Here is a 56,430-nt window from a genome sequence, read left to right as displayed (position 1 = left end):
TTACAAGTATCGATGAAAAAGGTCAGGAAGGCATTGAGCTGGCCTATAACCAGTGGCTGGCTGGCGAACCGGGTGCGAAGCGGGTGCTGAAAGATAATCGTGGCCGTGTGATCAAAGACTTGATGCTCATTCGCGATGCCAAGCCCGGGAAGGATCTGGAGCTGAGTATCGATCTGCGCCTCCAGTACCTTGCTTACCGGGAGCTCAAGGCTGTCGTCAATGCACATAATGCCCGGGGCGGCACGCTGGTCATGCTGGATGTGGACACGGGTGAAGTGCTGGCCATGGTCAATCAGGGTTCCTACAACCCGAATGACCGTTCCCAGCTGGCGGCTGAAAATCTGCGTAATAAGGCGATTACCGATTTGTTTGAGCCTGGCTCGACGATGAAACCGCTGACTATCGCTGCGGCTCTGGAGTCCGGCAAGTACAAGGTCAACAGCACCGTGGATACCTCGCCGGGCTACCGCAGATTCGGACGTTTCACGATTCGTGATCATCGAAATTACGGTGTTATGGATCTCACGGAAATCATCGTTAAATCAAGCAACGTGGGTGTCAGCAAGATAGCCACAGATCTGGGCGGAGATACGTTGAGGAATCTCTTTGCCCGAATGGGTCTTGGGCAGGCAACTGGCATCGGCTTCCCGGGGGAAGCCGTTGGTGTTTTACCCGCGCCTCCAAAGTGGCGGCCGGTCGAGGAGTCAACCCTCTCCTACGGCTATGGGGTAAGCGTGAACGCTCTGCAGCTGGCTCAGGCTTACATGGTGATCGCGAATGGTGGAATCCGGTATCCGGTGAGCCTGATGAAGCAGGATCGGCCGCCGGAAGGCCAGCGTGTTTTGTCAGAGGGTGTCACTCTTGCCGTACGGAATATGTTGAAGGAAGCCGTCGCCCGGGGCACTGGCGGCCGGGCTCAACCCGCGCTTTACGCAGCAGGGGGGAAAACAGGAACGGTTCACCTGGTGGGTTCGCAGGGCTACGAAGACAGCATGTATAAAGCCATTTTTGCTGGAATGGCTCCGGTAGACGATCCGAGAATTGTAACGGTTGTGGCCGTTGATGCGCCTCAATCCGGGGAATATTACGGCGGTGAAGTGGCGGCGCCGGTCTTTGCCCGGGTGATGGGAGATGCATTGCGACTGCTGAATGTGAAGCCTGAGCTGGAAGTCACCGGGGCAAAGTCTCCGCGTGCGGCATCCGGAGAGAGGGGTTAGCGCCATGTGCATCACATCTATCAGCACTCTGCTGCAGGGGATTGTGGACGTGCCGTCGGTTTTCGATGTCACTATTCATGGCCTGCAGACGGACAGTCGCTCGGTACGAACGGGCGACGCGTTTGTTGCTCTTGCTGGTGCGCAAACGCCTGCCGAACATTATGTTGATCAGGCGATTGCCGCCGGTGCAACGGCCATTTTGCTGGAGTCCGTGGACGCAAAAGAGTGCCATGAAAGGCAGGGTGCACTGATCGTTCCGGTGGTGGGTTTGCGATCTCAGCTGGGCCGGGTAGCCACGCGGTTTTTTGAACATCCGTCCCGCCATTTACGGGTGATTGGTGTTACCGGAACCAATGGCAAGACCTCGGTCACCCAGTACATCTCGCAGCTGCTGAGAGAAACCGGAACACCTTGTGGTGTTCTGGGCACCCTCGGGTACGGAATGCCCGGGAGCATGCAGCCAGCGACTCATACCACTCCGGATGTGGTTCAGGTCAACCGGGTGTTGAGCCGTATTCATCGGGATGGTGGCCGGGCAGCGGTGATGGAGGTGTCGTCCCACGCTCTGGATCAGGGCCGCATCGACAAATTAACCATGACCGGGGCGGTTTTTACCAATCTTACCCGTGACCATCTGGATTATCACGGCACCATGGAGGCCTATGGCGAGGCCAAGGCCCGGTTGTTCCAGCGCGAGGAGCTGCATTTCTCCGTGATCAATTTTGATGATCCGTTCGGGCGTCAGCTTTACCGGCAACTTGAGGGTCTGTGTGACAGGGTCCGGTATAGCCTGCATGAAGCCCAGACTGAATTGTGGCTAAAGGAATTTACCCCGACCGAGTCGGGTTTCCGTGCACTCGTGGATGGCCAGTGGGGTGAATTTGAATTGCAGGCGCCGTTGCTCGGAAGTTTCAACGCCAGCAATGTACTGGCGTCTCTGGCGACGGTGCTGACACTCGGTGTGCCTCTGGATCGAGCCGTTGAGGCCTGTTCACGGTTATCGCCGCCGCCAGGCCGCCTGGAGCGGTTTACCGCTGCTGACGGCAGGCACGTTGTCGTGGACTACGCCCACACGCCGGATGCTTTGGCCAACGCACTGGCGGCGCTTCGGCCCCATGCCAAAGGCAGGCTGATTTGTGTGTTCGGGTGTGGCGGCGATCGCGATCCGGGTAAGCGCCCGGAAATGGCCGCTGAAGCCGAGAAGCGTGCAGATCTGGTCATCGTAACGGATGACAACCCTCGTTCAGAAGATCCGGCCCGGATAGCGGCTGACATTGTTACAGGCTTTTCCGGGGGCAATGACTATCGGGTGGTGCACGACCGGGCCCGCGCTATTGCCGAAGCGGTTGCGCTGGCCGGCCCCGAGGATTTGGTGCTGGTTGCCGGAAAGGGGCACGAGGCATGGCAGGAAGTCGCAGGTCAGAAGTTGCCTTTCAGTGATGCCGAGCAGGTCCGCCACCACCTGAACCTTAATGGAGGTGTGGCATGATGCGCGCCTTCTCGCTAGCGGAAGCTTGTCGCTGGCTGGATGCCGTCCTGGCGGGTACGCCGGTTGATGTGGAATCTCTGCAGTTCACCGGTGTATCTACCGATACTCGTGAATTGGAAGAGGGCCAGCTCTACGTGGCGCTGCGTGGCGACCGTTTTGACGGCCACTGCTTCCTTGAGCAGGCCAAGGCCCTGGGAGCCGTTGCGGCAGTCGTCGACACCCCTGATGAGTCTGTGGCCATGCCTCAGCTTGTTGTCAAAGACACGGTGGCAGCCCTGGCGAATCTGGCTGCGGGTAATCGTAATCAAAGCCATGCCCGGCTGGTTGCGATTACCGGGAGCAGTGGTAAGACAACCGTGCGCCAGATGACATCGTGCATCCTGGAAACGATGGGGGCGACGCTGGCGACGGAAGGTAATCTGAACAACCACATTGGCGTTCCGTTGACGATGTTCCGGCTGGCGCCACAGCACGAATATGGTGCTATCGAACTTGGAGCCAGTGGCCTGGGCGAGATTGCTCATACGGTTGCCATTGTGCGCCCTCGGGTGGCGATTCTGACCAACGCGGGTCAAGCGCATCTGGAGGGGTTTGGCAGTTATCAGAATATCGTGACGGCCAAGGGGGAAATTATTGATGGTGTTGCCGAGGACGGTGTGGTGGTGCTCAATCGTGACGATCCGGCCTTTGAGCAATGGCGCGCGCGCGCTGGAAAGCGCCGGGTAGTCTGTGTGTCACGGCAGGACCACCCGGAGGCAGATTACCGGGCCTCGGTTCGCACTGCGGCTGACCAGAAGCTGACCATGGACGTTTGTGGCCCCGGCGACTGGCATTGTGACGTTTCGGTGCCGCTTGTCGGTGAGCACAACGTCTCCAATGCGTTGCTGGCGATTGCTGCCTGTCGGTCGCTTGGGGCGACGGATGAGCAGTTGCTGCAGGGGCTGAGTCGTGTTGAGGCCGTCAAAGGGCGGCTCCAGGTACTGACGCCGACGCAGGGCCTGACGTTGATTGACGACAGCTATAACGCCAATCCGGCGTCCATGAAGGCCGCACTGGATGTTTTGTCTGGCTATTCGGGTGTTCGCGTCGCGGTTCTGGGCGCCATGGCGGAGCTTGGTCCACACGCTGATGATTTGCATCGGGAAGTGGGCGCCCACGCAAAACAAAAGGGTATTGACCGTTTACTGGTGGTTGGTTCCGGTGGCGAAGGATATACCGACGGTTTCGGGCCGAGTGCCGAACAATTTCAGAGTCATGAGCTGGCCGTCAACGCCATCCTGGATGGCAGGCCTGGCACGATGACCGTGCTGGTGAAAGGTTCTCGCAGTTCCGCCATGGATCGCGTGGTGGAGGGAATTCAGAAAAAGGTGACAAACGCATGCTGCTCTGGCTGACAGAGGTTCTATCTCAACATTTTTCTGCGCTGACGGTGTTTCAGTATTTGACCGTGCGCGCCATTCTTGGCGTTCTGACGGCGCTGTTGATTTCGTTGCTGATTGGCCCGGTGATGATCCGAAAGCTCAGCCAGTACCAGATTGGCCAGGCGGTTCGCGACGATGGTCCGCAAACCCATCTCAGCAAAGCGGGTACGCCGACCATGGGCGGTGCGCTGATCCTGGTCGCCATTGCGGTCTCCACACTGCTGTGGGCAGACCTCAGCAACCGTTATGTCTGGACAGTGTTGCTGGTTACTCTGCTGTTTGGTGCGATTGGCTGGGTTGATGATTACCGCAAAGTTGTTGAGCGCAATCCGCGAGGCCTTCCGGGCCGCTGGAAGTATTTCTGGCAATCCCTGATTGGCGCGGCGGCGGCGGTGATCCTTTATTCCACAGCGTCGCTGCCCCAGGAAACCTCGTTGTACCTGCCGTTTCTGAAGGATGTGTCGCTCACGCTCGGGCCGGTGATGTTCATTCTGTTGACCTACTTCGTGATTGTCGGCAGCAGTAATGCCGTCAATTTGACGGACGGTCTGGATGGTCTTGCCATTATGCCGACCGTCATGGTTGCGGGCGCTTTGGCGGTTTTTGCCTATGTGTCCGGCCATGCGCAGTTTGCGAACTACCTGCTGATACCCCAGCTGCCTGGTGCAGGTGAGTTGATTGTATTCTGCTGCGCTCTGGTGGGGGCTGGCCTCGGATTTTTGTGGTTCAACACCTATCCGGCCCAGGTGTTCATGGGTGATGTGGGTGCACTGGCGCTGGGGGCAGCACTCGGCGTGGTGGCGGTGATTGTCCGGCAGGAAATTGTCTTGTTCATCATGGGCGGTGTGTTTGTGATGGAAACCGTGTCGGTGATTCTTCAGGTGGCCTCGTTCCGCCTGACCGGCCGCCGGATATTCCGGATGGCGCCGCTGCATCATCATTTTGAATTGAAGGGTTGGCCTGAGCCACGGGTAATCGTGCGCTTCTGGGTCATTACAGTGGTTCTGGTTCTGATTGGCCTCGCCAGTCTGAAAATCCGATAGGACGTTGCTACGGCTATGAGTGTCATTGTTTCGGATCGTCGCACATTGATAGTAGGGCTCGGTAAAACCGGGCTCTCTTGCGTGCGTTATCTGTCCGGACTGGGCAGAGAGATCGCCGTAGCAGACAGCCGGGACAACCCTCCGGGGCTTCAGGAACTGCGAGATGGCTGGCCAGGTGTGCCGGTGTATCTGGGTGAGTTCGACCAGGACCTGTTCTCTGGTTTTGGTGAACTGGTCGTCAGCCCGGGTATCAGTATTACAGAGCCGGCGATCGCAGCCGCTGCGGATCGGGGAGCCCTTATCCGTGGAGATATCGATCTCTTTGCCGACGCCGCCGATGCGCCGATTATCGCGATCACGGGCTCCAACGGAAAAACCACAGTCACAACTCTGGTTGGTGAAATGGCGGCGGCAGCCGGCCGCAAGGTTCAGGTGGGTGGCAATATCGGCACACCGGCACTCGAACTGCTAGGCAAGGGCGCCGATTTGTATGTGCTGGAAGTGTCGAGCTTTCAGCTGGAAACCACGGACGAATTGAATGCCCTGGCCGCCACGGTACTCAATGTCAGCGACGATCACATGGATCGTTACCCTGACAAGATGGCGTATTTTCAGGCAAAACAGCGGATTTATCGCGGCTGCAAAAATGCCATTGTGAATCTGGATGACGCCCTTAGTACCCCGATGGCCAGGGATACCCTGCGATTCCTGTGCTTTGGCTTCAATCGGGTGAATCCGGATACTTTCAGCACGCGCGAAGATGATCAGGGCATCTGGATTACCCACGGTTTCGATAACTTGTTGCTGGCCAGCGAGCTGAAGCTGATGGGGCGTCACAATATCAGCAACGTGATGGCCGCACTGGCACTGGGGCACGCGGCCGGCCTGCCCATGGAGCCGATGTTGACGGTAGCCCGGCAGTTCGCCGGACTGCCCCATCGCTGCGAGTTTGTCCGAAAGCTGGATGGCGTTGAATACATCAATGATTCCAAAGGTACCAACGTCGGGGCCACGGTTGCCGCCATCGAGAGTCTCGTGCCTGAACAAGGCAAAGTGGTTCTGATCGCGGGTGGTGATGGTAAAGGTGCCGATTTCGCGCCACTGGCTGAGCCAGTGAGTCGGCATTGCCGTTCGGTGGTGTTGATAGGCCGGGATGCTGAAGCCGTTGCCCGGGCCGTGGGCAACGGTGTTGAGACAATCCAGGCTGGCAGCCTGGAAGAAGCCGTGACAGCCGCCCGCCGCCTGGCCCGTTCCGGTGACCGCGTACTGTTATCGCCTGCCTGTGCCAGCTTTGACATGTTTCGGGATTATAACGACCGCGGAGATCAGTTCCGCGCGTTGGCAGGAGCACTGTGATGCAGATTGCAGCCGCTACTCAGTCCTATCAGGGTAAGGCCCTGGACTTGCAGCCCTTACCGGTGTTGATCGTCACGTCGATCGCACTCCTGGTCATCGGCGTGGTGATGATTTCATCGGCCTCGATGGATATGGCGGCGGCAACCCTGGGTAATAGCTATCACTATGTCATACGGCAGGTGATTTTCGCTGCGCTTGGCTGCCTGACGGCGTTGGTTGCGGTCAATGTGCCGGTTTCATGGTGGGAGCGCAGCGGTTGGCTGCTGCTGGGAACGGGTATGCTGGTGCTGGTGCTGGTTCTGACCCCCCTGGGCCACACCGTTAACGGGTCGACCCGCTGGATACCGATGGGCCTGTTCAATGTTCAGGTTTCGGAAGTGGCGAAACTTTGCGTGATTGCCTACCTGGCCGGCTATGTTGTGCGCCGCCGGGACGAGTTGCTCAATACCTGGTGGGGCTTTTCCAAGCCGGTGATTGTGTTGATCCTGGCGGTGGGTCTGCTGATGACTGAGCCGGATTTTGGCGCCTCCGTTGTTCTGACGGCAGCGGCTGCGGCGATGATTTTCCTGAGCGGCGTAAGGCTGACCCGGTTTTTGCCTCTGATTGGCGTACTGGCGTTCCTGGGCGCGGTTTTGATTGTCAGTGCGCCTTACCGGCTGAAGCGGGTAGTGAGCTACCTGGACCCATGGAAAGACCAGTTTGATAGTGGTTATCAGCTAACCCAGTCACTGATCGCCTTTGGCCGTGGTGAGTGGGCGGGTGTTGGCCTGGGCAATTCGGTTCAGAAGCTGTTCTTTCTGCCGGAAGCCCATACCGATTTTATTTTCGCGATTATTGCCGAGGAATTCGGGCTCATTGGTGCGCTGATTGTGCTGGCATTGTTCACTGCGTTGGTGGTGAGCGGTTTTGTGATTGCCCGAAGGGCAGAAAAGAGTGGTATGCCATTCGGTGCTTGCTTCAGCTATGGCATCAGCTTGCTGATCGGCCTGCAGGCCGGCATCAACATGGCCGTGTGCACGGGCTTGCTGCCAACCAAGGGGCTGACCCTGCCTCTGGTCAGTTATGGTGGGTCAAGCCTGCTGGTCACCTGTATTGGCCTTGGCGTATTGGCGCGAGTGGAGATGGAACGCCTCGATAAAGTGCGGATGACAACGGAACAAGCTGGCCGAAAGACACGGGGAGGGGCCGTTTATGAGTAGCCCTCGCCGATTCATCATGATGGCCGGAGGCACTGGTGGTCACGTATTTCCGGCGCTGGCAACTGCCAGGGCCTTGCAGGAGCTCGGTCACGAAGTTTACTGGTTGGGCGCCAAAGGCGGCATGGAAGAGCGGTTGATTGGTGAGACCGATATACCGCTTTCCCTGATCCATATTTCCGGCTTGCGGGGTAAGGGTAAGTTGGCCCTGTTGCTGGCGCCTTTTCGTTTGATGCGGGCGCTGGGTGAAGCCTACACGTTACTTCGGCGAATCAGGCCTGACTGTGTGGTTGGTATGGGTGGATTTGTTACCGGCCCCGGAGGTGTTGCCGCCTGGATGCAGCGGACGCCGTTGATCATTCACGAGCAAAACGCGGTTGCCGGTATGACTAACCGTTTGTTGACCCGCTTTGCGACGACGGTACTGGAAGCCTTCCCCGGCAGTTTCGGCGGCAAGGTTATTACCCGGTGCACAGGCAACCCGGTACGAAAAGATCTGGCAAGCCTGCCGGAGCCTGAACAGCGATTGGATGGCAGAGTCGCGCCGGTCAGAGTGTTGGTCGTTGGGGGTAGCCTGGGCGCTCAGGTGTTTAATCAGCAGTTGCCGCAGGCGCTTGCCTTGCTGCCGAAAAATGAGAGGCCGGAAGTGCGGCATCAGTGCGGCGAAAAGAATCTTGACGCCGCCCGTAAGGCGTATGTGGATGCGGGCGTGAGCGCTAGCGTAGAGCCGTTTATACGAGACATGGCCGAGGCGTATGCCTGGGCCGATCTGGTGATCTGTCGTGCGGGTGCGCTGACGGTATCCGAGTTGTGCGCTGCCGGTGTGGGGGCGGTGTTGGTGCCTTTTCCGCATGCAGTAGATGATCATCAGACCCGCAATGGGCAGCACATGGTTAAAGCGGGTGCTGCCATCCTGGTGCCTCAGTCTCAACTGACGCCTGAGGTACTGGCTGAGACTTTGAAGGACCTGGCTGGCAGTCGTGAAAAAATTCTGAAAATGGCAGAGGCCGCCCGCTCGCTGGCGCGCCCCGATGCAACGGAGAGAGTCGTGAATTACTGTCTGGAGGCCGCCAATGGCTGAACTAACGAATCCGCCACTGGTGTACCAGGTGCCCGAAATGCGCCGAATTCGCCGCATACATTTTGTCGGCATCGGTGGTGCTGGCATGAGCGGCATTGCCGAAGTACTGAAAAACCAGGGCTATGACGTTTCCGGATCCGATATCAGAGACAGTGCCGTGACAGAGCGGTTGCGGGCTATGGGTGTCGAGGTTCAGATTGGTCATCGCGAAGAAAACACCGAGACTGCAGACGTCGTGGTGGTGTCGTCAGCGGTGGCAAAGGACAACCCGGAAGTGGTGTCGGCCCGCAGCCGCCGTGTTCCGATTGTTCCGCGCGCTGAAATGCTGGCAGAGATCATGCGTTACCGGCACGGTATCGCCGTGGCCGGAACCCACGGCAAAACTACCACCACCAGCCTGATCGCTTCGGTGTTGGGTGAGGCGGGCCTGGACCCGACCTTTGTGATCGGGGGCAAGCTCAATAGTGCTGGCACCAATGCACAGCTGGGCGGGTCTCGGTACCTGGTGGCCGAAGCCGACGAAAGCGATGCGTCGTTTCTGCATTTAACGCCGGTGATTTCGGTGATTACCAACATTGAAGCCGACCATATGGAAACCTATGGCGGTGACATTGAAAAACTGAAGCAGACCTTCGTTGATTTTCTTCACAACCTGCCGTTCTACGGCATTGCCGTGATGTGTGTGGATGATGGCTTCGTTCAGGAAATCATTCCCAGAATATCCCGCGCCATCATCACTTACGGCATCGATAATCCGGATGCCGATTACCGGGCAGAGCAAATCACCTCAGACGGCCTGAAAACGAACTTTGTTGTGCGTCGGCCTGGCGGTCGTTCAGACCTCACTGTTGAGCTGAAAATGCCGGGAAGACACAACGTACTCAATGCTCTGGCGGCGATTGCCGTGGCTACCGATGAGGGCGTGGACGATCAGGCGATCTGCCGGGGACTGGCCGGTTTTGCCGGTGTTGGCCGACGGTTTCAGGTGTACGGCGAATATCAGACGCCACGTGGGCAAGTTACGTTGGTGGATGACTATGGTCACCACCCGACTGAAGTGGAGGTGGTTATCAAGGCCGCCCGTAGCGCCTGGCCGGATCGCCGTATTGTCATGCTGTATCAACCACATCGTTTCACTCGCACCCGTGACCTGTACGAGGATTTCGTGAGGGTGTTGTCTGAAGTGGATGGCCTGCTGCTGATGGACGTGTATTCGGCGGGGGAGCCTGCCATCCCGGGCGCGGATGGCCGGGCTCTGTGCCGAAGTATTCGGCAGAGGGGGAAAGTAGAGCCGGTCTTTGTTGAGGATAATCTGGAAATCGAAGGCTTGCTGGCCAACGTGCTTCAAAACGGTGACCTGCTGATTACCCAAGGTGCCGGTGACATTGGCGGCGTGGCAGCGCGCCTTGCGGCTGCGGGGGTAGCAAAGAGTGAGTGAGATGACCCACACCGACTTGCCGCCGTATCAGGCACCGCCAGAGCTGGTCAAAGCACTGGGCCGTGTTGCGGTTTTTATGGGCGGCGATTCCGCCGAGCGGGAAGTGTCGTTGAAAAGCGGCAAGGCTGTGTTGGCGGCGCTGCAGTCTGCGGGTGTGAACGCCTTTGGTGTGGATGTTCGCGGCTGCTTGCTGGGCACCGTTGAGGCACCAGATTTTGATCGGGTATTTATTGCCCTTCATGGTCGTGGTGGCGAGGACGGAACGCTTCAGGCCATCCTTGGGCAAGCCGGCTTGCCCTATACCGGCAGTGAAGTACTTGCCTCGGCTCTGGCCATGGACAAGCTGCGCACTAAATATGTTTTCGAGGGCTGCGGACTGCCAACGCCGGCATTCCGTGCGATGAAGTCGGCGGATGAGGCTGAAGATATTGTTGCCAGCCTGGGCACTCCATTGAGTGTCAAACCCGCTCATGAAGGATCAAGCATAGGCATACGCAAGGTTCGTAGCGCCGCTGAGCTGGTCGAGGCCTACGAGTCTGCCGCCGCCATGGATGATCTGGTGCTGGTGGAAAAGTGGATTGAAGGCCCTGAATTTACGGTCAGTCTGCTTCAGAACAAGGCTTTGCCTGCGATCGGGCTCAGTACCGACCATGACTTCTATGACTATGACGCCAAATACCTGGCCGATGATACCCGGTACCGCATTCCTTGCGGGCTGTCGCCGGATGACGAGTTACGCCTTCAGCATCTTGCGCTGGACGCGTTCAGAGTCGTTGGCTGCAGAACCTGGGGCCGGGTGGACATCATGCAGGATGCAGACGGCGAATTCTGGTTGCTTGAAGTGAATACTGTGCCGGGCATGACGGACCATAGCCTGGTGCCCATGGCCGCGAGAGCGGCTGGCATCAGTTTCGAAGAACTGGTGGTGCGGATACTGAAAGACACACTGGCGGAGGCGCCGAATGCTTGAAACATTGCTGATCCGGAGCCGGGCAGTACCGCCCGAGCAGCCCCGGCGACGGGGGGCAACCACCGTAGAGCCAGGGCGCGACCGGTTTGGTGTGTTGAGGGCTGTGTTGGCCGCCGTGCCCTGGTTGCAGGTCGGCTTGGGTGCCACCGTTGTTCTTTTGGCTGCGCTGGTACCTTGGGGAACGGATCGACTGCTCACCGCCATGGACCAGCAGATCGTGGCGGTCGATGTTCACGGCCAGTTTGTTGGAGACAGTCAGGTTGCGATTGAGCGGGCCGCCGGAGCCTGGGTGGGGAAAAGTTATTTCTCAACAGATCTCACCGAAATTAAGGCGGCGCTGGAAAGTCGCCCGTGGGTGGAGTCTGCGGCAGTGAAACGGGTTTGGCCGGGCCGGCTTGAAATAGACATCCGCGAGAAGAAGCCGCTGGCCTATTGGAGTGATGGCCGGCTGGTGAGTCGCTCGGGTGAGTTGTTCTCTCCACCCAACCCGGAAGTGGCCGGTCGGTTGCCGCGGCTTTCAGGGCCGGATGAGCGGGTGCGGGACGTCATCTCCATGGCACGAAGCATGAGCGATCAGTTGTTTGGTTACGGGCTGGGCTTTGCCGGGCTGTCTCTTGAGCAGCGTGGTGCCTGGACGCTAACACTGGCCAATGGCATAGAAGTGGTGCTTGGGCGAGATCAGGTAGAACAGCGATTTGAGCGCTTTATAACAGTTTACGAGAACCGGTTGGCCTCCAGGGTGGATGAAGTCAGCCGGGTTGATGCCCGCTACACCAATGGCGTGGCGGTGCAGTGGAAAACGGATGCGGCGGTTGCTGCACCGAAATCCTGATAACGATTACTACGAACCTGGGGTTTGGTGAAACACATGTCATCGGTTGAAACGGAAAACATGATTGTCGGCCTGGATATCGGAACCTCCAAGGTGGTTGCGATTGTCGGCAAGCGCAAGATGGATGGCACCATCGAAGTCGTCGGTATCGGCTCCCATCCGTCCCGCGGGCTGAAGCGCGGTGTGGTGGTGAATATCGAAATCACCGTGCAGGCCATTCAGCGTGCGGTTGAAGAAGCTGAGCTGATGGCCGGTTGCCGCATTCACTCGGTGTACGCCGGTATTGCAGGTAGCCACATCAAGAGCCTGAATTCCCACGGCATCGTGGCCATCCGTGACCGGGAAGTGACCCAGGCCGATATTGACCGGGTGATCGATGCGGCGCAGGCCGTGGCGATTCCTGCGGATCAGAAAATTCTGCACATCCTGCCGCAGGAATTCGTGATCGATAACCAGGAAGGCATTAAAGAGCCTATGGGAATGTCCGGTGTGCGCCTGGAAGCCAAAGTGCACCTGGTGACCTGTGCGGTTAATGCGGCCCAGAACATTGAAAAGTGCGTGAAGCGCTGTGGCCTTGAAGTGGACGACATCATTCTGGAGCAGCTGGCGTCCAGTCACGCCATCCTGACGGAAGATGAGAAAGAGCTGGGCGTGTGCGTGGTGGATATCGGCGGGGGAACGACCGACATCGCGGTGTTTACCGGTGGTGCCATTCGTCACACAGCGGTCATCCCGATTGCTGGCGACCAGGTCACCAATGACATCGCCATGGCTTTGCGAACACCCACGCAGAACGCTGAAGAGATCAAGATCAAATATGCGTGCGCGCTGACCCAGCTGGCCGGTGCCGACGAAACCATCAAGGTGCCGAGTGTCGGTGACCGGGCGCCGCGGGACCTGTCCCGTCAGGCGCTGGCGGAGGTGGTAGAGCCTCGCTACGAAGAATTGTTCACTCTGGTGCAGTCGGAACTGCGTCGTTCGGGATTTGAAGACCTGATTCCTGCGGGCATCGTGATTACAGGCGGTTCCTCCACCATGGAAGGGGTGGTGGAGCTGGCCGAAGAAATCTTCCACATGCCGGTTAGGCTGGCCTGTCCGCAGGCGGTCTCCGGTATGACGGAAGTAGTCAACAACCCGATCTACGCCACTGGCGTGGGGCTGTTGATTCATGGCTTCCGGCAAATGGATCTTGGCCGGTCGCCGGTGCTCAAAGGCGAGGATGCTCCCTCGCTGGTCGAGCGCATGAAAGCCTGGTTCACCGGTCACTTCTGACGGTGCATCAGGAGCAGTACACGAAGGTTTCTCGAAAACACATAACGATCGAAATAAACCGGCCTGGAAAGACCGGAAACAGCACGAAGGAGTAGGGGATATGTTTGAACTCGTTGATAGTGTTCAGCAAAGTGCAGTAATCAAAGTAGTTGGTGTTGGCGGTGGCGGCGGCAACGCTGTGCGTCATATGCTCAACAGCGACATCGAAGGCGTGGAATTCATTTGCGCCAATACCGACGCCCAGGCACTGAAGGACCTGGACGCACGCCAGATTATCCAGCTTGGTGGCAATATCACTAAAGGCCTGGGTGCTGGCGCAAACCCGGAAGTGGGTCGCCAGTCGGCTCTCGAAGATCGCGACCGTATCGCGGAAGCCCTCAGTGGTTCCGATATGGTCTTCATCACCGCCGGCATGGGCGGTGGTACAGGTACCGGCGCAGCTCCGATTGTCGCAGAAGTGGCACGCGAACTGGGTATTCTTACCGTAGCCGTGGTGACCAAACCGTTCCAGTTCGAGGGTGGCAAGCGAATGAGCGTTGCTGAGTGCGGCCTCAAGGAGCTGGAAGAGAGCGTTGATTCGCTGATTACCATCCCCAACGAAAAGCTGTTGGCGGTGATGGGCAAGAAAACCAGCCTGCTGGATGCTTTTGCCGCAGCCAACGACGTGTTGCTGGGTGCTGTTCAGGGTATCGCCGACCTGATTACCCGTAACGGTATGATCAACGTCGACTTTGCCGACGTGAAGACCGTTATGTCTGAAATGGGCATGGCCATGATGGGTACCGGTCGCGCCACTGGTGAGAACCGTGCTCGCGAAGCCGCCGAAGCCGCTGTGCGCAGCCCGCTGCTGGAAGATATCAACCTTCAGGGCGCCAAGGGCATTCTGGTCAACATTACAGCCGGTATGGATCTCAACCTGGGCGAATTTACCGAAGTTGGCGACATTGTGCGTGAGTTTGCGTCTGACTCGGCCACCGTGGTTGTGGGTACCGTGATTGACCCTGAAATGACCGAAGAACTGAAGGTGACGGTTGTCGCGACCGGCCTGGGCGGTGAGCGCGAGAAGCCCACCAAAGTGGTGGACAACTCCCGCACTCTGGACGGCAAAACCGATTACAACCAGCTTGATCGCCCGGCGATTCTGCGTCGCCGTGCCGTCACACAGGGCAACGTTGCATTGGACCAGAGTAAAGAAAGCGAAGAGCAGGGTGTGGACTATCTCGATATTCCCGCATTCCTTCGCAGGCAGGCTGATTGATAATCTGTCTCATATGTGGCGAAAGACAGGTTTCTCGGTTTTTGATGGAACCTAAAGTCTCGGTCAAGCGTGAGCTGATTGACCATAGCCGATGACTATTGCAAATGTTAAGTAAAGTCATACTGGTTAAATGGTACTCAGTCTTGAATTCTGATATTCTCCGGGCAGTTTTTTGCTCAGAATATCGCTCTTTTGTGACGGAATAATGAACCGATGATCAGACAACGCACACTCAAGAACACCATCCGTGCGACAGGTGTTGGCCTGCACTCAGGTGAAAAAGTTTACCTGACGCTCAAGCCTGCGCCGGTGGATACGGGCATCATCTTCCGACGGACCGATCTGGACCCTATGGTCGAGATCCGGGCCTGTGCGGAAAATGTAGGTGAGACCATGCTGTCCACGACGCTGGTAAAAGACGGTGTGCGTGTGGCGACGGTAGAGCACTTGCTCTCGGCTATGGCTGGTCTTGGAATTGACAACTGTTTCGTTGAACTCAGTGCCTCTGAAGTGCCGATTATGGATGGCTCTGCCGGCCCGTTCGTGTTCCTGCTGCAATCCGCAGGCATTGCCGAACAGGAAGCGGCGAAATGCTTCATCCGTATCAAACGCGAAGTGACCGTTGAAGAAGATGGCAAGAAAGCTACCTTCCTGCCTTTTGAAGGTTTCAAGGTCAGCTTTGGTATCGATTTTGACCACCCGGTATTCAAGGGCCGTGCCCAGACGGCAACCGTAGACTTCTCCAGCACTTCGTTTGTTAAGGAAGTGTCGCGCGCACGCACCTTCGGGTTCATGCGTGATATCGAGAAGCTGCGGGCCATGAACCTGGCGCTTGGTGGCAGTGTCGATAATGCGATCGTGGTAGACGATTACAAGATTCTCAACGAAGACGGCCTTCGCTATGAGGATGAGTTCGTCAAACACAAGGTGCTGGACGCGATCGGGGATCTTTACCTGCTGGGCAATAGCCTGATTGGTGAGTTCCGCGGTATCAAGTCCGGCCATGACCTGAATAACAAGCTGCTGCGCAAGCTCAGGGCGGAAGAAGACGCATGGGAAGTCGTGACCTTCGATGACGAAGCCACTGCACCTATTTCGTACATGAAACCTGTGCTGGCGGCGGGTTAAGGCGGGACGCCTTAATCCCGGACGTGGCTGGCGAGTTTTTCGAGAACCTCGCGCAACGCTTTATCCTTCGTGTGCCCGGCTTCCTCTGAGAGGAGTCGGGCATTTTCTTTACTGAGAGGAACCTTTTCGACCTTCTTGCGAGATTTGAATCGGGCCGGCGCGACCTTTATGCGGATTTTCCAGACAAAGCGAAAGAGGTCGTTTTCTCTGAGGGCTTCCATAATTTCATGTTGCCGGAACCTCAGGCGTGTCGCCTTGCTTGCGGTGTCGGTTGACAACACCAACTCGCCGTTCTGACAACTGACAAAGCAGGTACCTTTAACCAGTTCTTCAGGGATGGCGGTCAACACGGTTTGCTCAGCCTGAATATGTAATCCGGCCTTCGCCATCAGCTCTTTGAGGGTGGAGCTCGAATTGGGCGAAGTTGTGTTGAAGATCATTTTCTGATCACTTTTTCGGTTCATTGCCGGTTTTTTCTCGACGCCACTGTTTACGATTGGTTACACTTCGGCACGCTTTATGCGTAGCACGGATATGACACTCGTTTTACATTGTCTACAAAGAGTATGTCTACCGGGTGCTACGATTTATCAGTACGTAGTTGTTGCTAAGGATAGCAGACCCGCTCGGAAATTTTCCGGGTCGCAGCACTACAAGGACAAGGTTGCGGCTCCACCATGACACCGAACGACGATATGAACGTAATTTTCGTTGGCAAAAGCCACGGGCAATCCCGCTCGATACCGCTGAACGCTGCATCCGTGGCAGGGATAGTGCTGTTGGTGCTTGCGGTCATTCTGGCGGCAGGTTGGGGCGGTTACCGCGCAGCCATGAGTCAGGTTGCTGCCGCTCAGCCTCAAGAGTCCGAACTGGTTTCGGAATGGCAGGAAAAGCTGCGTGATCAGCAAGCAGAAGTCGCCCGGGTTCGGGAAAACGTGCAGCAGCAAATTGATGCCCTGACGCTGAGGCTTGGACGGATTCAGGGCAGCCTGTTGAGGCTCGATGCCCTTGGTCAGCGCTTTGTTGAGTCCGGGATGGTGACCAGTGATGAGTTTAATTTCGATCAACCCGCAGCGGTGGGTGGCCCGGAAGAGGGCATCCTGCCCGCAGACTCCTTCAGTGCGCCAGAACTGACCGAAATGATCGATCAGATTGAAATGCAGATAGAAGACCGCGAAAAACAGCTGCGCCTGCTTGACAAGGTGGCTTCGCGCCAAAAGCTGGAAGACGAACTCTATGTGCAGGGCCGACCGATCACCTGGGGGTGGTTGTCGTCCAAATACGGTTACCGCTCAGACCCCTTCACGGGCAAGCGTACCTGGCATGCGGGCGTCGACCTCGCAGGCAAGGACGGCAGTGACATTATTGCTGTAGCAGGCGGCGTGGTGACTTACGCTGACGAGCGCTATGGCTACGGCAACCTGGTTGAAATTGACCACGGTGACGGCTTGGTCACCCGCTACGCCCACGCCAAGGCCATCAAGGTACAAGTCGGTAATGTGGTTCAGAAAGGCCAGGGAATTGCGCTGATGGGCAGTACCGGGCGTTCTACCGGTCCTCATGTGCATTTCGAAGTTATCCGCAACGGCAAGCCTGAAAATCCCGAGAAATATATCCAGCGCGCAAGCCGCTGATTTCATTCCCGTGAAGCCCTTCTTTTGTCCTGTCGCCAAATAAGGTTAGAATGCCGGCTTCCTCCGTTTAACTGAAGAAGCAGTGGTCTATGTTCACAAAGCTTGCAACCAAAATGTTCGGCAGTAAGAACGCTCGAGAAATCAAGCGGATGCGTAAGGTGGTCTTGCGTATCAATGAACTTGAGGAGCAGTTTGGCGCACTGTCGGATACCGAGTTGCAGGTTAAGACCGCAGTGTTCCGTCGTCGCCTCGAAGAAGGCGAAACCCTGGATGCGATCTTGCCGGAAGCCTTTGCGACCGTTCGTGAAGCCAGTCGCCGTGTGATGGGTATGCGGCACTACGATGTTCAGCTGGTGGGTGGTATGACCTTGAATGAAGGTCGCATCGCCGAGATGAAAACCGGCGAAGGTAAAACCCTGGTTGCTACTGCAGCGGTTTATCTTAACGCTCTGCCGGGTAAAGGCGTCCACGTTGTCACCGTGAACGACTACCTGGCCAGCCGGGACGCCGAGTGGATGGGTAAGCTGTATCGGTTCCTGGGCATGGACGTCGGAGTTGTCGTTTCTGGCCAGCCGCCGGAAGAGAAAAGAGCTGCCTATCAGGCCGATATCACCTACGGCACCAACAACGAATTCGGATTTGATTACCTTCGCGACAACATGGCCTTCAGCATTGAAGACAAGGTTCAGCGCGGCCTGAACTTCGCGATTGTCGATGAAGTTGACTCCATCCTGATTGATGAAGCCCGCACCCCGCTGATTATTTCAGGTGCGGCTGAAGACTCCTCCAAGCTTTATCAGGCCATCAACGCATTGATCCCGAGCCTGGAGCAGGGCGAGGTTAGTGAAGATGGTGAAACCACCGGCGATTTCACCATTGATGAAAAGTCCCGCCAGGTAGAATTGACAGAAAGCGGCCACGAGAAGGTGGAAGAGCTTTTGCTCGGTCGCGGCCTGCTGCAGGAAGGCGAGAGCCTTTACTCTGCGGCTAACCTGGGCTTGTTGCACCACGTGCACTCCGGCCTGCGTGCGCACCACCTGTTCCAGAAGGATGTTGATTACATCGTTCAGGGTGGTCAGGTGGTAATTGTTGACGAGCACACCGGCCGTACCATGCCCGGTCGCCGTTGGAGTGAAGGCCTGCACCAGGCCATTGAAGCGAAGGAAGGCCTGAAAATTCAGGCTGAAAGTCAGACACTCGCCTCCACCACGTTCCAGAACTACTTCCGTCTGTACGAAAAGCTTGCAGGCATGACCGGTACTGCTGATACCGAGGCGTTTGAATTCCGTCAGATTTACGGCCTCGATGTGGTTGTCATTCCGCCTAACAAGCCGATTCAGCGGATTGATTACAACGACCTGGTGTACCTGACCCAGGAAGAGAAATTCCACGCCATTATCGATGAAATCAAGGATGTGACGGCAGAAGGCCGGCCCATCCTGGTGGGTACCGCCTCCATTGAGGCCTCAGAGCTGCTGTCCATGTTGCTCAAGAAGGCGAGAATCGACCACAAAATTCTGAACGCCAAGCAGCACGAATCGGAAGCCCTGATCATCGCTCAGGCTGGCCGACCGGGTGCCGTCACCATTGCGACCAACATGGCGGGCCGAGGCACCGATATCGTGCTGGGTGGCAACTGGGAGTATGAATTGGCCGCCTCAGAAGCTACCTCCGAGGAGGCAGCAGCCCGGGCCAAGGCCGAATGGACCGAGCGTCACAATCAGGTGCTTGAGGCCGGCGGTTTGCACATTATTGGTACCGAACGCCATGAGTCACGGCGGATCGATAACCAGTTGCGTGGCCGTGCCGGTCGCCAGGGGGATCCGGGTTCTTCCCGCTTCTTCCTCTCGCTGGAAGACAACCTCATGCGGATCTTTGCGCCGGAGCGGGTGAAGAACCTGATGCAGGCCATGGGTATGAAGAAGGGCGAGGCTATCGAGCATCGCATGGTCTCCAACGCCATTGAAAAGTCCCAGCGCAAGGTTGAAGGTCGTAACTTCGACATGCGGAAAACCCTGCTCGAATACGATGATGTTGCGAACGATCAGCGTACCGTTATCTATGACCAGCGTAATGAAGTGATGGCATCGAATGATATCTCCGAGATGGTGGATACCATCCGCGAAGATGTCGTCGGCTCACTGATCAGTGAATTCATTCCTCCCCAGAGCATTCCGGAGCAGTGGGATGTTGCGGGTCTGGAAGCGCAGCTGCAGTCGGAAATGGCTATCGATCTGCCGATTCAGCAGTGGCTGGAAGAAGACAGCAAGCTGTATGAGGACAACCTGCGCCAGAAAATTATCGATGCGATTGTGGCGGAGTATAAGGCGAAAGAAGAGATCGCCGGTGCGGAGTCCATGCGCAAGTTTGAAAAACAGGTGTTCCTGCAGGTACTCGACACGCTCTGGAAGGAGCATCTGTCAAACATGGATCACCTGCGCAGGGGTATTCATCTGCGGGGCTATGCCCAGAAGAATCCCAAACAGGAATACAAGCGTGAAGCGTTTAACCTGTTTGAGAATATGCTGGACAGCATGAAGCGTGATGTCGCCCGGGTACTGAGCCATGTGCGTGTTCAAAGCCGGGAAGAAATGGAAGAAATTGAACGTCGGCGCAAGGAAGAGCTGGAGCGGGAAATGGCCCGGGCCAAGCTTCGTCACGATGAAACCAGTGCAACCCAGGGTGAGGGCGAAGATGGTCAGCAAGGCCAGGCAACGCCAGATACCTTCGTTCGCCAGGAGCGAAAGGTCGGCCGAAATGAGCCGTGTCCCTGCGGGTCTGGCAAGAAGTACAAACAGTGCTGTGGCAAGGTGAGCTGACCAGCCCCTGAAGCACGCAAACCAGAACCCGCAAACCACCAGAGCGATGGTGGCTTGCGGGTTTTGTCGTTTTCAGACTTGAACAATCATAGGAGGCAGGCATGGCGGTAGGTCCCGGAGCGTTACCTGAGTTTTTCCCGGTGACAGGGGTGAAGATTGGCATTGCCAGCGCAGGCATCAAGAAGCCTGGCCGAAAGGATGTGGTGGTGTTTGAGCTGGCTCCGGAATCCCGGGTGGCGGGCATTTTTACCCGGAATCAGTTCTGCGCCGCGCCGGTTGTGCTCAGCCGTCGCCACCTCGCGGAGGCCTCGCCCCGCTATTTGCTGATCAATACCGGAAATGCCAATGCCGGCACCGGCGAGCGTGGGCTCGTCGACGCCGAGCGTTGTTGCACTGCTCTGGCAGAGAAAGCCGGCGTCACTGTTTCCAGCGTGCTGCCGTTTTCGACTGGTGTGATTGGTGAGCCATTGCCGGTTGAAAAAATTGTCGGCGCCTTACCTGAGGCCCTGGCAGATACCCGAGAAGATCGCTGGGCTGAGGCCGCCAGTGGCATCATGACGACCGATACGCGGCCCAAGGGTGCGTCTTGCCGAATTGAACTGGACGGCCATGTGGTAACGATTTCGGGGATCAGCAAGGGTGCGGGCATGATTCGCCCCAATATGGCGACCATGCTTGGCTTTATTGCTACCGATGCGAGCATCGCCCCGGATGCACTTCAGGCGCTGGCATCCGAGCTGGGTGAGAAATCATTCAACCGGATTACCATCGATGGTGACACCTCGACCAACGATGCCTGCATGCTGATGGCCAGCGGTCAGTATTCCGGCCCGGAAATCACCCTCGACAGCCCCCTGTTTCCTCAGCTCAAAGCGACGTTGCAGCAAGTGTATCTCGATCTGGCCCACGCCATTGTTCGGGATGGTGAAGGGGCAACCAAGTTTGTGACCATTGATGTGGCCGGTGCCCGGAACCAGCAGGAAGCTCTGGATGTGGCCTACACCGTCGCTCATTCACCGCTGGTAAAAACGGCACTTTTCGCCTCAGACCCGAACTGGGGGCGTATTCTGGCAGCGGTTGGCCGGGCCGGCGTGCCTGATCTTGACCTGAACGCTCTGGAAATCTACCTGGGCGATGTGTGCCTGGTCCGTGAGGGTGGTCGTGCCGACGATTATTCCGAAGAGCGCGGCCAGGCCGTGATGGATCAGGAAGAAATTACTATTGCCATTGACCTTAAGCGTGGTGGGGTCCGTGAAACCGTCTGGACCTGCGACTTCTCCCACGATTACGTGACCATCAATGCAGAATACCGAAGCTGATCAGCCCGGCGCACAAGCCCGGAAGCAGGTTCATGTAGCGGTAGCCGTCATAATTCGGGAAGGGCGGGTGCTGATAGCCCGGCGCCCAGACCATGTTCATCAGGGCGGATTGCTGGAGTTTCCCGGCGGCAAGGTCGAGCCGGATGAAACCGTGCAGCAGGCGCTGGTGCGGGAGGTCGCCGAGGAGACCGGCTTGCGGGTTCCGCTGCAGAGTCTGGAGCCGGTCATCGGCATTCGCCATGACTATGGTGACAAGCAGGTGTTTCTCGATGTCTGGCGCACCTCGATGGCTGAGGGTATACCGGAAGGCAAGGAAGGGCAGCCAGTGGACTGGCTGTTGCCCGAGGCCTTGCGCGACGAGGATTTTCCCGTTGCTAACCGGCCCATCATTCGTGCTTTGAATCTGCCCGACAGATTGCTGATTACCGGTGCTATGGTTACTCCAAAGGATGGCTTCTCCCGCTTTGCTGCTGGGGTTAAGGGGCGATCGCGGGGGCTGGTGGTGCTTCGGGCACCGGATTTGTCGCGCCAGGATTATCGGGCGCTTGCGACAGCAGCGCTGAAGACCGGGTCGGAAAACGGTATCGGTGTTCTGCTGCACGGTCAGCCATCACTGTTTGACGAAATCCCGGGGGCCGCCGGCCTCCACCTGTCATGGCGTGAAGCTGAAGGTCTTTCAGGGCGCCCTGTGCCTGCGGGCGCATGGCTCGGGGTGTCCTGCCATGATGCTGAGCAGTTGTGCCATGCAGAGCGTTTGGGGGCAGATTACGCGGTGCTGGGCCCGGTGTTGCCCACGGCCAGCCATCCAGGGGAGCCGGCTATGGGCTGGAATGTTTTTGCCGACCTGATCTCTAATGCGGCCATCCCCGTATATGCGCTTGGTGGATTGGAACCGGGCCATATGGCGCCGGCCAAAGCGGCGGGGGCCCAAGGGATCGCCGGGATTCGTTTCTGGTGGTAGTCGGTTGTGAGCACATTCATACATGAAGCAACGCAGGCGGAGTGAATCATGAGCAAACTGACCCACCTTGATGAGAAGGGCGAAGCCCGGATGGTCGATGTGACGGAGAAAGCCGTTACCGAACGGGAGGCCCGTGCCGAGGCCACAATCCGAATGCAGCCGGAAACCCTGCGGATGATTATCGAGGGTGAGCATCCCAAAGGGGATGTGCTGGCCACGGCCCGCATTGCCGGCATCATGGCGGCCAAGAAAACCCACGATCTGATCCCCTTGTGCCACGCGCTGAACCTGACCTCCGTCAAAGTTGAGCTGACACCCGGTGAGGATGGAGCGTCAGTATATATTGAGACACGCTGCAAGCTGTCTGGTCAGACTGGCGTGGAGATGGAGGCACTGACTGCGGCGAGCGTGGCCGCGCTTACGCTCTACGATATGTGCAAGGCAGTGGATAAAGGAATGGTGGTCGATAAGGTTCGGCTGCTGGAAAAGAAAGGCGGTCGCTCCGGTCACTGGGTTGCCGGAACTCATGACGGCACTCTTGATGGCACCACACCCGGCACTACGCCCGCTTAGTGCCACCGTGATAGAATGCCAGCCCCATTTGTCAGAACCACGAGGAATTACAGTGGCTGTTCGTTACATTGATACCTGTCGTTTGCCCACTCCCTTCGGCGTCTTCGATATGCACGGTTTCGAAGAACCCGAAACGGGCAAAGAGCATGTGGCCCTGACACTGGGTGATATTGGTTCTGATGAGCCCATGCTGGCGCGCACCCACTCCGAATGCCTGACCGGCGATGCGCTTTATAGCATGCGTTGTGATTGCGGGTATCAGTTGGAAGAAGCGTTGCGCAGCATTGCCCGGGAAGGCCGGGGTATTCTGATGTATCTGCGACAGGAAGGTCGCGGCATTGGTCTGCTGAACAAAATTCGGGCCTACCGCCTGCAAGATCAGGGGGCCGACACGGTCGAGGCCAACGAACAGCTGGGTTTTGGCGCGGATTTGCGGGATTACAGCATGTGTCAGGATATGCTGGAGCATCTGGGTATTCACAGCCTTCGCCTGATGACCAACAATCCGAGAAAGGTTAAGGCACTGGAATCCTACGGTATCCGGATTGTCGAGCGGGTGCCGCTGCATGTAGGGCGAAATCCCCACAACGAGCACTACCTGAACACCAAGCAGAGCAAGCTCGGCCACTGGCTGGACACCCACCAGGACGATGATATCGCCTGAGCCTGATCAAAACCGGTCAGGCCGGTCAGTGACCGGCCTGATTAGCCTTATTTAGCCGCTGCTACCGAGTGGCTGCCCAGGCGCTCAAGCCGACAGGCGATGGCCTCGTGAATGCTGTCTGCATCCAGTCCGCACTCCTTCAGAAGCTCTTCCGGCTTGCCATGGTCAACAAAACGGTCGGGCAAGCCAAGCTGCATCACCGGAAGGGTCACTTCCCTCAGATTCAGAAACTCGGTGACGGCACTGCCAGCCCCGCCGGCCACCGCGTTTTCCTCCAGGGTCACCAGCAAGTCATGCTGCTCTGCCAGTTCCAGTATCAGCGCCTCGTCGAGGGGTTTCACGAAGCGCATGTCAGCGACAGTTGCGTTCAGGCGTTCGGCAGCATGGATTGCCGGGCCCAGCAGCGTACCAAAGTTCAGGATGGCTACCCGGGAGCCGTCGCGCACCCGTCTGCCTTTGCCAAGTTCCAGTGGAGTCAGTTGCGTCTCGATGCTTGCGCCCGGGCCGGTTCCTCTGGGGTAACGAACGGCTGCAGGGCCGTGGTATTGAAGGCCGGTCTGCAGCAACTGACGGGTTTCGTTTTCGTCCGAGGGCGTCATGATGGCCATGTTCGGAATGCACCGGAGGTAGCTGATATCGAAGGCGCCTGCGTGGGTAGGGCCGTCTTCACCCACCAGGCCTGCCCGGTCGATTGCGAACAGCACATCCAGGTCCTGGATGGCGACATCGTGGATCAGTTGGTCGTAGCCCCTTTGAAGAAACGTCGAGTAGATGGCCACTACGGGTTTTGCGCCATCACACGCCAGACCGGCGGCCAGGGTGACGGCGTGTTGCTCGGCAATCGCTACGTCGAAATAGCGCTCGGGAAAACGTTCCGAGAACGCCAGCAGGTCCGACCCCTCGCACATGGCCGGCGTGATGCCGACAACGCGTTCGTCTTGCTCGGCGGCATCGCACAACCATTGGCCAAACACGTTGGCGTACTTGGGGCTGGCGGGTTTTGGCGCCACCGGCTCAGGCTTGTTGGCCGGTACCGGTTCGATCTTGTTAATGGCGTGATAACCGATCGGGTCTGCCTCCGCTGGCGCAAAGCCTTTGCCTTTGGTGGTCACAACGTGGAGGAACTGCGGGCCGTCGAGGTCCCGGATGTTTTCCAGGGTTTCAACCAGCAGTGGCAGGTCGTGGCCATCAATGGGCCCGATGTAGTTGAAGCCAAGTTCCTCAAACAGTGTGCCCGGGGCGATCATGCCTTTGAAATGTTCTTCGGTTTTCTTGGCAAGGGCCATCAGGTGAGGCGTACCTTTGAGCACTTTCTTGCTGCTGTCGCGAACCTGGTTGTAGGTGCGACTGGCCAGAAGTTTGGCAAAGTAGTTGGACAGGCCGCCGACGTTGCGGGAAATCGACATGTCGTTGTCGTTCAGAATCACCAGCATATCAGCGTGTAAATGGCCCGCATGATTCAAGGCTTCGAACGCCATGCCCGCGGTCATGGCGCCATCACCGATGACCGCAATGCTCTTGCGACCGGTGTTTTGCATACGAGCGGCAATGGCCATACCCAGTGCGGCACTGATTGATGTGCTCGAGTGGCCCACCCCAAAGGTGTCGTAAACGCTTTCAGCCCGTTTCGGGAACCCGGCAAGACCGTCTTTGCGCCGGATGGTGCCCATCTGTTCCCGCCGGCCCGTCAGGATTTTGTGGGGATAGGCCTGGTGGCCTACGTCCCAGACCAGTCGGTCTTCCGGAGTGTTGAAGACGTAATGCAGGGCAACCGTTAGCTCCAGTACGCCAAGCCCGGCCCCGAAATGCCCGCCCGTCTGGCCGACGGACCAGAGCAGAAATGCGCGCAATTCCCTGGCCAGTTGTGGCAGATCCTCTGGCGGCAGCCCGCGCAGCTGGGCTGGAACGTCAATCCGGTCCAGAAGGGGCGTGTTGGGCCGCTGTGACGGAATTTCCCTGAAAATATATGTGTCCTGCATCAGTTCGGGTCTTTCTCGAAAATATGAGTTCTCTGGCGGGCATTATAGGGAACAGGCGTGTCTGTTTCATGCTTCCCGGGCCAGATGTTACAAAACGGTGTCTGGTAAAGAGTGCCTAAAGGCGAGTCAGTGGTTTCGGGTAACCACATAATCTGCCATCGCTCGAAGGGGATCGGCTTCCTCACCAAAGCTTTCAAGTGCTTGTTGAGCCTGGTCCAGCAGTAAGTTCAGGTGCTCGCGGGCACCCTCGAGTCCGAGCAGGGCAGGATAGGTCGGCTTGGCTTTGGCGACATCAGACCCCTGGCGTTTCCCAATGGTTTCGGTGTCACCTTCAATGTCCAGCAGGTCATCCTGAACCTGAAACGCCAAGCCTAAAGCGCTGGCGTAGGTCGACAGGTCTTTGAGTTGCTGGGCTGTCACGTCGGGCGCGGTCAGTGCGCCCATCGTTACGCTGGCCTCAATCAGAGCTCCGGTTTTGTGCCGGTGCATGTTTTCAAGTTGCTCCAGGTTCAGCGCAAGCCCTACAGACTCCAGGTCAATCGCCTGGCCTCCGACCATGCCTTTATGACCGCTGGCCTGGGCGAGTTCAGTAATCATTCTGATCCGCTGGCTGTCTGTCAGTGCGGGCGCGCCGGTCAGCAATCGAAATGCCAGAGTCTGCAGCGCATCGCCGGCCAGAATGGCGCTGGCTTCATCAAAGGCAATGTGAGTGGTCGGGCGCCCCCGGCGCAAATCATCATCGTCCATCGCTGGCAGGTCGTCATGAACCAGGGAGTACGCATGAATCAGTTCCAGTGCGCAGGCGGGGGCCAGCGCAGTCGCTTCTTCGCTGCCTACCGCCCGCGCGGCGGCCAGGCACAGGGCGGGGCGGATACGCTTGCCACCGCCCAGTACGCTGTAGCGCATGGCTGCCTGAAGTCGCTCGGAGACAGAGTCTTGGCGGATACTGCGGTCAAGCTCTGCATCAATGCGTTGGCGACACTGATCCAGGTAGCTAATCGCCAGGGAAGTGCGGTCACTCATCAGTTGCTGTCATCCGCAGAGAAGGGGCGGGTTTCCAGGGTTCCATCGCTGTTCTGAACCAGTTGTTCAACCCGCTGCTCTGCCGACTTCAGGGCGCTCTGACATTCGCGTGTCAACTTGATGCCCCGCTCGAAGGCTGCCAGAGACTGTTCCAGAGGCAACTCACCCTGTTCCAGATCCCGCACCAGCTTTTCCAGTTCGTCCAGGGATTTTTCAAAGTCGGCTATCGATGTACTTTCTTTGGCGCCGGCCATGGGCGTCCTCCGGTCCGGTGTGTCAGGAAATGTGCGGATTATATCAGAGTCCCCGAGCTACCGCTGCCAGCTGAACTGTCGTTGTTCCAGAGCGCGGGCGCAGGGCCCCCAGGATTGTTCGGTTACCTGTATTTCCCCCTGGTCTGAGACGGTAATAATCGTCGTTGCGCGGGTGCCATAGTGTTCGCCGTGGATAAAGGGTGACGAGAGGAATCGCTCGGTGTCGATGCCAACCCCGGTGTCTGGCAGGTCTTTATCCGGCGCTGGGGTGCTGTCTGCCAGTAGCGGGATCAACTGGCTGTGGAGTTGTCTGGCATCTCCATGGGCCTGTTCAATACGTTGGCTCACGGCGGACCGTAGGCGCAAGAGTTTGGGCCAGGGTGTTTGCAGGAGGTGATTGCTTAGTCCGAACACGCCCCGGAATAACTGCCGACCTGGGTGGGCATCCCGATTGCTGTAATACCAGCCACCGGTTGCAGACAGAGACACCAGGTTAAACCCTGAGTAGCGCCCTGGCTCGGAGCTCATGCTGCTTGCCAGCTCATTGCGGGCCTGCCCGAGTGCTTTCAGAGGTAACTCCCCCCGACTGCAGCGGCCAGGTTCAGCGCTGCCTTCACGGACATTGGTCACCGCAGCTACCCGGCCATCCGGAGAAACAGCCAGCCAGGTGCCGCCGGACTCAAGGTCGCGCCCGGCGAGCACGTCCTCTCCCTCGTCGGTTCGCCACCAGTCCATGGCTGATGTCGGGCGCCGGAAAAACTCATCCCGGTTAGCGGCGACCACCAGCGGGAACCGGGGGCTTTGGCCGATGGCAAAAACGATTAAGCACATATCCGATAGACTTCCCTGATGATCTGAGGCTGCAGCGATTGGCAACAATGCGTATCATACCAGCCTGATTTCTTCCCGGGGCCTATGAAGATCATGACATTGATTGGCGTAATCGTTTTGTATCTGTTGCTGGGTGCGCTTGCTGGAACCATGGCGGGCCTGTTCGGTATTGGTGGTGGCCTTGTGATCGTGCCGGTGCTGATCTTCAGTTTCGGTTTTATGGGTGTCAGCCCGGAAATTGCTGCGCACCTGGCCATAGGTACCTCGCTGGCAACCATCGTGTTTACGTCCCTCAGTTCGATTCGTACTCATCACCAGCATGGCGCCGTGCGCTGGGACCTTTTCCGGCCGATGACGGGCGGCATCGTGGTGGGCGCATTGATCGGCGCCTGGACGGCCGCGATGATCAGTGGCCCCGTTTTGCAAACCATTATTGGTGTGTTCGCCATTCTGGTAGCGCTCAAGATGATCCTGGAAGTGAACCCGAAGCCGGGCCGTGATGTGCCGGGTACCGCCGGGCTTGGCGTGGCTGGCGGGCTGATCGGTTGGGCCTCGGCTATCTTTGGTATTGGCGGCGGCACCGTATCGGTTCCGTATCTGACCTGGTGCAACGTGCGCATGCAGCAAGCGGTGGCCACTTCTGCGGCCTGTGGTTTACCCATTGCGTTGGCCGGCGCGGCAGGCAATATCTGGACTGGCTGGCAGCATCCGGAACTGCCTGAATTGAGCTTTGGCTTTATCTATTTGCCCGCGTTAATTGGTATTGTTGCGACCAGTGTTATTTTCGCCCGTATCGGCGCCAAGCTGGCGCACCGTCTTGACGGTCGCCTGCTGAAACGGATTTTTGCCATCGTGCTGATTATCGTCGGCCTTCGATTCCTGCTGAGCTGAGAGCCTGTTCATGTTGCAACACCCGCAGTTTGATCCGGTGGCCATTGCTATCGGTCCCCTGAAAATTCATTGGTATGGTCTGACCTACCTGGTCGGATTTGCCGCCGGTTGGTGGTTGGGTTGTATACGCAGCCGCAAACCCTGGTCGCCGCTCTCGGAAGAACAGGTTGGCGATCTTTTGTTTTACCTCGCGCTTGGGGTAATCCTGGGTGGCCGGTTCGGATATGTGGTGTTCTACAACTTCGATGCCTTTATTGCCGATCCGCTCTGGCTGTTTCGTGTTTGGGAAGGCGGCATGGCCTTCCACGGTGGCCTGCTCGGTGTGATGCTCGCGATGTGGTGGTATGGCCGTAAAACCGGTGCCGGTTTCTGGAAGATTGCCGATTTCGTAGCACCGCTGGTGCCGGTTGGGCTGGGGGCAGGTCGAATCGGTAACTTTATCAACGGAGAGTTATGGGGCAAACCCACGGACCTTCCTTGGGGTATGGTGTTTCCCCAGGCGCAAGATGCCCTGGCTCGCCACCCATCACAGCTCTATCAGTTTGCCCTGGAGGGCGTGTTGCTGTTCACCATTCTGTGGTGGTTCTCATCCCGGCCGCGCCCCAAAATGGCAGTGTCAGGTTTGTTCCTGTTGTGTTACGGCGTATTCCGGTTCCTGGTGGAATTCGTGCGCCTGCCAGATGCGCAACTCGGTTACCTGGCGTTCGATTGGGTCACCATGGGGCAGGTGCTCTCGTTGCCGATGATTATTGCAGGCGCAGCCCTGATCGCCTTCGCTTACCGGAGAAACGCTCAATGAAAGCCTATCTTGATCTGATGCAAGACGTTGTCGACAACGGATTCGATAAAGGCGATCGCACCGGCGTTGGAACCCGTTCGGTATTTGGCCGCCAGATCCGCTTCAACCTGCAGGATGGTTTCCCGCTGGTGACGACCAAGAAGGTTCACCTGCGCAGCATCATTTACGAGCTGCTCTGGTTCCTGCGTGGCTCCACCGACAACAACTGGCTGACAGAGCGGAAGGTGTCGATCTGGAACGAATGGGCGCTGGAAAACGGTGACCTCGGGCCGATCTACGGCAAGCAATGGCGCAGCTGGCAGTGCCACGATGGCCGGGTTATTGATCAGATCAGCGAGGTAGTCGATCAGATCCGCAACAAGCCCAATTCCCGCCGCTTGATTGTGTCTGCCTGGAATCCTGCCGAACTTCCGGACGAGTCCATTGGCCCGCAAGATAACGTGCGTGAAGGCCGCATGGCGTTGGCGCCGTGTCACTGCCTGTTCCAGTTCTATGTAATTGACGGCAAGTTATCCTGCCAGTTGTACCAGCGCAGTGCAGACTTGTTCCTGGGCGTACCCTTTAATATTGCTTCCTATGCGCTGCTGACTCACATGATCGCTCAGCAGTGTGATCTGGATGTGGGTGAGTTCGTTCATACCTTTGGCGATTGCCACCTCTACCAGAACCACTTGACCGACGATATCGTATTCGAGCAGCTCAAGCGTGAGCCCCGGCCGTTGCCCAAACTGGTGATCAAGCGCAAACCTGCAAACATCTTCGAATACGAACTGGAAGATTTCGAATTTGAGGGATATGACCCTTGCCCTGGTATCAAGGCGCCCATTGCCATCTGACCTGAAGCTCGCGGTAGCCCGATTATTTGGGGACGGCAAGACGTCGGGTGGGGCTTTCCGAAAAACGCTGTGAATACGTCCGTGTACGCTTGGCTCCGCCATCCATGGCTACGCACATTTTCGGAAAGCCCCACCCGCTTATGCGCTCAGGCTTTGGGTGCTTGAGCGTAAGAAACGCACCGTTGCAGTTGCTGAGCTTTCAGGCTTTTGCGTCACATACTCCTGAGCTATGGTAGCGATGAGTGGAGCATGCTTTTCAAAACTGTGCGGAGCCATGGATGGCGGAGCCCAAGCGTCACATGGATGTGCTTGAGCGTGTTTTGAAAAGCATGCTCCACTCATCGCTGACTCCGAGGACAAGAGATAAACATGAGAAAAGCACTGATTGTTGCGATGGCCCGAAATCGGGTTATTGGCCGGAATAACAAGCTTCCCTGGTACCTGCCTGGAGATCTGCGTTACTTTAAGCAGGCGACTATGGGCAAACCGATCATCATGGGTCGGAAAACCTGGGACTCCATTGGTCGGCCGTTGCCGGGCCGGATGAATGTGGTGATTTCCCGGAACCCGGAATGGCAGGCGCCGGCAGGAACTGTTGCGGCTGAATCATTGCCAGCGGCATTGGTTAAAGCTGAAGCTCAGGCGGAGCTGGAGGGTGGTGACGAGGTGATGATCATTGGTGGAGGGCAGATATACGCCGAAGCACTGCCAATGGTCGACCGGATCTACATCACACAGGTGCATGCAGACGTCGACGGCGATGCTTACTTTCCGGAAGTGAACTGGGACGAGTGGGAAGAGATCGGACGCGAAGATTTCTCCGCGTCCGATAATAATCCTTACGACTACAGCTTTGTAGTCTATCAGCGCAGCCGGCCAGAGTGACCGGCTGCACCGGGGCCTGTTAGCGCGGGGCGCGCTTCGGGCCCTTGCCGGCGGGCTTGCCGCCTGGCTTGCCTTTAGGTGGGCCTTTGCGGGCGCCCGGCTTGCTGTCGTTGCGGAAGCTCTTGTTCGGGCCCCCTTTACGGAAATTGCCTTTGCCTGATGGCGGACCTTTACGGTCGCGGCGCGGTGCAGAGGCGGATACCTCTGGCAGCGCTTCAGGCTGCTCCAGCGGCAACGAATCTGGCTGAGACGCCTCCATCCAGCAGGCCAGAGCGCCGGCTACCATGGTGATGTCCATATCGTTGCGCTCGGCGATGTCGTCCAGCAGGGCGATGGCTTTGGCGGCACGGGGGTCATCGGCGAAGCCGAGCAACTGGGTTTCAAACTGCTCGACACGCATCTGCTGAAGTGCGGCCGGTGACGGCAGTTGGTACGGTTCCATCGGCGAATTGGTGGCGCGCTCCAGCGTGCGCAGCCAGCTGCGCTCACGGGGCGTAACCAGCAGAATCGCTTTACCGGTGCGGCCGGCACGACCGGTACGGCCTACACGGTGAATATACGCCTCGGTATCGTAGGGCACGTCGTAGTTGATGACGTGGGTAATCCGGGGAACGTCCAGGCCGCGGGCGGCAACGTCTGTCGCGATGATGATGTCTTTTTTGCCGCGCTTCAGGTCTTCAACCGTCTGTTCACGCTGGCGCTGGTTCAGATCGCCGCTCAAGGGCGCAACCGCATGGCCGCGGGCAGAAAGCTTCTCCGCCAGCAGGGCGGTTTCAGCCTTGGTGCGCACGAAGATAATCGCCGCGTCAAACGGTTCGACTTCGAGAATGCGGGTCAGGGCATCGAGCTTGCGTTCGGCATAGACCGGCAATACGAACTGGGAAATCCGCTCTACGGTGCGAGTTTCGCTTTCAATGCGGACTTCCGTGGCGTTCTTCAGATAGGTCTGGGCAACTTTTTTGATTTGCGCCGGCATCGTGGCAGAGAACAGGGCGCGCTGACAGTTGGCCGGTGTCTTCGACAGAATGGCCTCAACGTCGTCGATAAAGCCCATACGCAGCATTTCGTCGGCTTCATCCAGTACCAGAGCTCGCAGGTTTTCAAGCCTCAGTGTGCCTTTGCGCAGGTGGTCAAGCATCCGGCCCGGGGTGCCCACGATCACCTGGGCGCCGCGCTTCAGACCGCGGATTTGCGGTGCAAAATCCTGCCCACCGTAAATCGGCAGCACATGGAAGTGCTTGAACTTGCTGGCGTAAGTGGTAAACGCCTCAGCCACCTGAATGGCCAGCTCGCGGGTAGGTGCAAGCACCAGAATCTGGGGCTCTGCAATGCTCGGGTCAATGCGGCTCAGCAGTGGCAGAGCAAAGGCTGCGGTTTTCCCGGTGCCGGTCTGGGCAACGCCTAATAAATGGTTGCCGGCCAATAGGGCGGGAATGGATTGTGCCTGGATAGGCGACGGTGTTTCATAGCCAACAGCGGCAACGGCTTCCAGTACAGCTGGATCCAGCCCCAGTTCGGCAAAAGACAATTCTGACATGAATGTACTCGGTATTCGGAGGATATGACATCGCGGAGGCAATGCATGATTTTCAGGCATTATAGTCGCTTTGGACATGCTTTAACACGTTAAATGCCAAGATTGGAGTAGGTAGTTGCCCGCGCAGGCATCTTGCCAGCGGGCCGGAAGTTGGGCAACCTTCACAGTTTGCAGGCTAACTAACAGGAAAATGTTATGACATTTGATGAACTCCGGAGCGTTGTGCGCCATGGTGGTGAAGCCGTGATGCCAGCAAGTTGGGCGCAGGGCAGGGCGACTTTCGGTGGCCTTGTCGCGGCGCTCGCATTCGATGTGATGGCATCAAAGGTTGAACAAGGCAGAGCCATGCGTGCTCTGCAGGTTTCCTTTGTCGGGCCGGTGGAGCCGGGCGTGCCTGCTGTTTTCGAGGCGGAACTGCTGAGGGAAGGCAAGGCGGTGTCCCAGGTGACCGGCCGTATTCTCCAGAACGGCGAGCCGCGGCTGGTCTGCCTGGCCAGCTTTGGCGGCGATCGTGAGTCTGCAGTGCAAGTGGTACCGGCCCCGGCACCCGAGGCAAGACCCGTAAACGAATGCCAGGAGTTGCCCTACATAAAAGGGGTAACCCCGGAGTTTACCCAGCACATCGAGATGCGCTGGGCCTTCGGTAACATGCCGTTCTCTGGCAAGGGTGGGCGGGAGATGGGTGGCTGGATGCAGTTCCGGGAAGAACCGGAATCCCTGACCGATGCGCATATTGTCGCACTGGTCGACGCTTGGCCGCCGGCGGTATTGCCGCATCTGAAGGGGCCTGCCCCCGCAAGTTCACTGAGTTGGGCTCTGGAAATTGTGCACCCACGCCCTGCGATGGCTCCCGGTGAGTGGCTTCTGTACCGGGCAACGATTGATCAAGCAGGGGCGGGTTATGGCCATACTCATGCCGGTATCTGGACAGCCCGCGGTGAGCTTGTAGCCCTGAGCCGGCAGACGGTAACGGTCTTTGGTTGAGTGGTTGTTGGGCGTCAGGCTGCCATTTCTGCCTTCAGAGCGTCCAGAATCACTCTGGAGAATTCCCGGGGAGAGTCTTCCTGCAGAAAGTGACCTCCCCGCAGAGTGATGTGTGGTTGGCCGAAGGCGCCAGGTATGCGGCGCTGCATATAGCGGTCGCCACCGCGGGTAATCGGGTCACCGTTGCTGAAGCAGGTGATGAACGGCTTGCGCCACTTCTCCAGTATGCGCCAGGCCTCCCGGTTTGCTGCACCTGACGGGTCCTCCAGCGAGGTAGGAACCAATGCGGGGAAGGCGCGTGCACCGGCTTTGAATGCGTCACTCGGGAAGGGTGCTTCGTAGGCCTGAAGTTCGCGGCTGGACAAGGCGCGCTCGGTTCCCAACTGAACGATTCGGCTGATGGGAAACCAGGGGCTGTGGCTGGCAAACGCTTTCCATACTTTAAAGGCCGCCGGAACCCGGGTTTCTCCGGTGGGCAGCATGCCATTGCCTACAATGATGCGGCTAAAGCGCCGGTGATTTTCCGCGGCAAGCCTGAGCCCGAGAAGTGAGCCCCAATTCTGGCAAACCAGCGTCACATCCCACAAATCCAGATCTTCGAGCCAGGATGACAGCCACTGCATGTGGTTGTCGTAGCTGTAGGCGGACAGTTCAGCAGGCTTGTCTGACTTGCCGAAACCGATCAGGTCTGGTGCAAGTACCCGGTGTCCGGCAGCGGCGACCACAGGAATCATGTGCCGGTAAAGGTAGGACCAGGACGGTTCACCGTGAAGCATGACCACAGGGGCGGCCGTCGCTGGACCTTCGTCAACGAAATGCATCCGCAGGTCGGGCTCGACATCCAGGTAGTGTGCTTCGAACGGGTAATCCGGCAGGCCTGCGAAGCGGGCTTCGTCGGTTCTCAGAATACGCATGCCATCGACTGTCCTGACTGATTGGTAGCGCGACCGTCAGTGCGACGATCTTTGAGCCTCAGGATAAATCAGATGGGCGCTCTGTGTGTTTGAGTTGCGTAACAGAGCGTTGTCGGTTTGAATCAGGAAGCGATGTCAAACAGACGCTCGGAATTGGCAACCCCGGCCAGTGCGTCATCGCAGCAGTTTACGGCGCCGCAGTCGTCGGCAGAGCAAAGGCCGATGGTCTGGCAGCTCGGGTCCAGGCTGATGTCGCCTTTATTACGGAAAATGCGGGCGCGCGACAAGATTGAGTGGCAATGTCCGCATAGTAGTGTGGGCACTGCACTCCCTTCTGCCAGAAGGGCAGTATAGGCATTGTTGTGTGTCATAGTTCTCCTCCTGATCCATACACGATAGGGGCGGGATGTGACAATTCAAAGTCGTTGCAGCCTGCCCGTCGTCGGATTTGTCTCAGCAGTTATACTGACCCATCGTCCGGGTCGATCACCGGGCGGCGGTTTGAGCGCTTGTCTTCCCAGTCGAGTTGTTTTGGATCGTACCAGCCGATAGCGTTGAGCACTTTTTCGCGGGTGTAGTTCGACAGGGTGGGCCAAAGCTCCTGGAAATCCTCGAGTCCTTTTTCCCGATGGCGTTGTTGTTTGCTGGTCAGGCGGCTGATAATCCGGGGTAAATGCAGGGCTTCTCCGAGCTGTCCGGGCACAATAACCTCTTGCCCCATCACTTTACGGCGATGGGTGCGGGCGGCCAGCACCTTGCGCAGCTCTATCGCTGCTTCAAGTGCGGTCTCAATGCTGAAGTTTTCTGATGGCAGTGACATAACCCGTTCAATTGTAGGTCAATAACCCAATACTATAACGTGAAGATGGCTACAGTGACCACGCTATCGTGGTAGTCTTTCGATCCCGAATCTTTCCTTGATCAAGGTCTTTCCGGTTATGTACGCAAAACTTGAAACACGGACTTTTCTTGCCATGCTGGTGGGCGTATCGATTGCGTTCATTTTGCTGATGAAACCGTTTTTTGGCCCCATTTTCTGGGCGGTTGCTATTGCCCTTATATTCCACCCCGTTCAGCAAATCCTGCTTCACCGACTTGGCGACAGGCCCAATATCAATGCGTTAATCACGCTGTGTGTGTGCATGGTCATAGTGGTTATTCCTGTTCTGGTGCTGGGTGGGGCGTTGATTGCTGAAGGCATGGGCATTTATCAGAAGATACAAAACGGTGAAATCCGGCCCGGTGAGTATATTGACCAGGTGAATAACTCGTTTCCGGCCATTCAGGCCTTCCTCGCTCAGTTTGATGTCAATTTCAGCGAACTGAGGGACAGGGCTGTCAGCGCGTTTCTGGGCGGTAGTCAGTTTCTCGCCAAGCAGGCCCTGGGCATAGGGCAGAATACTTTTCAGTTCTTCCTGGGTCTGGCACTAATGGTTTACCTGGCTTTCTTTTTGATTCGTGATGGCAGCAAGTTAGTGGATTTGCTAATTCAGGCGTTGCCGCTGGGTGATGAAAGAGAGCGCCTGCTGTTTGCCAAATTTGCTGAGGTAACACGGGCTACCGTTAAGGGAAACCTGCTGATTGCCATCATTCAGGGAGCATTGGGCGGCATTATTTTCTGGATACTCGGCATCACCGGGGCGTTGCTTTGGGGCGTGGTGATGGCGATTGTCTCGTTGCTGCCTGCAGTGGGCGCGGCGATCGTGTGGGTGCCGGTTGCGGTCTACCTGGCGGCCGTCGGCGATTTCGTGCCGGCGATCGTGCTGACGGCCTACGGTGTGGTGGTCATTGGCTTGGCAGACAATATCCTGCGACCGATTCTGGTTGGGCGCGACACCAAGTTGCCGGACTATCTGGTTCTTTTATCTACCCTGGGTGGCATTGCCATGTTTGGGATAAACGGGTTTGTCATGGGCCCCTTGGTGGCCGCCTTGTTTATGGCGTTCTGGGGTATTTTTATACGTGAGTTTGGCCACGTGACCCACGATGAGCCACAACCGCCAGCCCCGGACCACGGCCGGGGCGACTAAAGTATGGTATGGTTTATTGACGCCCCCGATGTGGAGTTGGGCGCCACACAACAATAAATAGACAGGTATCGCAAAGATATCGGGAGTAGATCAGGTGAGAACCATGAAAACAGTCACCCGCCGTTTTGGAAAGGCGGCGCTGGCGGTCGGAGCGGTCGCCCTGCTGGGCTTGGCTTCAGTGGCCCAGGCAAATGACATCGTTGCCCTTAAACACGCGCTTTATGGCGCGGGCTACAATATTTCAGACGTTGGTCCATCGATGGATGATGACACCCGTGCAGAGCTGGTCCGTTTCCAGAAAGATCATGGCCTGGAAGCCAGCGGTGTTCTGACTGAGGAGACCGAAAAGGCCCTTGGCATGATCTCCGTGCAGCAAGCGGCGTCTTCAGGCGGTGCGGCACCAGCAGCAGCGCCAGCCTCCGCCTCTGCTGAACCGGTAGCGAGCGAATCGGAGCAGCCGGCAGAGCAGAACGCCAGCGAAGAAGCTGATAAAGACGAGGATGAAGGCTGGTCACTCTGGTGACCCGGTTATCCGAAAGCAAAAAAGCCCGGTCGTGATGATCCGGGCTTTTTTGTGGACGACGGGTCAGTCCAGCTTGGACAGATCCCTGACCGCGCCCATGTCGGCGCTGGTGGCAAGTAGGGCGTAGGCTTTGAGTGCCGCAGAAACTTTGCGCTCTCTAGGCTGGTCAGGCTTCCAGCCTTTGGCGTCACGGTTGCTGCGCCGCTGGTCCAGCTCTTCGTTGCTCACCTGAACGTTGATGGAGCGGTTCGGTATGTCGATCAGGATGGTGTCGCCATCTTCGATCAAGCCGATGGCGCCACCGGCTGCCGCTTCCGGCGAGGCGTGACCGATCGACAGGCCCGATGTGCCTCCGGAGAACCGACCGTCGGTCAGCAGTGCGCACTCCTTGCCCAGTCCCTTGGATTTCAGATAACTCGTTGGGTAGAGCATTTCCTGCATGCCGGGGCCGCCCCGAGGTCCTTCATAACGGATGATCACGACATCACCAGACTTCACTTCATCGTTCAGGATGCCGGCAACGGCGGAGTCCTGGCTTTCAAACACCCGAGCCTTGCCCTCGAAAACAAAGATGCTCTCGTCCACGCCGGCTGTTTTAACAACGCAGCCATTCATCGCGATGTTGCCATACAGAACCGCCAGGCCGCCCTCGGAAGAGTAGGCGTGCTCTACAGACCGAATGCAACCGTTCTCACGGTCACCGTCCAGGCTTGGCCAGCGGGTGCTCTGGCTGAACGCCGTCTGGGTTGGAATGCCGGCCGGGCCTGCCTTGTAGAACTCGACCACCTCCGGAGTGGGGGATTGCATGATATCCCAGACCTTCAGGGCTTCTCTCATGGTCTTGCTGTGGACTGTGGGAAGATCCGTATTGATCAGCCCTCCGCGTTCCAGTTCACCCAGGATGCCCATGATGCCACCGGCGCGGTGTACGTCTTCCATGTGATATTTCGGGGAGTTCGGGGCGACTTTGCACAGCTGAGGCACCTTGCGGGACAAGCGATCGATCTCAGCCATGTTGAACTCAACCTGGCCTTCCTGGGCGGCTGCGAGCAGATGCAGGATGGTGTTGGTGGAGCCGCCCATCGCGATGTCCATGGTCATGGCGTTTTCGAAGGCTGCCAGAGACGCGATGCTGCGAGGCAGTACGCTGGCATCGTTTTGCTCGTAGTAGCGCCTGGTGTTTTCGACGATCTGCCGGCCGGCTTTCAGGAACAGCTCTTCGCGATCGGCGTGGGTCGCCAGCAGTGAACCGTTGCCGGGCAACGCAAGGCCGATGGCCTCGGTCAGGCAGTTCATGGAGTTTGCGGTGAACATGCCAGAGCAGGAGCCGCAAGTCGGGCAGGCACTGCGCTCGTATTCGGCTACCATTTCGTCGCTGGCTGTCGGATCGGCGGCGATCACCATTGCGTCTACCAGGTCGAGCTTGTGCTCGGACAGCTTGGTTTTTCCGGCCTCCATCGGGCCGCCGGAGACAAAGATGGTCGGAATGTTCAGGCGCATGGCGGCCATCAACATCCCCGGGGTGATCTTGTCACAGTTGGAGATGCACACCAGGGCATCGGCGCAGTGTGCATTGGCCATGTACTCCACGGAGTCGGCGATGATTTCACGGGACGGCAGCGAGTACAGCATGCCGTCATGGCCCATGGCGATACCGTCATCCACCGCAATGGTGTTGAATTCTTTCGCAACACCGCCTGCGGCTTCGATTTCACGGCAGACCAACTGGCCCAGATCTTTCAGGTGAACATGGCCCGGCACAAACTGTGTAAACGAGTTGGCCACGGCAATAATGGGTTTGCCGAAGTCTTCGTTGGTCATACCGGTGGCGCGCCATAGCGCACGGGCTCCGGCCATGTTCCGGCCTGCTGTTGACGTGTGGGAACGATACTGGGGCATGGTCTGCTGCTTTCTCCCTGGTGTCTGGTCAAGCGTTACGCTTTTTGAGGATGCAAAAACCAGAGGATACCAGATTCAACGTCGCTCGCATGGCTGTTTTGCCAGAGGGTGTTTACAATGTGTAACAGATAGCGTGATATTTCCGCTGATCACTGCCAGGGAGTGTGCCTATGGGAGGCCAGGAAAATCTGTCGCTGCGTCGTTTGAAGGGCTTTCAGCCACTGGGCCGTCTGACGGACGATCAACTTGTGCTGTTGGCCAGCCGGGCTGAACGCAAAACCCACAGCCCGGGACAGCGCGTGATGGAGCGGGGCGTTCGTGACGGGATGGATTACTTTCTTGTAGCTGGCGTTGTAGAGCTTGAGTCAATGGATGGGCGAAAATCGGTCATTGAAGCTGACACGGACAAGGCCACCACCCCGATCGCCCGGCTGCAGCCAAGAATGTACGACGTCACAGCCGTCAAACCCTGTGAGTTCCTCGTTGTTGAGCAGGATATTCTCAATCAGCTGCTTCGGTCGGCGCCGGTTGCTCAGGTAGAAATGGACTCGGCCGACGGTATAGCCGGCGAAAGTGAAGAGCATCATCTGTTGATGGAGTTCTATTCCGAACTCCGGTCCAACCAGGTTCAGCTACCCAGCGTTCCGGATGTTGCCTGGAAAGTCCGCAGGGTTGTCGACCGGGAAGATTCCAGTGCGGCGGAAGTGGCCAGCGCGGTTTCTGCTGATCCGGCGATGGCGGCAAAGCTTGTCAGATCCTGTAACAGCCCGCTCTATCGTGGTTTCAGTGATGTCAGAAACGTGCGGGAATCGGTCATCAGGCTGGGCATGCGCACGACTCGACAGTTGGTGACGGTGTTTGCCATGCGGGAGGTGTTTAAAACCCGCCGAGCCCCACTCCAGAAAGAAATGGAAACCTTGTGGCGGCATTCCCGGGAAGTGGCTGCGCTGTGTTGGGTGTTGGCCGATCACGCCACGAGCATTGACCCGGAAGAAGCCTTGCTTGCGGGGCTTCTGCACGACATCGGTGTTGTTCCTGTGCTGGTTCAGGCGGAGCATCACGTGAACCTGTTTGCCGATGAGAAGAACCTGCACCATGCGATGTCTGAATTGCGTGCGGACGTTGGTTGTGCGGTGCTGGAAAACTGGTCGTTCCCGAAAACCTTTGTCGAAGCGGCACGGTATGCGGAAGACTGGCATTACGAATGTCGGGAACCGGCCCCCCAGCTAGTGGATATTGTGATTGTGGCTCAGCTGCACTCCATGGCGGGGTCCAGCCAGAATGAGGGTTTGCCCCCCTTCGATGCTGTTCCGGCCTGGCGCAGATTAGGCGAGCTGGAACTGAATGCCTCACGCAGTCTGCAGCTTCTGAGTGAGGCCCGAGAGCGGGTGGACGAAGTTCAGAAACTTCTGTCCATCCGTTAAACCGATGCTGATTCCGGAGCCTGCCCTGCGGTGATTGAAACCATTATGAATGTGCCTCTGTTTCCTCTGAACTCTGTCGTGCTGCCCAAGGGACGTATTCCCCTGCAGCTGTTCGAGCCGAGGTACATCGACATGCTTACCCGCTGCCTGAAAGAGGACCGTGGCTTTGTTATCGTGCTGCTGCGTGAGGGTGCTGAAACGTCTCAGGTGGCCGACTTTTACGATATTGGCACCTACGTGCGGATTATCGACTTTCAGCAGCTGGATAACGGTTTGCTGGGTATTACCGTCGAAGGAGAGAGCAAGGTGTCGGTGGTGCGCAGTTGGCAGCAGGAAGATGGTCTTAATCTGGGCGATGTTGAGTGCTTGATTTCCGAGGCTGAAAGCGACGTTCCAGAACGCTATCACGAGCTGCCGTCTGTGCTTAGGGCCCTGTTTCGGCACCCTGTTATCAAAGACCTTGGGATGGACGTGGACTACCAGGATGCCCGGCAGGTTGGGTGGAGGTTGACGGAATTATTGCCGCTGGATAAACAGGAAAAACAGGGCCTGGCAGAATTGCAGGACCCCCTTGAGCGCCTCGACAGACTGCAGAACCTGCTGGAAGCGCTGGAAGGTGAATCCTAGGGTTGTGGCATGTAGCTCAGGCGAGCGCTCGCCCAGTGGTCGGTCATGTAAAACACGATGAATACCAGCCAGGCAAGGAGGGCGGCCCAGGTAAACGCGTCGGGCCTTAACGGTATTCGGTCGAAACGGCTGTAGCTGGCCCTGATGATGCCTGTGATGGCCAACCCCAGGAGCAGTCCTCCCAGCACATCCGTGAGCCAGTGAACGCCGAGATACAGGCGACTCAACGCGACGGGCACCAGGGGAAGCGACAGTAAGACATAGGTCTGCCAGCGCTGCCTCTGCCGGCTTTCTCCGGCGATGAAACTTGCAGCCAGAGTCACCAGAACCGTCACACCTGCGGTATGACCGCTTGGAAAGGCACCGGAGCCTGGTGGCATAAGCACTTGATCTGGGCGGCTTATGCCGATGCCTGCTTTTAACAACCACACACAGATCGTCGTTACGAGCGCGGCCACGGCAACATGGATGGCCGCGGCATAGTAGCCCCGGAAGACAAGTACGGCCGTCGCCAGGATGGCTGCGGCGACCAGTATTGGCGGGTCCCCCGCCAGAGTGAAAGCGATGAGCGGAATGTCCAATAGCGGTTGCCGGAGCAGGCCAAACCAAACCAGTACTTGTTGATTGAGTTGGTACAACTGATCACTGAACGTCACCAGTTGAGCGAGAATCAGAAACAGCGCCAGTGCCGTGATGGCCATCAGCAGCGACGGCAGGGGAAACTCACCGCTGCGGGATGGCCGGTCACTGGTGTAAAGTCGCCAGAACCGGTGCGTAGCGTCATAACGGGCCATCATTGATTCCAGCCAGCCGTAAATCCGGCTACCTTCGCCAACCCCCAGGCGTATCCTGAGCACGATCAGATAAACGCCAACCAGCGCTGCGCCGCTGATGGCGAGTATCAGGTAGAAGTGAGGTGGTGGTTTTATGCCGCTGGCCAGTGCCGCACCCACCATATAGCCCGGCAGAATGTAAACCAGTGCCCAGCCTGCAGCAGAAAGCAGATTGAACAGGAGAAACCGGCGCCAGGGCATATAAAGCGCCCCTGCAATCAATGGGATCACGGGGCGTATCGGCCCGACAAAACGTCCGATAATGACGCTTTTGCCGCCGTGGGAGAGAAAAAACGACTCGCCCCGGGCAATCAGTCTTGGGTACCGGCTGAAAGGCCATACCGAACCAAGTCGCCCCTGCAGGGTTCTGCCAATGGCAAAACTTACAACGTCGCCGGCGACTGCGCCAACGCCGGCCCAGGCTAACGCTTCAGGCAGTGGCATCCCGGATTTACCCGCCAGTGCTGCAAACGCAAAGAGCATCGCCACGCCGGGCACAATAATGCCGGCAATGGCCAGTGATTCAATAAACGCGGTGGCGGCAAGGGCGAGTACAAGCCAGCCGGGGTTGGTGGCCACCCAGGCAGTTACGTCATTGAGCCAGGTTTCACTCATGCCTTAACGGGTTCTCCAGGGCTGAACCAGGCGGAGTCTGCCCCCCTCTTGCGGGCTTCATGCATGGCCTGCATTGCTCTGGAACGGAGTGAGTCTGTACTGGTGTCGCCATTGCCGCGCGTAGTACAGCCAAGGCTGACTGAAACTTTTCCGATGTCAGGCCACTCCCGCTCGGCAATGCTCCGGCGGATACGCTCTGCTATCACCCGTACGCCCTCTTCCGGGGTGAACGGAAGAATCAGGAAAAATTCAGAACCGTTAAGCGTGTAGAGCGTATCGCCAGCCCGGATGATTTCGAACAGGTGCTCGGTGACGTTTTTGAGCAGAGTTTGCATGCCGTCTTTGCCATGGAGGTCCCGGATCTCGTCTGCGTGATCCAGGTTCAGGCTGATCACCGAAAGCGCGTGGCCGGTGGCTATGGCCCGGCTGATTTCTTTTTGCAGGGTTTCGTCCAGAAACCGTGCGTTGTGAGCGCCGGTCACCGGGTCTGTAATGGCCAGATCCTGGGCGGATTGCGCCATATGATCATAATTCCAGATATAGAGTGCAGACACCGACATCAGCAGAATCAGGCCAATACTGGTCATTAACGCATCCGCCGCTGAGTGCTCCAGCCAGAGCACGGTGATCAAGGGGACCAGAAGCAAGGATGACAGTGCCAACCCCTGGCGCAGGGGCAGGATAAGCAGGTTCAGAACCAGTAAGGGCATTGCCCAGTGGCTAATGCCTTCGGAATTCATGGTTAAAACGGCGGCCACAAGGCCGCTGTTCAGGCCAGCGAGCACAACCAGGTGACCGGGTGCCGAGAGCTGCTGGCGCCGGCAAATCAGTGTGTAGGCAAGCCCGGCAAGGAGCAGTGCCGTCATGGCCAGCGCAAGATAGAACAGTTGATAAAAACCGTAACGTAGGTTTTGCAGTGCCAGCGCGCCAATGAATATGGCAGCCAGGGAATAGCCTGTGCTATGGGTCCAGGTTCTGAGCCGGGTTTCAGTCATTGTACGGTCTCTTCCGGGCCTGTTGGGCCGTGGATGTCGGCGGGCACCGGATTGCTGTATGTCTGGGTTCGGTTGCCGCCTTGCTGTTGAGCTCTGCGCAGGGCGTTGGCCGCACTGATCTGAAGGCTGTCGGCATCATCACCGATGTTAAGGCCGGCAACGCCCGCGCTGACGGTTAGCTTCAGGCCGTGAGACGTCATCAGAGTGCACAGGCCTCGACGAACCTGCTCTGCGGTGCGGGCGGCTTCAGCGGTGTTGGCGCCGGGCAGGATAACCAGAAACTGAAGGTCGGCGACCCGATAGTAAGTGTCGAAGTCCCGCAGTTGGGAGTGCAGGTAGCGGCCAATACGCGGCAGGATAGCGCGGATGTCTTCATCGGGGTCGGCATCGCTCAAGTGGGTGTCGAGGCCAATGATCAGCGCCGACATATTGGTGCCTTCGCGTTCGCTGCGTTGTATTTCTTTGTGTAGATCCGCTGACAGATACTCCCTGCTGGCGACCTGTGTCAGCTCGTCAGTGCGCCGCAGCGGTGCAAGCTGACGGGATTTGTATTTTTGCAGAAAAACCATCAGCGTGCCGAGTAGCGTGGTCAGTATGAATGCGCTGATCATCTGGTGCCGGTCGGGCAGGGTAACGGCCCACTGGGTGCTTGCCAGAACAATGGTAACCAAAGCAACCGTAATAACCGCGGCAAGATAGCCCGGTGCCAGCCCGAAGGTGATCAGAGGCAGGGCGTAGAGCCAGTGGCTGAGTGGCCAGGGGCCAAGCCACAGAGCGGTGATCAGTGCCAGGTTAAGGGTAATGAAGAACAGTATCCGCAGTTGGGGCCAGGGAAGCGCCTTGCGGTGGCGGTTGCCTGACATGCCTGCAAGGCACAGGCCTGCCGTCGAGGCTGCGGCTGCCGCGGCCAGTGGCTCCCCCAGAATAATGCAAAGGCCTGTGGTCAGTGCCAGCACGATAAAGCCTGTGCGCGAAAGCTTGCTGGGCAAAAATTTTTCGGCCAACTGGGGCATGGTGTCTGTCCTTTACCGGCACATCCATTGAATATTGAAACCTGTGCAGCGGTATAATAGTCGTTTGGGGTGCGGACTTGAAACGGGAAAGGTAAAGTAACTCACCGGTTTTGGAATCAGCTTGCAGAAAAAAGGTAAATCAATGGACGTTGCAGTTTACATGACGGAGCTTGGCCAGCAGGCTCGCGCCGCCGCACGGGAAATCGCCCGCTCGGCCACTGCGGTGAGAAATCAGGCGCTTCTTGCGACCGCCGTTGCGCTCAATGAGGCCAGGGCTGAGCTGGCGCAGGCGAATCGAAAAGATCTTGAAAGTGGCCGGGCCAACGGCCTCGACGACGCCATGCTTGATCGCCTTGAACTGACGCCTGCGCGCATTGATGCCATGATCGAAGGCTTGCGGCAGGTCGCCGCCTTGCCTGACCCCATCGGGGAAATCACCAACATGACCTACCGTCCGTCGGGCATCCAGGTTGGCAAGATGAGGGTGCCGCTGGGTGTGATCGGCATCATCTACGAATCCCGTCCAAACGTGACGGTTGAAGCGGCAAGCCTGTGCCTGAAATCCGGCAACGCCACCATTTTGCGGGGCGGCTCTGAGGCCATCCATTCCAATCAGGCGATTGCCGCTTGTCTCGCCAGCGGGTTGGCCGAAGCCGGTCTGCCGGCAAGTGCTGTGCAGGTGGTGAAAACGACCGACAGAGCCGCGGTCGGCGAATTGATTACCATGCCGCAGTATGTGGATGTAATCGTGCCGCGGGGCGGCAAGGGGCTGATCGAACGCATCAGCCGTGACGCCCGGGTGCCTGTGATCAAGCATCTGGATGGCGTGTGCCACGTTTACATCGACAGCCACGCAGATCCGGAAAAGGCGCTGAAAGTGGCGGTCAATGCGAAAACACACCGCTATGGCACCTGCAATACCATGGAGACTCTGCTGGTGGATCAGGAGATTGCAGAAGATATGTTGCCTTTGCTGGCTCAGGAGTTCGTTGCCAGAGGGGTGGAGTTGCGAGGCTGTGATCGAACCCGAGAGGTTCTGGCGGATATTACACCGGCCACGGAAGACGACTGGCATGAGGAATACCTCGCGCCCATCCTTGCGGTTCGGGTTGTCGACGGGCTTGACGGTGCCATTGAGCATATCAACCGGTACAGTTCCCAGCATACCGATAGCATCATCACGGAGAACTACACGAGAGCTCGCCGGTTCCTGACGGAAGTGGATTCCAGTTCCGTTATGGTCAATGCGTCCACACGCTTTGCGGACGGTTTTGAGTACGGACTGGGCGCGGAGATCGGCATCTCGACGGACAAGATTCATGCCCGGGGGCCCGTGGGTCTTGAGGGTCTGACGTCCCAGAAGTATGTGGTGTTTGGCGACGGCCACATCCGGGCCTGATTGAATGCATGTCATCTACGGCGGAACCTTTGACCCGATCCATCATGGCCATTTGCGGCTGGCCCTTGAGGTATCCGATGCTCTGTCGGTGGATCGGGTACACTTGGTGCCGTGCCACATTCCACCGCATCGAAATGCGACCGGGGCGACATCCGCTCAGCGGCTGGACATGATCCGGCTGGCCATTGAGGGTGAGCCCTGTCTGCGGGTGGATGATCGGGAGCTGCGGCGTGCCGGAGCCTCCTTCACGGCCGATACGTTGCGCCAGTTGCGAAACGAGCTGGGCCCCGAGCAGCCGCTGGTGATGGTGGTGGGCACCGATGCCTTTGCCGGTTTTGGTCAATGGCGGGAATGGCAGGACATTCCCGCGCTGGCTCACATTGTGGTTGTGCAACGCCCGGGTTCGCATCTTCCGGAAGGCAGTGACGCCGGCTTGTTGCTGGGGCAGCGCCGCGTAACCAGCCCGGACACATTGCGAAGCGCGCCCGCCGGTAAGATTCTGGAGCTTGAAGCGCCCCTGCTGGATATCTCCGCAACGGGCATCCGCCAGCGAATTGCAGGCGGCCGGTCCCCTCGCTATTTGATGCCAGACTCCGTGTGGCAGAGAATTCAGAATCAGGGCCTTTACGGTGCCTGCCCCGACTGAAACTTTTAGTGCTACAATCGCGTTTGAATATCACTAATCGGGCGGCCATACGGGCCATCGCCCGGAACACAGGGTAATTATGCAGGCTGAACAACTGAAAGATCTGGTCGTAAAGGCGCTTGAAGACATCAAGGCGCAGGACATCAGTGTGATTGATGTTCGTGATCGTACCAGTGTCACTGACTTTATGGTTCTCGCATCCGGTACGTCCAGCCGGCATGTTAAATCCCTTGCCGACTCTGTGGTTATAGAGGCCAAGGAACAGGGTATGCGGGCCGGTAATGTCGAGGGTGCGGCCGGCAGCGACTGGATACTCGTTGATCTGGGCGATGTTGTGGTGCATCTGATGATGCCGGCGGCCCGGGAGTTCTATGATCTGGAACGTTTCTGGCGTGATGCGCCGGATGTTGGTGCGGCAGGCAGCGAGTAATCATGCGCCTTCGCCTGATCTGCGTGGGGCAAAAAATGCCCGACTGGGTCACTGCGGGGTATGCCGACTACTCACGCCGGATGCCACCGGAACTGCCCCTGGAGCTGACTGAAATCGCCATGGCCCATCGTGGCAAGAACCCGGATATCCCCAGGCTGATGCAGCGTGAAAGCGATGCGATTCTCAATGCGGTTGGCCCGCGAGACCGGGTGATTGCCCTGGAAGTGGGGGGGCGCCCCTGGTCAACCGAGAAGCTTGCGGGCCAGCTTGAGGGCTGGCTTCAGGAAGGTCAGGATGTATCCTTCCTGGTCGGTGGGCCAGACGGCCTTGCCGATGCCTGCCGGCAACGTGCCGATCAGCAATGGTCACTGTCGCCTCTGACTTTACCTCATCCTCTGGTGCGTATTGTGCTCGCCGAGCAACTGTATCGCGCCTGGTCCATTACCCGTAATCACCCCTACCACCGGGCATAGGAGTCTTTATGGCCTGGGGGGAGTTCAAAGACACGGCGGCAGAGCGCCGTTTGTTCCAGCGCCGGGCGCTGGTGATGCTGGTGTTTGTCATACTGCTGATGTCTGGCCTGCTGGCCCGGATGTATCAGCTGCAGATCGTCGAACACGAGATCTACACCACGCTGTCTGATAAAAATCGGGTTCAGGTTCAATCTGTGCCGCCGCCCAGAGGTCTGGTGTACGACCGTAATGGTGTTCTTATGGCTGAGAACCGACCGGTGTTCAGTCTGACCATCGTGCCCGAACGGGCGGGGTCAATGGATGAAACCCTGGCCAGGCTTGGCGGCATTCTCGATATCTCTGAAGAAGATCTTGACCGCTTTCGGAAACGCCTTAAAGAGGCCCGGCGTCCGTTTCAGGAAATCCCCCTGCGTTATGATCTGGCGGAAGATGAAATTGCCAAAATGGCGGTACACCGGCACGAATTTCCGGGCGTAGAGGTCGAAGCCGAACTGGTTCGTTATTACCCGCACAGTGAACTGACCGCCCATGCCCTGGGGTTTGTCGGGCGTATTAACCGCGAAGAGCTGCAGAGAATTGATCCCGTTAACTATGCCGGGACAAACTACATCGGCAAATCTGGCATCGAACGGTTCTATGAGGACGTACTGCATGGCAGCGTGGGCTATCAGCACGTTGAAACCAATGCCCGTGGCCGGATTTTGCGGGTTCTGGAGCGTGAAAACCCGGTGCCCGGTGAAGACCTTCAGCTGCACCTGGACCTTCGGCTTCAGAGCAAAGCGCACGAATTGCTGGAGGGCCGGCGAGGCGCGATTGTAGCTATAGAACCCTCGACAGGTGGGATACTGGCCCTGGCCAGTGTGCCCGGTTTCGATACCAACAAGTTTGTAACCGGCATCAGTGTTGCTGACTACCGTGAGCTCAGTGAGAGCATTGATAAGCCGCTATTCAATCGTGCCTTGCGTGGCCAGTATCCGCCGGGCTCAACAATAAAGCCGATGATGGCCGTGGCCGCATTGGACAGCGGAGTAACCACCCGGGACCGCCAGATATGGGACCCGGGCTATTATCAGTTGCGCGAGGGCGGTCGCCGTTATCGGGACTGGAAGCGGTCAGGGCATGGCTGGGTCGATCTGATGGACTCGGTGGCGGAGTCCTGTGATGTCTATTTCTACGAAATAGCCGTCGAGATGGGTGTCGACACCATGCACAATTACCTTTCTGCCTTCGGTTTTGGTGAAGATGCAACCCTGGACGTCGCCGGCGCGCTGAGCGGTCTGCTGCCATCAAGTGACTGGAAGCGTGCTGTCCGGAATGAACCCTGGTACCCCGGCGACTCCGTGAATATGGGGATTGGCCAGGGCTTTTTCCTGGCCACACCGCTGCAGCTTGCGACCGCCACCGCCCTGGTGGCTAATCGTGGTGAGTGGGTGGAGCCGCGCCTGCTGAAAGACATTCGCGGCGATCGTTCCGTCAGTGAGTTTTTGCCAAAGGGAACCCATAACCCGCTAACTCTGAAGAACCCGGATGACTGGGAATACGTGGTTGATACCATGGAAGAGGTCATGCATGGCACACGGGGCACAGCCCGACGGGCTGCCGAGGGAGCGAGCTACAGAATGGCGGGAAAAACCGGCACTGCGCAGGTGTTTAGTCTGGGCCAGGATGAAGAGTACGATGCAGAAGAAATCCGGGAGCGGCTCAGGGATCACGCCTTGTTTGTCGGGTTTGCTCCGGCCGACGATCCGCAAATCGCGGTCGCTGTGATTGTTGAAAACGGTGGTAGTGGCAGTGGTGTTGCTGCGCCGGTTGCCAGAGGCTTGTTTGACGCCTGGCTGGAAGAGTTTCCGGCGGAAGAGGTGGCCAGGCTGGTCGGGAAATCTGACCATAACGGGAGGGCGCGCTGATGGCCATGGGCAAGTCGCTCGGCAGTCAGGTCGGCAGTGATCTGGGCCGCTCCCGAAGCCTCTGGAGTGTGTTGCACCTTGATCCGATCCTTCTTGTGCTGCTGCTGGGACTTGTTGGCGGTGGGCTGTTCGTGCTTTACAGCGGGGCAGACCGTAATATCGAGGTGGTCAAGGCGCAGGGGATTCGCCTGGCCATCGCGTTTGTGGTGATGTTTGTGTTTGCGCAGCTGGACCCGGCAGTATTTCGACGCTGGTCTCCGTGGCTCTATGCAGCGGGCATTGCCGGGCTGGTGGCGGTGCTGCTGGTAGGCGTTGGCGCCAAGGGCGCGCAGCGCTGGCTGGCGATTCCCGGACTGCCCCGGTTTCAGCCGTCGGAGTTCATGAAGCTCGTGGTCCCGATGATGGCGGCCTGGTATCTCTCACGCTATTTTTTGCCTCCCACGTTTGGCAGGGTCATGATTGGCCTGGTCATTGTGCTGCTGCCCATGTTTTTGATCATTCAACAGCCAGACCTCGGCACCTCGTTGCTGGTCGGCATGGCTGGTATTTTTGTGGTGTTCTTTGCCGGTATGAGCTGGAAACTGATCGTGGCGTTTTTCGGCCTGGTGTCAGTCAGCGCGCCGATGATGTGGTTCTTTGTCATGAGAGACTACCAAAAGCAGCGGGTGCTGACGCTGCTGGACCCTCAGAGCGACCCGCTGGGTGCTGGCTGGAATATTATCCAGTCGAAAACCGCCATTGGATCGGGGGGTATGGATGGCAAGGGCTGGTTGCAGGGCACACAATCTCACCTGGAATTCCTGCCGGAAAGTCACACGGATTTTATTGTGGCCGTGCTGGCCGAAGAGTTCGGCTTTGTGGGCATGATGATCCTCATGGCCCTGTATTTCCTGATTATTCTCCGCTGCCTTTACATAGCCGTGACCGCTCAGGACTCCTTTGGACGGCTGGTGGCCGGTGCGTTAACCATGACCTTTTTCATTTACGTTTTCGTGAATGTCGGCATGGTGAGTGGGCTGTTGCCGGTGGTCGGGGTGCCCTTGCCGCTGATCAGTTACGGTGGAACCTCGGGTGTGACCCTGATGGCGGCCTTCGGTGTTTTGATGTCCATTCATACCCATCGCCGGATGATTACGGCCTGAAATCAGCACAATGATGGCCAGCCGGTAATGGTTAACGGCGGGGGGAACCCGTTACAATGTTTCCGGTCAGTAATGGCTTACACATCGATTAATGTATTGCGGGCATTTATGGTGACGGTTCTGAACAAATGCTTGATCATGTTGGCGGTGGTCGCGGCCTTAGCCGGCTGTGCCAGTGCGCCGGAGGTTGATCACTCGTCTAGGTACACCCTCAAGCAGGACCGAGCGCCAGACGGGCATTTCGATGCCAGCGGCCTGACCGACGCCGTGCCCCGCTACGAGGCGCCGCGCCGCGCCGGCAACAAGTCCCCTTACCAGGTCTGGGGGAAGTCGTATCGTGTGGTTGACAGTAACGACGGCTACGTGGCCAGAGGCACCGCCAGTTGGTACGGCCAAAAGTTTCATGGCCACAAAACGTCGAACGGTGAGGTGTTTGATATGTACACCATGTCAGCAGCTCACAAGTCACTTCGTATCCCGAGTTATGCCCGGGTGACCAATCTTGATAATGGCCGCTCGGTGGTGGTTCGGGTCAATGACCGGGGGCCGTTTCATGGCGACCGGCTGATTGATTTATCCTACGCTGCGGCCAAAAAACTGGGTTATCAGTCCCGCGGTACCGCTCGGGTTGAAGTGGCCGCTATCACCGTGGCACCGGACGGTTCGATGTTTTTGGCGGGCGAACGTTTCGACCCCAAAGGCGGCGCGGCGGTTACGCCAGCGCCGGAGCCAGTCGTAAACAAGGCTGGAACTTCCCGGCAGGCGCTGTTTGTGCAGCTGGGTGCCTTCAGTAGCCGAGACCCGGCCGAAGCAATGCAGGTCCGGGCCAAGGGCGTGCTGCAGAGCCCGGTGCGGGTTCGTGAAGTAACGACGGGCAGCGGGCGCTTCCATCGGGTGCAGGTCGGCCCTTTCAGTAGTGAAAATGATGCCCGATATGCTCAGAATCTTCTGGAATCCAGCGGCTTCGGCAACTCGATCGTGCTTACGGACTCTCACTGAACCTGAGTTAACCCGTTGAGTTCAGAACATACATAAGACAAATCCCTGACAACGAATGAAACTACCCATGGCTTTCAAAATGTTTACGCGCATCTTCTTTTTGGCTTTATCCCTGACGGTTCTGGCGGCACAGGCGTCGGCTCAGTCGGTATTGATTCCGTCGCCCCCTCAGATAGCGGGCAGTTCCTGGGTGTTGATCGACCCGCTCAGCGGCCATGTCATCATGGAGCACAACAGTAATGAACGTTTGCCGCCGGCCAGCCTGACCAAAATGATGACGGCCTATATTGTCGAGCGTGAGCTGGATGAAGGGCGGATCTCGATGACAGATATGGTGCCTATCAGTGTGAAAGCCTGGCGCACTGAAGGTTCCAGAACGTTTGTTCGGGAAGGCACCAGCGTCTCGGTAGAAGACTTGCTCAAAGGTGTAATTATTCAGTCCGGCAACGACGCCTCTGTTGCCTTGGCCGAGTTTATTGCCGGAAGCGAAGGAGCCTTTGTGGATATCATGAATCAGCAGGCGCAATTGCTGGGCATGACCAATACACATTTCCAGAACGCGACCGGCTTGCCCGCCACGGATCACTTCTCGACAGCCTATGACCTGGCGCTTCTGGCCCGGGCGATTATCCAGGACTACCCTGAAAACTACCCTCTGTATGCTGAAAAACATTTCACCTACAACAACATCCGACAGCCTAACCGTAACGCGCTGCTGTGGAGAGATGACAGTGTGGACGGCCTGAAAACCGGCCACACAGAGGAGGCCGGCTATTGCCTGGTCGCGTCGGCCAAGCGCGGCGAAACCCGGTTGATTGCCTCGGTGATGGGTACCTCGAGCTCGGAAGCCCGCTCCCAGGAAGTTCAGAAAATGCTGAATTACGGCTTCCGCTATTATGAAAGCGAGCGCCTGTTCCGTGCCGGTCAGGAGCTTATGGCGGCCAAAGTATGGGGTGGTTCGGCCGATCAGGTGTCTGTGGGTATGGCCGACGATGTGTTTGTCACTATTCCAAGGGGCTCAAGGAGCAAACTGGAATCGTCGGTGGATCTTGATTCTGTGATTAAGGCACCCATTAAAGTAGGAGATGAGCTTGGCCGGGTTCGGGTACTTCTTGACGGAGAAACCCTGGTTGAGAAGCCGGTGCTGGCCCTGACGGAAGTTCAGGAAGGCGGGCTGTTCAAGCGCCTGTGGGATGCGATCAAGCTGTTTTTTGTACAACTTTTTAACTGAGACCGCCCGGTTTGACCGCAGCGGCTGGGAGTTTAGTGCGGCATGACTGAGCCGAAAGCACCAAAGATTGAGTTTCCATGTGATTACGTCATCAAGGTAATCGGCAATGCGGCTCCGGATTTCACCGAGTTCGTAGTAGCCGTCGTGGAGCAGCACGCTCCTGGCATAACCGAAGCCGATATTTCGATTGCCGGCAGCAGCAAGGGGCGATTTTCATCGGTTCAGCTGAAGATTCTTGCAACCGGTGAAGACCAGTTGAAGGCATTGTTTGAGGACCTGAAGGCCAGCGGCCGGGTTCACATGGTGCTTTGATGGCAGACCTTATCGTTCGGTCCCTTGGGCAGCAGCCCTACATGGAAACCTGGGAGGCCATGAAGGCATTTACGGCCAACCGGGATGACGCTACGGTTGATGAGTTGTGGTGTCTGGAACACCCACGAGTGTTCACCCAGGGGCAGGCCGGTAAAGCCGAGCACATTCTGTTGCCGGGCGATATCCCGGTGATTCAGGTCGATCGGGGTGGGCAGGTGACCTATCACGGTCCTGGCCAGCTGGTTGTCTACCTGCTGATTGATTTAACCCGGCGCAAACTGGGTGTGCGGGCGCTGGTTGACGAAATAGAGCAAGCCATAGTGCGCACTCTGGGTGAGTACGCTATCGATGCGGCACCCAGATCCGATGCACCAGGCGTGTATGTAAACGGTGCCAAGGTGGCGTCACTCGGATTACGGGTGCGCCGGGGCTGTTCGTTCCACGGCCTGGCATTGAATGTCAATATGGATATGGAGCCGTTTTCACGGATTAACCCGTGCGGCTATGCGGGCATGTCGATGTGTCAGGTCAGTGGTTTCGTACCTGGTGCGTCGGTTTACGATGCGGAACAGCGCCTTGTCAAACATCTGATTGCGGGGCTTGGTGGCTCTAACGTCCAATACCGCCAGGGCTGGTAGCCTTGGTTACACGGTGTTTGCGGGCGCCTCACGGCATGTTCGGTTTCGCCCCTCGGCCTTGGCCTGATAGAGCGCTTCGTCGGCTCTTTGTAACAACCTGTCAATCGATTCCGCGCCATGAATGTGGGCCACGCCAATACTGATAGAGGTGCTGACCTGCTGGCGGTCTACTTCCGCTGATTGGGCGGCGACGGCTTGGCGAATCCGTTCTGCGGTCGCCATGGCTTCCTCAATGCTGGTCTCTGGCAGCAGCACAAGAAACTCTTCTCCGCCCCACCTGGCTGTCGTGTCTACCTTGCGGGACTGCCGGGCCAGTGTTTTGGCAACCAGCATGATGATTTCGTCGCCAACCTGGTGCCCATAGGTGTCGTTAATGTGTTTGAACAGGTCGATATCCATCAGCAGTATTGAAAAGCCGCGACCGTTTCGTGCGTAGCGCTCGTGCTCGCTGTCCATCTGTTCCAGCGCTTCCCGACGGTTCGCCAGCCCGGTCAGGGCATCGTGCTTCGCGGCGTACTCGAATTCCGCGGCCAGTTTGATCAGGCCGAGCTTGCTGCGCCGACGGCTTTGGTCAAGGATGTAGCAGGTGACCATCTCAAAGGCCAGGACAATGATCATGGAGAGCCTGAACTGACCGCTGTAGGGTGTCTCGAAAAGGTACTCGCCCAAGGGGCTGAACAGTAACAGCGTTGCAATCCAGCCGCCGACACAGGCAATGATGCCAATGCGGGCTTCGCTGATGTAGAAAATAATGGGCGGGTAGGCAAACAGCCAGATAATGGCCGAACCGTTTTCCAGGGCGCGAATGGCCATGTAGCTGAACAGAGCCGTGATAAGAATGATAAAACTTCGGCGCTGGAGGGTTTTGTGCCCGACCGCCAGATGAACAAGGGCGTTGATGCCCAGTAAAATAGAAAATGCCGCCAGAATTGTGCCCGTTGTGGCATTATCCTGCTGAAAAGAGCGCCAGGTATAAAAGAAAATCAAGGGGACTGCTGCTAGGGTCAGCCAGTTGATCAATGCGGGTACCGGGATCTCTCCTTTGACCCGGAACTGAGAAAGCTCGGCATCTGTTGTTCTGACGTCTGACTGCTTCATAGGGTTTTATTTTTGTGTCGGGCGAATATCACGATAATCCGGCTAGCCAATACTAGAACGATTGGTTGTTTTTAGCTGTGTCAAAACGTAACCGCATCATCAAACAAGTTAAAGCTGGTTAAAATTCATACGCAATGGCTGCAGGGTCGGTCAAACGGCGGCGAATCGGTTAGGTTGTCGTCGCTCAGGATCGATATAATGTGGCCAGAGAGTGTTCCGGCGGTATGCTGAACGCCGGTAACGTTTCGAATTTCCAAAACCGACAGGTCCTTCATGTCTTCCAGACAGCCCGGAAAATCCGTGTCCCGAATCAAAACCGGCAGCTTTGAGCGCCGGTTGTCTCTGACCAAGGCGGGTTTATACGCCGGTACCCGCATGGCGTCTCACATGGCGACCAACTGGTTCAGTAACAAGGAGACCCGGGAGCAGCGGCACCGTGCGATGATGTCGAGCCAGGCCCGTTTTCTGGTGGAAGAGCTTGGCCGGCTCAAAGGCAGTGTGGTGAAAATCGGCCAGGTGATGGCGCTGTATGGCGAGCACTTTCTGCCGGAGGAAGTGACCGAGGCACTGCACACACTGGAAGATCAGACGACGTCTCTGGAGTGGCCGGCCATTGAGCGGGTGCTCAAGGCGGAAATGGGCGAGCAACGGCTGGCTGAGCTGGACGTCGATCCAGAGCCAATCGGCGCCGCTTCGTTGGGGCAGGTTCACCGGGCGCTGCGCAAACGTGATGGTCTGGAGCTGGTGCTGAAGGTTCAGTATCCCGGGGTGGCCGATGCGGTTGACAGTGACCTTAACGCGGTTGCGCAGTTGCTTAAGGTCGCACGGCTGGTCAGTTTCGGCCCGGAGTTTAACGACTGGCTGGAGGAAGTCCGGGAAATGATGCACCGCGAGGTGGATTACCGCCTTGAGGCTCGCACCACAGAGAAGTTTCGCCACATGCTTGGTGACGACCACCGGTATGTGGTACCCCGGGTGTTGCAGGAATACTCAACCGATCACATCATCGCGTCCACTTACGAACATGGCCATTCGGTCAGCTCTCCTGAAGTCAGGGAACTGTCTCTGGCCCGCCGGAGCGCGTTGGGCAAGGCGGCTCTGGAATTGTTCTTTCAGGAACTGTTTGATTGGGGCGAGATCCAGACCGACCCGAACTTCGGCAACTACCGAATCCGCATCGGAAGCGAGCAGGAGGCAGGCCTGGGCCAGGATCAAATTGTGCTGCTGGATTTTGGTGCCGTGCAAAGTTATTCCCAGGCCTTCCTTGCCCCGGTCATCCAGATGATCAGGGCCTCCTATGAGGGAGACCTGGACGCAGTGATTGATGGCGGAGTCACTCTGCGCTTTATGAGCCGGGACTGGCCCGCTGAGGTGCTTAAGAAGTTCGGTTCGGTGTGTATGTCTGTGTTGGAACCCCTGGCCCGGGACCGCAGCCAGTGGCCAGATTACGCGGTGAACAGCGAGGGTGAATATCGCTGGAAGCAGAGTGATCTGCCGTCCCGGGTGGCGAAGCAGGCGGCGCGGTCTGCCATCAGCCGTTATTTCCGGGTGCCCCCGAAGGAATTTGTCTTTTTGAACCGCAAGTTGATCGG

Annotated in this window: 53 protein-coding genes (2 of these 53 only partly in view); 39 read left to right on the top strand and 14 right to left on the bottom strand. The window is 57.7% G+C overall.

Annotation, left to right across the window (positions count from 1 at the left end; all coding sequences use genetic code 11):
• The 13 genes from QPL95_RS13505 to lpxC all read left to right on the top strand — a co-directional run.
• A protein-coding gene (locus QPL95_RS13505; protein ID WP_303291509.1) for a penicillin-binding protein 2 crosses the window boundary here: on the top strand, positions 1–1,217 show its 3' portion. Its footprint begins 535 nt before the window's first position; the window shows 1,217 of its 1,752 coding nt (coding positions 536–1,752); its start codon lies off the left edge, out of view; the stop codon is at positions 1,215–1,217.
• A gap of 4 nt (positions 1,218–1,221) precedes the next feature.
• Positions 1,222–2,706 (top strand): UDP-N-acetylmuramoyl-L-alanyl-D-glutamate--2,6-diaminopimelate ligase, encoded by a 1,485-nt coding sequence (locus tag QPL95_RS13500; protein WP_303291508.1) that lies wholly within the window; start codon positions 1,222–1,224, stop codon positions 2,704–2,706.
• Positions 2,703–4,100, top strand: coding sequence for a UDP-N-acetylmuramoyl-tripeptide--D-alanyl-D-alanine ligase (murF, locus tag QPL95_RS13495; RefSeq protein ID WP_303291507.1), 1,398 nt, complete (start codon positions 2,703–2,705; stop codon positions 4,098–4,100). Before QPL95_RS13500 ends, murF begins: the two co-directional genes overlap by 4 nt.
• The gene (gene mraY / locus QPL95_RS13490) at positions 4,085–5,170 is read left to right on the top strand and encodes a phospho-N-acetylmuramoyl-pentapeptide-transferase (RefSeq protein ID WP_303291506.1); all 1,086 of its coding nucleotides are present in this window, start codon (positions 4,085–4,087) and stop codon (positions 5,168–5,170) included. Before murF ends, mraY begins: the two co-directional genes overlap by 16 nt.
• 15 nt (positions 5,171–5,185) lie before the next feature.
• Entirely contained in the window at positions 5,186–6,526 is a 1,341-nt protein-coding gene (murD, locus tag QPL95_RS13485; RefSeq protein ID WP_303291505.1) for a UDP-N-acetylmuramoyl-L-alanine--D-glutamate ligase, read from the top strand.
• A complete protein-coding gene (gene ftsW, locus QPL95_RS13480; RefSeq protein ID WP_303291504.1) occupies positions 6,526–7,725 on the top strand; it encodes a putative lipid II flippase FtsW in 1,200 nt (399 codons plus the stop codon). Before murD ends, ftsW begins: the two co-directional genes overlap by 1 nt.
• Positions 7,718–8,803: an undecaprenyldiphospho-muramoylpentapeptide beta-N-acetylglucosaminyltransferase gene (gene murG, locus QPL95_RS13475; RefSeq protein WP_303291503.1), complete on the top strand. Its 1,086-nt coding sequence runs from the start codon at positions 7,718–7,720 to the stop codon at positions 8,801–8,803. The genes ftsW and murG overlap by 8 nt, the downstream gene beginning before the upstream one ends.
• On the top strand, positions 8,796–10,241 hold the full coding sequence (gene murC / locus QPL95_RS13470; RefSeq protein WP_303291502.1) for a UDP-N-acetylmuramate--L-alanine ligase: 1,446 nt from the start codon (positions 8,796–8,798) through the stop codon (positions 10,239–10,241). Before murG ends, murC begins: the two co-directional genes overlap by 8 nt.
• A gap of 1 nt (position 10,242) precedes the next feature.
• The gene (locus tag QPL95_RS13465) at positions 10,243–11,211 is read left to right on the top strand and encodes a D-alanine--D-alanine ligase (protein WP_303291501.1); all 969 of its coding nucleotides are present in this window, start codon (positions 10,243–10,245) and stop codon (positions 11,209–11,211) included.
• Positions 11,204–12,043, top strand: coding sequence for a cell division protein FtsQ/DivIB (locus tag QPL95_RS13460; protein ID WP_303291500.1), 840 nt, complete (start codon positions 11,204–11,206; stop codon positions 12,041–12,043). The genes QPL95_RS13465 and QPL95_RS13460 overlap by 8 nt, the downstream gene beginning before the upstream one ends.
• A gap of 36 nt (positions 12,044–12,079) precedes the next feature.
• Entirely contained in the window at positions 12,080–13,315 is a 1,236-nt protein-coding gene (ftsA, locus tag QPL95_RS13455; protein ID WP_303291499.1) for a cell division protein FtsA, read from the top strand.
• A gap of 100 nt (positions 13,316–13,415) precedes the next feature.
• Complete coding sequence (gene ftsZ, locus QPL95_RS13450; protein ID WP_303291498.1) at positions 13,416–14,573, top strand: cell division protein FtsZ; 1,158 nt, start codon at positions 13,416–13,418, stop codon at positions 14,571–14,573.
• A gap of 213 nt (positions 14,574–14,786) precedes the next feature.
• The gene (gene lpxC / locus QPL95_RS13445) at positions 14,787–15,701 is read left to right on the top strand and encodes a UDP-3-O-acyl-N-acetylglucosamine deacetylase (protein WP_303291497.1); all 915 of its coding nucleotides are present in this window, start codon (positions 14,787–14,789) and stop codon (positions 15,699–15,701) included.
• Positions 15,702–15,712: 11 nt separating this feature from the next.
• On the opposite strand, the gene QPL95_RS13440 is transcribed toward lpxC, so the two are convergent.
• Positions 15,713–16,165: a DUF721 domain-containing protein gene (locus tag QPL95_RS13440; protein WP_303291496.1), complete on the bottom strand. Its 453-nt coding sequence runs from the start codon at positions 16,163–16,165 to the stop codon at positions 15,713–15,715.
• A 213-nt stretch (positions 16,166–16,378) separates the two neighbouring features.
• On the opposite strand from QPL95_RS13440, the gene QPL95_RS13435 reads away from it, so the two are divergent.
• From QPL95_RS13435 to ribA, 6 genes are all read left to right on the top strand, one after another.
• The gene (locus tag QPL95_RS13435) at positions 16,379–17,335 is read left to right on the top strand and encodes a M23 family metallopeptidase (RefSeq protein WP_303291495.1); all 957 of its coding nucleotides are present in this window, start codon (positions 16,379–16,381) and stop codon (positions 17,333–17,335) included.
• A gap of 89 nt (positions 17,336–17,424) precedes the next feature.
• Complete coding sequence (gene secA / locus QPL95_RS13430) at positions 17,425–20,154, top strand: preprotein translocase subunit SecA (protein WP_303291494.1); 2,730 nt, start codon at positions 17,425–17,427, stop codon at positions 20,152–20,154.
• Positions 20,155–20,255: 101 nt separating this feature from the next.
• The gene (gene argJ / locus QPL95_RS13425) at positions 20,256–21,473 is read left to right on the top strand and encodes a bifunctional glutamate N-acetyltransferase/amino-acid acetyltransferase ArgJ (RefSeq protein WP_303291493.1); all 1,218 of its coding nucleotides are present in this window, start codon (positions 20,256–20,258) and stop codon (positions 21,471–21,473) included.
• Positions 21,454–22,434 (top strand): Nudix family hydrolase, encoded by a 981-nt coding sequence (locus QPL95_RS13420; protein WP_303291492.1) that lies wholly within the window; start codon positions 21,454–21,456, stop codon positions 22,432–22,434. The genes argJ and QPL95_RS13420 overlap by 20 nt, the downstream gene beginning before the upstream one ends.
• A 48-nt stretch (positions 22,435–22,482) precedes the next feature.
• On the top strand, positions 22,483–23,007 hold the full coding sequence (moaC, locus tag QPL95_RS13415) for a cyclic pyranopterin monophosphate synthase MoaC (RefSeq protein WP_303291491.1): 525 nt from the start codon (positions 22,483–22,485) through the stop codon (positions 23,005–23,007).
• 52 nt (positions 23,008–23,059) lie between these two features.
• A complete protein-coding gene (ribA, locus tag QPL95_RS13410) occupies positions 23,060–23,671 on the top strand; it encodes a GTP cyclohydrolase II (protein ID WP_303291490.1) in 612 nt (203 codons plus the stop codon).
• Positions 23,672–23,718: 47 nt separating this feature from the next.
• Here the strand turns inward: ribA and dxs are convergent, their stop codons facing one another.
• The 4 genes from dxs to QPL95_RS13390 all read right to left on the bottom strand — a co-directional run bounded on the left by dxs (position 23,719) and on the right by QPL95_RS13390 (position 27,758).
• Positions 23,719–25,650, bottom strand: coding sequence for a 1-deoxy-D-xylulose-5-phosphate synthase (dxs, locus tag QPL95_RS13405; protein ID WP_303291489.1), 1,932 nt, complete (start codon positions 25,648–25,650; stop codon positions 23,719–23,721).
• A gap of 126 nt (positions 25,651–25,776) precedes the next feature.
• Positions 25,777–26,673, bottom strand: coding sequence for a (2E,6E)-farnesyl diphosphate synthase (gene ispA, locus QPL95_RS13400; RefSeq protein WP_303291488.1), 897 nt, complete (start codon positions 26,671–26,673; stop codon positions 25,777–25,779).
• Complete coding sequence (locus QPL95_RS13395) at positions 26,673–26,927, bottom strand: exodeoxyribonuclease VII small subunit (RefSeq protein WP_303291487.1); 255 nt, start codon at positions 26,925–26,927, stop codon at positions 26,673–26,675. Before QPL95_RS13395 ends, ispA begins: the two co-directional genes overlap by 1 nt.
• Positions 26,928–26,984: 57 nt before the next feature.
• On the bottom strand, positions 26,985–27,758 hold the full coding sequence (locus QPL95_RS13390; protein WP_303291486.1) for an NRDE family protein: 774 nt from the start codon (positions 27,756–27,758) through the stop codon (positions 26,985–26,987).
• A 93-nt stretch (positions 27,759–27,851) separates the two neighbouring features.
• Between QPL95_RS13390 and QPL95_RS13385 the strand changes: the two genes are divergently transcribed.
• The 4 genes from QPL95_RS13385 to QPL95_RS13370 all read left to right on the top strand — a co-directional run bounded on the left by QPL95_RS13385 (position 27,852) and on the right by QPL95_RS13370 (position 31,169).
• Complete coding sequence (locus QPL95_RS13385; protein WP_303291533.1) at positions 27,852–28,649, top strand: sulfite exporter TauE/SafE family protein; 798 nt, start codon at positions 27,852–27,854, stop codon at positions 28,647–28,649.
• 10 nt (positions 28,650–28,659) lie between these two features.
• Positions 28,660–29,448, top strand: a complete 789-nt coding sequence (lgt, locus tag QPL95_RS13380) for a prolipoprotein diacylglyceryl transferase (protein WP_303291485.1) — start codon at positions 28,660–28,662, stop codon at positions 29,446–29,448.
• Positions 29,445–30,284: a thymidylate synthase gene (locus tag QPL95_RS13375; RefSeq protein ID WP_303291484.1), complete on the top strand. Its 840-nt coding sequence runs from the start codon at positions 29,445–29,447 to the stop codon at positions 30,282–30,284. The genes lgt and QPL95_RS13375 overlap by 4 nt, the downstream gene beginning before the upstream one ends.
• Positions 30,285–30,653: 369 nt before the next feature.
• Positions 30,654–31,169: a dihydrofolate reductase gene (locus QPL95_RS13370; protein WP_303291483.1), complete on the top strand. Its 516-nt coding sequence runs from the start codon at positions 30,654–30,656 to the stop codon at positions 31,167–31,169.
• 19 nt (positions 31,170–31,188) lie between these two features.
• On the opposite strand, the gene QPL95_RS13365 is transcribed toward QPL95_RS13370, so the two are convergent.
• Complete coding sequence (locus tag QPL95_RS13365) at positions 31,189–32,706, bottom strand: DEAD/DEAH box helicase (protein ID WP_303291482.1); 1,518 nt, start codon at positions 32,704–32,706, stop codon at positions 31,189–31,191.
• Between the two features lie 195 nt (positions 32,707–32,901).
• On the opposite strand from QPL95_RS13365, the gene QPL95_RS13360 reads away from it, so the two are divergent.
• Positions 32,902–33,690, top strand: coding sequence for an acyl-CoA thioesterase II (locus QPL95_RS13360; RefSeq protein WP_303291481.1), 789 nt, complete (start codon positions 32,902–32,904; stop codon positions 33,688–33,690).
• A gap of 14 nt (positions 33,691–33,704) precedes the next feature.
• Here the strand turns inward: QPL95_RS13360 and QPL95_RS13355 are convergent, their stop codons facing one another.
• The 3 genes from QPL95_RS13355 to QPL95_RS13345 form a co-directional block, all read right to left on the bottom strand.
• Entirely contained in the window at positions 33,705–34,604 is a 900-nt protein-coding gene (locus QPL95_RS13355; protein WP_303291480.1) for a haloalkane dehalogenase, read from the bottom strand.
• Between the two features lie 122 nt (positions 34,605–34,726).
• A complete protein-coding gene (locus tag QPL95_RS13350) occupies positions 34,727–34,975 on the bottom strand; it encodes a hypothetical protein (protein WP_303291479.1) in 249 nt (82 codons plus the stop codon).
• Positions 34,976–35,064: 89 nt separating this feature from the next.
• A complete protein-coding gene (locus QPL95_RS13345) occupies positions 35,065–35,424 on the bottom strand; it encodes a hypothetical protein (protein ID WP_303291478.1) in 360 nt (119 codons plus the stop codon).
• 118 nt (positions 35,425–35,542) lie between these two features.
• Between QPL95_RS13345 and QPL95_RS13340 the strand changes: the two genes are divergently transcribed.
• Positions 35,543–36,634 carry an AI-2E family transporter gene (locus tag QPL95_RS13340; RefSeq protein WP_303291477.1) on the top strand — a complete coding sequence of 364 codons (1,092 nt, stop codon included), beginning with the start codon at positions 35,543–35,545 and terminating at the stop codon, positions 36,632–36,634.
• 103 nt (positions 36,635–36,737) lie between these two features.
• Entirely contained in the window at positions 36,738–37,157 is a 420-nt protein-coding gene (locus tag QPL95_RS13335; RefSeq protein WP_303291476.1) for a peptidoglycan-binding domain-containing protein, read from the top strand.
• A gap of 63 nt (positions 37,158–37,220) precedes the next feature.
• On the opposite strand, the gene ilvD is transcribed toward QPL95_RS13335, so the two are convergent.
• Positions 37,221–39,056, bottom strand: a complete 1,836-nt coding sequence (gene ilvD, locus QPL95_RS13330) for a dihydroxy-acid dehydratase (protein WP_303291475.1) — start codon at positions 39,054–39,056, stop codon at positions 37,221–37,223.
• A gap of 170 nt (positions 39,057–39,226) precedes the next feature.
• Here ilvD and QPL95_RS13325 point away from each other — a divergent pair, with 170 nt between their 5' ends.
• Together QPL95_RS13325 and QPL95_RS13320 are read left to right on the top strand one after the other, a co-directional pair.
• A complete protein-coding gene (locus QPL95_RS13325) occupies positions 39,227–40,480 on the top strand; it encodes an HDOD domain-containing protein (RefSeq protein WP_303291474.1) in 1,254 nt (417 codons plus the stop codon).
• Between the two features lie 45 nt (positions 40,481–40,525).
• Complete coding sequence (locus tag QPL95_RS13320) at positions 40,526–41,107, top strand: LON peptidase substrate-binding domain-containing protein (protein ID WP_368389754.1); 582 nt, start codon at positions 40,526–40,528, stop codon at positions 41,105–41,107.
• Here QPL95_RS13320 and QPL95_RS13315 read toward each other — a convergent pair.
• Genes QPL95_RS13315 through QPL95_RS13305 form a run of 3 tightly spaced genes read right to left on the bottom strand, consistent with a single transcriptional unit; the run spans position 41,104 to position 44,563 of the window.
• Positions 41,104–42,555, bottom strand: a complete 1,452-nt coding sequence (locus QPL95_RS13315) for a bifunctional DedA family/phosphatase PAP2 family protein (RefSeq protein WP_303291472.1) — start codon at positions 42,553–42,555, stop codon at positions 41,104–41,106. The genes QPL95_RS13320 and QPL95_RS13315 overlap by 4 nt on opposite strands.
• Positions 42,552–43,550, bottom strand: a complete 999-nt coding sequence (locus QPL95_RS13310; protein WP_303291471.1) for a GGDEF domain-containing protein — start codon at positions 43,548–43,550, stop codon at positions 42,552–42,554. The genes QPL95_RS13315 and QPL95_RS13310 overlap by 4 nt, the downstream gene beginning before the upstream one ends.
• Positions 43,547–44,563, bottom strand: coding sequence for a GGDEF domain-containing protein (locus QPL95_RS13305; RefSeq protein ID WP_303291470.1), 1,017 nt, complete (start codon positions 44,561–44,563; stop codon positions 43,547–43,549). The genes QPL95_RS13310 and QPL95_RS13305 overlap by 4 nt, the downstream gene beginning before the upstream one ends.
• A gap of 142 nt (positions 44,564–44,705) precedes the next feature.
• Between QPL95_RS13305 and QPL95_RS13300 the strand changes: the two genes are divergently transcribed.
• The 10 genes from QPL95_RS13300 (at position 44,706) to lipB (ending at position 53,740) form a co-directional block, all read left to right on the top strand.
• Positions 44,706–45,962 carry a glutamate-5-semialdehyde dehydrogenase gene (locus QPL95_RS13300; RefSeq protein WP_303291469.1) on the top strand — a complete coding sequence of 419 codons (1,257 nt, stop codon included), beginning with the start codon at positions 44,706–44,708 and terminating at the stop codon, positions 45,960–45,962.
• 4 nt (positions 45,963–45,966) lie between these two features.
• On the top strand, positions 45,967–46,608 hold the full coding sequence (nadD, locus tag QPL95_RS13295; protein ID WP_303291468.1) for a nicotinate-nucleotide adenylyltransferase: 642 nt from the start codon (positions 45,967–45,969) through the stop codon (positions 46,606–46,608).
• 79 nt (positions 46,609–46,687) lie between these two features.
• Positions 46,688–47,038, top strand: coding sequence for a ribosome silencing factor (gene rsfS / locus QPL95_RS13290; protein WP_303291467.1), 351 nt, complete (start codon positions 46,688–46,690; stop codon positions 47,036–47,038).
• A gap of 2 nt (positions 47,039–47,040) precedes the next feature.
• On the top strand, positions 47,041–47,511 hold the full coding sequence (gene rlmH, locus QPL95_RS13285) for a 23S rRNA (pseudouridine(1915)-N(3))-methyltransferase RlmH (RefSeq protein WP_303291466.1): 471 nt from the start codon (positions 47,041–47,043) through the stop codon (positions 47,509–47,511).
• 8 nt (positions 47,512–47,519) lie between these two features.
• Positions 47,520–49,418: a penicillin-binding protein 2 gene (mrdA, locus tag QPL95_RS13280; RefSeq protein ID WP_303291465.1), complete on the top strand. Its 1,899-nt coding sequence runs from the start codon at positions 47,520–47,522 to the stop codon at positions 49,416–49,418.
• Positions 49,419–49,423: 5 nt separating this feature from the next.
• Positions 49,424–50,560, top strand: coding sequence for a rod shape-determining protein RodA (gene rodA / locus QPL95_RS13275; protein WP_303291532.1), 1,137 nt, complete (start codon positions 49,424–49,426; stop codon positions 50,558–50,560).
• Between the two features lie 108 nt (positions 50,561–50,668).
• Complete coding sequence (locus tag QPL95_RS13270; RefSeq protein ID WP_303291531.1) at positions 50,669–51,559, top strand: septal ring lytic transglycosylase RlpA family protein; 891 nt, start codon at positions 50,669–50,671, stop codon at positions 51,557–51,559.
• Positions 51,560–51,614: 55 nt separating this feature from the next.
• Positions 51,615–52,790 (top strand): D-alanyl-D-alanine carboxypeptidase family protein, encoded by a 1,176-nt coding sequence (locus tag QPL95_RS13265; RefSeq protein ID WP_303291464.1) that lies wholly within the window; start codon positions 51,615–51,617, stop codon positions 52,788–52,790.
• Between the two features lie 42 nt (positions 52,791–52,832).
• The gene (locus tag QPL95_RS13260) at positions 52,833–53,102 is read left to right on the top strand and encodes a YbeD family protein (RefSeq protein ID WP_303291463.1); all 270 of its coding nucleotides are present in this window, start codon (positions 52,833–52,835) and stop codon (positions 53,100–53,102) included.
• Positions 53,102–53,740 (top strand): lipoyl(octanoyl) transferase LipB, encoded by a 639-nt coding sequence (gene lipB / locus QPL95_RS13255; RefSeq protein ID WP_303291462.1) that lies wholly within the window; start codon positions 53,102–53,104, stop codon positions 53,738–53,740. The genes QPL95_RS13260 and lipB overlap by 1 nt, the downstream gene beginning before the upstream one ends.
• Positions 53,741–53,746: 6 nt before the next feature.
• Here the strand turns inward: lipB and QPL95_RS13250 are convergent, their stop codons facing one another.
• Positions 53,747–54,838, bottom strand: a complete 1,092-nt coding sequence (locus QPL95_RS13250) for a diguanylate cyclase (protein ID WP_303291461.1) — start codon at positions 54,836–54,838, stop codon at positions 53,747–53,749.
• A 273-nt stretch (positions 54,839–55,111) separates the two neighbouring features.
• Here QPL95_RS13250 and QPL95_RS13245 point away from each other — a divergent pair, with 273 nt between their 5' ends.
• Positions 55,112–56,430: the 5' portion of an ABC1 kinase family protein gene (locus QPL95_RS13245; RefSeq protein WP_368389753.1), read on the top strand. 88 nt of this gene lie beyond the right edge of the window; the window shows 1,319 of its 1,407 coding nt (coding positions 1–1,319); it begins with the start codon at positions 55,112–55,114; the stop codon falls past the right edge of the window.

This window comes from Marinobacter sp. SS5-14b, from assembly GCF_030541005.1.
In the GTDB taxonomy this organism is placed as follows: domain Bacteria; phylum Pseudomonadota; class Gammaproteobacteria; order Pseudomonadales; family Oleiphilaceae; genus Marinobacter.
This window is presented reverse-complemented; position numbering and strand designations above follow the sequence as displayed.

Bases quoted from the DNA above. Each gene is read 5' to 3' on its own strand.
- QPL95_RS13500 (WP_303291508.1), top strand. From the start codon at position 1,222: ATGTGCATCACATCTATCAGCACTCTGCTGCAGGGGATTGTGGACGTG.
- murF (WP_303291507.1), top strand. From the start codon at position 2,703: ATGATGCGCGCCTTCTCGCTAGCGGAAGCTTGTCGCTGGCTGGATGCC.
- mraY (WP_303291506.1), top strand. From the start codon at position 4,085: ATGCTGCTCTGGCTGACAGAGGTTCTATCTCAACATTTTTCTGCGCTG.
- murD (WP_303291505.1), top strand. From the start codon at position 5,186: ATGAGTGTCATTGTTTCGGATCGTCGCACATTGATAGTAGGGCTCGGT.
- ftsW (WP_303291504.1), top strand. From the start codon at position 6,526: ATGCAGATTGCAGCCGCTACTCAGTCCTATCAGGGTAAGGCCCTGGAC.
- murG (WP_303291503.1), top strand. From the start codon at position 7,718: ATGAGTAGCCCTCGCCGATTCATCATGATGGCCGGAGGCACTGGTGGT.
- murC (WP_303291502.1), top strand. From the start codon at position 8,796: ATGGCTGAACTAACGAATCCGCCACTGGTGTACCAGGTGCCCGAAATG.
- QPL95_RS13465 (WP_303291501.1), top strand. From the start codon at position 10,243: ATGACCCACACCGACTTGCCGCCGTATCAGGCACCGCCAGAGCTGGTC.
- QPL95_RS13460 (WP_303291500.1), top strand. From the start codon at position 11,204: ATGCTTGAAACATTGCTGATCCGGAGCCGGGCAGTACCGCCCGAGCAG.
- ftsA (WP_303291499.1), top strand. From the start codon at position 12,080: ATGTCATCGGTTGAAACGGAAAACATGATTGTCGGCCTGGATATCGGA.
- ftsZ (WP_303291498.1), top strand. From the start codon at position 13,416: ATGTTTGAACTCGTTGATAGTGTTCAGCAAAGTGCAGTAATCAAAGTA.
- lpxC (WP_303291497.1), top strand. From the start codon at position 14,787: ATGATCAGACAACGCACACTCAAGAACACCATCCGTGCGACAGGTGTT.
- QPL95_RS13440 (WP_303291496.1), bottom strand. From the start codon at position 16,165: ATGAACCGAAAAAGTGATCAGAAAATGATCTTCAACACAACTTCGCCC.
- QPL95_RS13435 (WP_303291495.1), top strand. From the start codon at position 16,379: ATGACACCGAACGACGATATGAACGTAATTTTCGTTGGCAAAAGCCAC.
- secA (WP_303291494.1), top strand. From the start codon at position 17,425: ATGTTCACAAAGCTTGCAACCAAAATGTTCGGCAGTAAGAACGCTCGA.
- argJ (WP_303291493.1), top strand. From the start codon at position 20,256: ATGGCGGTAGGTCCCGGAGCGTTACCTGAGTTTTTCCCGGTGACAGGG.
- QPL95_RS13420 (WP_303291492.1), top strand. From the start codon at position 21,454: ATGCAGAATACCGAAGCTGATCAGCCCGGCGCACAAGCCCGGAAGCAG.
- moaC (WP_303291491.1), top strand. From the start codon at position 22,483: ATGAGCAAACTGACCCACCTTGATGAGAAGGGCGAAGCCCGGATGGTC.
- dxs (WP_303291489.1), bottom strand. From the start codon at position 25,650: ATGCAGGACACATATATTTTCAGGGAAATTCCGTCACAGCGGCCCAAC.
- ispA (WP_303291488.1), bottom strand. From the start codon at position 26,673: ATGAGTGACCGCACTTCCCTGGCGATTAGCTACCTGGATCAGTGTCGC.
- QPL95_RS13395 (WP_303291487.1), bottom strand. From the start codon at position 26,927: ATGGCCGGCGCCAAAGAAAGTACATCGATAGCCGACTTTGAAAAATCC.
- QPL95_RS13390 (WP_303291486.1), bottom strand. From the start codon at position 27,758: ATGTGCTTAATCGTTTTTGCCATCGGCCAAAGCCCCCGGTTCCCGCTG.
- QPL95_RS13385 (WP_303291533.1), top strand. From the start codon at position 27,852: ATGACATTGATTGGCGTAATCGTTTTGTATCTGTTGCTGGGTGCGCTT.
- lgt (WP_303291485.1), top strand. From the start codon at position 28,660: ATGTTGCAACACCCGCAGTTTGATCCGGTGGCCATTGCTATCGGTCCC.
- QPL95_RS13375 (WP_303291484.1), top strand. From the start codon at position 29,445: ATGAAAGCCTATCTTGATCTGATGCAAGACGTTGTCGACAACGGATTC.
- QPL95_RS13370 (WP_303291483.1), top strand. From the start codon at position 30,654: ATGAGAAAAGCACTGATTGTTGCGATGGCCCGAAATCGGGTTATTGGC.
- QPL95_RS13365 (WP_303291482.1), bottom strand. From the start codon at position 32,706: ATGTCAGAATTGTCTTTTGCCGAACTGGGGCTGGATCCAGCTGTACTG.
- QPL95_RS13360 (WP_303291481.1), top strand. From the start codon at position 32,902: ATGACATTTGATGAACTCCGGAGCGTTGTGCGCCATGGTGGTGAAGCC.
- QPL95_RS13355 (WP_303291480.1), bottom strand. From the start codon at position 34,604: ATGCGTATTCTGAGAACCGACGAAGCCCGCTTCGCAGGCCTGCCGGAT.
- QPL95_RS13350 (WP_303291479.1), bottom strand. From the start codon at position 34,975: ATGACACACAACAATGCCTATACTGCCCTTCTGGCAGAAGGGAGTGCA.
- QPL95_RS13345 (WP_303291478.1), bottom strand. From the start codon at position 35,424: ATGTCACTGCCATCAGAAAACTTCAGCATTGAGACCGCACTTGAAGCA.
- QPL95_RS13340 (WP_303291477.1), top strand. From the start codon at position 35,543: ATGTACGCAAAACTTGAAACACGGACTTTTCTTGCCATGCTGGTGGGC.
- QPL95_RS13335 (WP_303291476.1), top strand. From the start codon at position 36,738: ATGAAAACAGTCACCCGCCGTTTTGGAAAGGCGGCGCTGGCGGTCGGA.
- ilvD (WP_303291475.1), bottom strand. From the start codon at position 39,056: ATGCCCCAGTATCGTTCCCACACGTCAACAGCAGGCCGGAACATGGCC.
- QPL95_RS13325 (WP_303291474.1), top strand. From the start codon at position 39,227: ATGGGAGGCCAGGAAAATCTGTCGCTGCGTCGTTTGAAGGGCTTTCAG.
- QPL95_RS13320 (WP_368389754.1), top strand. From the start codon at position 40,526: ATGAATGTGCCTCTGTTTCCTCTGAACTCTGTCGTGCTGCCCAAGGGA.
- QPL95_RS13315 (WP_303291472.1), bottom strand. From the start codon at position 42,555: ATGAGTGAAACCTGGCTCAATGACGTAACTGCCTGGGTGGCCACCAAC.
- QPL95_RS13310 (WP_303291471.1), bottom strand. From the start codon at position 43,550: ATGACTGAAACCCGGCTCAGAACCTGGACCCATAGCACAGGCTATTCC.
- QPL95_RS13305 (WP_303291470.1), bottom strand. From the start codon at position 44,563: ATGCCCCAGTTGGCCGAAAAATTTTTGCCCAGCAAGCTTTCGCGCACA.
- QPL95_RS13300 (WP_303291469.1), top strand. From the start codon at position 44,706: ATGGACGTTGCAGTTTACATGACGGAGCTTGGCCAGCAGGCTCGCGCC.
- nadD (WP_303291468.1), top strand. From the start codon at position 45,967: ATGCATGTCATCTACGGCGGAACCTTTGACCCGATCCATCATGGCCAT.
- rsfS (WP_303291467.1), top strand. From the start codon at position 46,688: ATGCAGGCTGAACAACTGAAAGATCTGGTCGTAAAGGCGCTTGAAGAC.
- rlmH (WP_303291466.1), top strand. From the start codon at position 47,041: ATGCGCCTTCGCCTGATCTGCGTGGGGCAAAAAATGCCCGACTGGGTC.
- mrdA (WP_303291465.1), top strand. From the start codon at position 47,520: ATGGCCTGGGGGGAGTTCAAAGACACGGCGGCAGAGCGCCGTTTGTTC.
- rodA (WP_303291532.1), top strand. From the start codon at position 49,424: ATGGGCAAGTCGCTCGGCAGTCAGGTCGGCAGTGATCTGGGCCGCTCC.
- QPL95_RS13270 (WP_303291531.1), top strand. From the start codon at position 50,669: ATGGTGACGGTTCTGAACAAATGCTTGATCATGTTGGCGGTGGTCGCG.
- QPL95_RS13265 (WP_303291464.1), top strand. From the start codon at position 51,615: ATGAAACTACCCATGGCTTTCAAAATGTTTACGCGCATCTTCTTTTTG.
- QPL95_RS13260 (WP_303291463.1), top strand. From the start codon at position 52,833: ATGACTGAGCCGAAAGCACCAAAGATTGAGTTTCCATGTGATTACGTC.
- lipB (WP_303291462.1), top strand. From the start codon at position 53,102: ATGGCAGACCTTATCGTTCGGTCCCTTGGGCAGCAGCCCTACATGGAA.
- QPL95_RS13250 (WP_303291461.1), bottom strand. From the start codon at position 54,838: ATGAAGCAGTCAGACGTCAGAACAACAGATGCCGAGCTTTCTCAGTTC.